The organism is Nocardioides oleivorans, from assembly GCF_004137255.1.
GTDB lineage: Bacteria > Actinomycetota > Actinomycetes > Propionibacteriales > Nocardioidaceae > Nocardioides > Nocardioides oleivorans.
In genome coordinates, this window is the sequence record NZ_SDWT01000002.1 from 511,608 (window position 1) to 567,883 (window position 56,276).

Genomic DNA, 56,276 nt, shown 5'->3' on the forward strand with positions numbered 1-56,276 from the left:
GCCCGGCAAGTCCGTCACGTTCTCCGTCAAGGTGAAGGCCAAGGGCGACGTCACGGGCAAGGTCAAGATCAAGGTCGACGGCAAGACGCAGAAGGTCACGCTGAAGAACGGCAAGGCCACGCTGACGATCAAGAAGGGCCTGAAGGCCGGCTCGTACACGGTGAAGGTGAAGTACCTCGGATCCGACACCGTGAAGCGCAGCTCGGACACCGCGAAGTTCACCGTCAAGAGGTGACCTGAGCACCAGCTGTCCACGCAGCACCGCACCATCCGGAGGCCCCGGCGGAGAAGTCCGCCGGGGCCTTCGGCCTGCTCAGCGGCGGTCGAGGCCGGTGAGCCAGGGCAGCACGACCAGGAGCGTCGGCAGCGCGAGGATGGCGGCGGCGAGCACCACGGCGACCGCGGACTGGAGCCGGTGGGGCGCGTCGTCGCGCAACACCTCGACGCGCGCGACGAGGGAGGACCCCGCCGAGCCGAGCGAGCCCGCCGGTGCGGCCGAGCCGGCCAGCGTGACCAGTGCGGCCAGCAGCGCACGACGGTCGCCGGAGCGTACGGCGGCACGGTCCGCGAGCACCTCCACGAGCACCTCGACCTCGTGCTGGGCGGCGGCGCTCGCCACCCAGCGCGGGAACGCCCGGTGGAGCACGGCGAACGCCTCGAGCACGAGGTCGTGCCGGGCGCGCAGGTGCGAGCGCTCGTGGTCGAGGACGGCGCCGAGCTCGTCGGGTGCCAGCCGGGTGAGCGTGGAGCGGGACACCACGATCCGCGAACCGGTCATCCCGGGCACGCAGTAGGCGACGGGCAGGTCGTGCTCGAGCACGGACACTCCCCCGTCGACCCGGGCCACGAGGTCGACCCGCTCGCGGTGCACCCTCCGCATCCGGCGCAGCTCGGTCCCGGTGCGGTGCCCGCTCAGCAGCAGCCGCGCGACGACCACGACGGTCAGCGCACCGGCCAGGACCGCGACGACGAGGTCACCGGTCGCGATCGGCGGGGTCCAGAGCCGGTCGGTCGCCAGCGAGAGCCCCGCGCCGACGGCCGCCAGGACCGCGGCCAGCGCCGTGCTCTGCCACAGCAGCATCGCCGCGGCCGGCGTACGCCTCAGTCGCGTCCAGCGCGAGAGCAGGGACGGGCAGGGTCCGGCCAGCAGCACGGCGAGTGCCCCCAGCAGGACAGGGGTGAGCACGGGCAGTCCGTCAGGTCAGGTCGGCGAGGGCACGCCGCAGGGCGGCGAGGTCGTCGGCGCTGGCCTCGCCGACGAAGGACACGAGGGCCTGGTCGCGCTCGGCGCCGGTGCCCTCGAGCGCCTCGTGCATCAGGTCGGCCGTCATCGCGGCCCGGCTGCGACGCGGCGCGTAGCGGAAGGCGCGGCCGTCGCGCTCACGGGCGACGACGTCCTTGGCGACCAGCCGGTCGAGCACGGTCATCACGGTGGTGTAGGCGAGGTCGCGGTCGGCGAGGCGCTCGTGCACCTCGCGGCCGCTGGCCGGAGAGCCTGCGTCCCAGAGGGTCTCCAGGACGGCCTGCTCCAGCTCGCCCATGCGGGACCTCGGACTCATGCGCGGAAGTCTAGGCCACTTCGCCACGAACTACGACACGGCGTAGTATCTACTACAAGTCGTAGTAACACTTCGTTCCGAAGGGTCGTCATGGAAGTCCTCGACATCGCTCGCTGGCAGTTCGGGATCATCACCGTCTACCACTTCCTCTTCGTGCCGCTGTCGATCGGGCTGACCGCCGTCATCGCCGGGCTGGAGACCGCCTGGCTGCGGACCCGCAACGAGGACTACCTCCGGCTGACGAAGTTCTTCGGCAAGCTCTTCCTGATCAACTTCGCCATCGGCGTGGTCACCGGGATCGTCCAGGAGTTCCAGTTCGGGATGAACTGGTCGGACTACTCCCGCTTCGTCGGCGACGTCTTCGGTGCGCCGCTCGCGATCGAGGGCCTGCTGGCCTTCTTCCTGGAGTCGACCTTCCTCGGCCTGTGGATCTTCGGCTGGGACAAGCTCCCCCGGGGCCTGCACGCGGCCTGCATGTGGACGGTCCACGTCGGCACGCTCGCGTCGTCGTGGTTCATCCTCGCCGCCAACTCGTGGATGCAGCACCCGGTCGGCTACCGCTTCAACGAGGAGTCGGGGCGCGCCGAGCTGACCGACTTCTGGGCGGTGATGTTCAACAAGGTGCAGCTGGTGACGTTCCCGCACGTGATCTTCGCGGCGTACATGACGGCAGGGGCGTTCCTGCTGGGCGTCTCGGCGTACCTCTACATGAAGCGCACGCACCGGGCCGACCGCCCGATGTACCACCGCGCCATCCGCATCGGCGCCGCCGTCACCCTGCTCGCCGGCATCGGCGTCGCCGTCACCGGCGACCTGCAGGGCAAGGTGATGACCGAGGTGCAGCCGATGAAGATGGCAGCCGCCGAGGGCCTCTACGAGACCAGCGAGGGCTGCGCGCCGTTCTCGGTCCTCACCGTCGGCACCCCCGACGGCGAGCACGAGAAGTTCGCGATCACCGTGCCGTGCCTGCTGTCCTTCCTGGGCACCGGCTCCTTCGACGGCACGGTGCAGGGCATCAACCCGCTCAAGGAGGAGTACACCGAGACCTACGGCGAGGCCGACTACACGCCCGTCATCCCGGTGACCTACTGGTCGTTCCGCTTCATGATGGGCCTCGGCATGTTCGCCGCGGCCGGCGCCGCGCTGATCCTGTGGCTGACCCGCAAGAGCCGTACGCCGGCGGTGCGCTGGGTGGGCTGGCTCGGGCTGTCGCTGCCGATCGCGACCACGCTCGCCTCGTCGTGGGGCTGGATCTTCACCGAGATGGGTCGCCAGCCCTGGGTGGTCTTCGGGCTGATGCGCACCGAGTCGGCCGTGTCCCCCGGCGTCTCCGTCTTCGAGGCGGCCACCTCGCTGATCGTGCTCACCCTCCTCTACGCCGTGCTCTTCGTGATCGAGATGAAGCTCCTCGTCACCTACGTCAAGAAGGGCGCCGACCCCTTCGTCGAGCCGCCCGACGTCACGCTCGGCGGCGCCGAGGACGACGCACCCCTGACCTTCGCCTACTGACCCTGATCGAAAGGGGACCTCTCATGGAGCTCACCACCGTCTGGTTCGCCCTCATCGCCGTGCTCTGGATCGGCTACTTCTGCCTGGAGGGGTTCGACTTCGGCGTCGGCATGCTGCTGCCCGTGCTCTCGCGCAACGAGACCGAGCGCCGGGTCATGATCAACACCATCGGTCCGGTCTGGGACGGCAACGAGGTGTGGCTGCTGGTCGCCGGCGGCGCGACCTTCGCCGCGTTCCCGGAGTGGTACGCCACCCTCTTCAGCGGTTTCTACCTGCCGCTCCTGCTGATCCTGGTCGCCCTGATCGTGCGCGGCCTGTCGTTCGAGTACCGCCACAAGCGCGACGACGTCCGCTGGAAGGCCCGCTGGGACCTCGCGATCTTCTGGGGATCCGTCGTCCCGTCGCTCCTGTGGGGCGTCGCCTTCGCCAACATCGCGGCCGGCGTGCCGATCGACGCCGACAAGGAGTTCACCGGCAGCATGCTCACGCTCCTGAACCCCTTCGGCCTGCTCGGCGGGCTCGTGATGCTGACCCTCTTCGCGGCCCACGGCGCGATGTTCGTCGCGCTGAAGACCGACGGCGAGATCAGGCACCGCGCCCGCGCTCTCGCCGTCCGGATCGGTGCCGTGGCCGCCGTCCTCGCCGTGGTGTTCATGGCCTGGACCCAGGCCAGGAGCGGCACCGCCGTGTCCGCCGTCGTGTTCGTGGTCGCCGCGCTGTCGCTGGTCGGCGGGCTCGTCGCCGCCCGCGCCGGTCGTGAGGGCTGGGCCTTCACCGGCACCTTCGTCACGATCGGGCTCGCCGTCCTCGGCCTCTTCCTCGCGCTGTTCCCCGACGTGATGCCGTCGACGACCGACCCGGCGTTCTCCCTCACGACCACCAACGCCGCCGCGACGGCGTACACGCTCGAGGTGATGACGTGGGTCGCGGTCGTCTTCACCCCGCTCGTGCTGGGCTACCAGGCGTGGACCTACTGGGTCTTCCGCAAGCGGATCTCGGTGCACCACATCCCCGACGCGGAGCTGGCCGAGGCGCGATGAGGCTCCCGCTCACCCACCTCCTGCCCGCTCGTCGGGCGCTCGCCGTCGTCGTCGCGAGCGGCGTCGCCGGCGGGCTGGCGACGGTGGCGCAGGCCTTCGCGCTCGCCGCCCTGGTCGTCGCCGCCGTCGGCGGCCGGGACTGGACGACGGCGGGCTGGTGGCTCGTCGCGCTCGTGCTGCTGCGCACCGCGACGTCGTACGCCGGCCAGCGCGCCGCCGCCCGCGCCGCCGGACAGGTCTCCGGGACCCTGCGCGGCCGGCTGCTCGAGGCAGCCCGCCGGGGCGGGGAGGTGTCGCCGTCGCGCCTGTCGGTGCTGGCCACCCGTGGCGTCGCCGGGATCGAGCCCTACGTCACCCGCTACCTCCCGGCGCTGGTCCCCGCCGTCGTGCTTCCGGTCGTGACCCTGGCCGCGATCACCTGGCTGGACCCGCTGTCCGGGCTCGTCGTCGCGCTGACCCTCCCGCTGGTGCCGGTCTTCGCGATCCTCGTCGGGATGACGACTCGCGACCGCGCGCAGGCCCAGTGGCGCGCGCTCGAGGCACTGTCTGGTCACTTCCTCGACGTCGTGCGCGGCCTCCCGACCCTCGTCGCACACCGTCGCGCGGAGGCGCAGGTCGGCACGATCCGCGCGGTCACCCACCGCTACCGCCGGGCCACCGTCGACACCCTCAAGGTCGCGTTCGCCTCCTCCTCGGTGCTCGAGCTGGTGGCCACCCTGTCGGTCGCCCTCGTCGCGGTGACGGTCGGGCTGCGGCTCGCGTCCGGGTCGGTGGACTTCCAGGTCGCGCTGACCGTGCTCCTGCTCGCGCCCGAGGCCTACTGGCCGCTGCGACGGGTCGGTGCGGAGTTCCACGCCGCCGCCGAGGGCACCGCCGCCCTCGCCGACGCCGACGCACTGCTCGCCACCGCCTCGACCGCGCCCGGCGACGAGCGCCCTGCCGGCCTCCGTCCGGCCAGCACCCGCCTCGCCCTCTCGGTCCTGCAGGTCGGCCACGACCGGCCGCTCACCGAGCGCGTCCACCTCGCGCTGCCCCGGCGTGGGCTGGTCGCGATCGCCGGGCCCTCCGGGTGCGGGAAGTCGACCCTGCTCGCCACCCTGCGCGGCGAGCTCGCACCTGCCTCCGGCGACGTCCTGGTCGGCGGCGCGTCCCTGTCCGACGTCGACCCCACGTGGTGGCGCGCGCAGGTCGGGTGGGCCCCGCAACGACCGTGGCTGCTCGCCGACACGATCGCCGCGAACGTCCGGCTCGGTCGTCCCTCCGCCGGGGACGACGAGGTCTGGGCGGCGCTGGCGAGCGTCGACCTCGCCGACGCCGTCCGTGCCCTGCCCGATGGGCTCGCGACCACCCTCGGCGAGGACGGCGCGGGGCTCTCCGCCGGCCAGCGGGCCCGCGTCGCGCTCGCCCGGGTGGTGCTCGCCCGTCGTCCGGTCGTGCTGCTCGACGAGCCGAGTGCGCACCTCGACGAGGAGACCGAGCAGGTCCTCCTCGACACCCTCGCCCTGCTCGCGCGGACCAGCCTCGTGCTGGTCGTGGCGCACCGACCGGTCGTGCTCGAGGCCGCCGACCGGGTCATCACGCTCGCGCCCGCACCGGTCCGTGCCCCGGCCCCGGCTCCGGCTGTGGTCGTCGCGGACCCCGCCCCTGTGGCTCCGACCGCCGTGGCCGCGACGGAGGAGGACGACGTACGCCCCCGGTGGGGCATCCGGACCGCGACCCTCCTCGGTGCACTGAGCACCGCGTCGGGGGTCGCGCTCACGGCCACCGCAGGCTGGCTGATCACCCGGGCGAGCGAGCAACCGCCCGTGCTCCACCTGATGGTCGCGATCGTGGGCGTCCGGCTCTTCGGCCTGGCCCGGCCGGTGCTGCGGCACGCCGAGCGCGTGCTCAGCCACGACGTCGTCCTCCGCGAGCTCGCCGAGCGCCGGACCCGGGTGTACGCCGACCTGGTGCCGCTCGTGCCCGGTCGGCTCGGCCCGCGCCGGGGTGACCTGCTGACGAGCGTGGTCGACGACGTCGACGCCCTGCTCGACGAGCGCCTCCGGGTCCGCCAGCCGGTCGTCACCGCGGTCCTCGTCGGCGTCGGCGCCGCCGTGCTGACCGGCCTCGTCGCCCCCGCCGCGGGTGTCGTCGTGGCCGTCGTCGTCGCCGCGGGTGCCGTGGCCCACGTGCTGGCCCGGCACGGTGCCGGGGCGGCCGAGCCCGCCGTGGTCACGCACCGCGCGGCGCTGGGGACCCGGGTCGAGGAGGTGGCCCACGGGCTCCGCGAGCTCGAGCAGTGGGGCGCCACGGACGCCGCCCTCCAGCGGGTCGAGGTGGAGTCCAGCGCCCTCGCGGCAGCCGTACGCCGGTCCTCCCGCGCGACGGCCGCGGGCACCGCCCTCACCAGCGCCGCGGCCGGCATCGGGGTCGTGGCCGTCGCCGCGACCGTCGGCCCCCCTCTGGACGGCGCGGGTCAGGTCTCGCCCGCCCTGCTCGCCCTCCTGCTGCTCGTCCCGCTGGCCCTGGCCGACCTCACCTCCGGGCTCGCGGACGCCGGGGCGCTCTCCGTGCGGGCGCGGGCGGCACGCGCCCGCCTCGACCGGCTGTCGGCGACCGCACCGGCCGTCCTCTCGCCCGCCTTCCCCGAACCGGCGCCCGACCACCACGACCTCGACCTGGACCGGGTGGGCCTGGGCTGGGACGACTGCCCCGTCCTGACCCTCGACCTGGACCTGCGAGCCGGGGAGCACCTCGGCATCACCGGTGCCTCGGGCACCGGGAAGTCGACCCTCGCCGCCACGCTCGTCCGCTTCATCGACCCGGTCGCGGGTGACGTACGACTGGGTGGGCGCGACCTGCGGCGCCTGGCGCTGGACGACGTGCGCGGCGCGGTGGGCCTGGTCGACGACGACCCGCACGTCTTCGCCTCGACGGTGGTGGAGAACGTCCGGCTGGCGCGCCCCGGCGCCTCCGACGACGAGGTGCGCGAGGCGCTCTCGGCAGCCCGGCTGGGTCCGTGGGTGGCGACCCTGCCTGCCGGGATCCACACCCACGTGGGCGCCGGCTCGCGCGAGGTCTCCGGCGGAGAGAGGGCCCGACTGGCGCTGGCACGCGCGCTGCTGGCCGACCCGGCCGTGCTGGTGCTCGACGAGCCGACCGCCCACCTCGACGGGCCCACCGCACGGTCCGTCGCGGCCGGGATGCTGGAGTCCGCGACCCGCGCCGGGCGCTCGGTCGTGTGGATCACCCACGGCAGCGTGGGCCTCGACCGGATGGACCGGGTCGTGCACCTCGGAGCAGGCGACCTCAGTCGTCGCGAGGCGAGCGCAGCGGCAGGGTGAACCGGAAGGTGCTGCCCACGCCGAGCTCGGACGTGAGGGTGAGCGCACCACCGTGGGACTCGGCGATCCGGTGGGCGATCGGCAGCCCGAGCCCGGTGCCGGGGATCGACAGGGCGTTCGGGTTCGTGGAGCGGTGGAACGCCGAGAACACGTGACCCTGGTCGGCCGGCGAGATCCCGAGGCCCGTGTCGGTCACGTCGACGCTCACCTCGTCGTCGCTCACCGTCATCGAGACCGTCACCGAGCCGTCCTCGGGGGTGTACTTCACGGCGTTGTCGACCATGTTGTCGATGACGCGCGCGAGCTCCTCGGGGTCGCCGAACACCACCACGGGGGGCGACCCGGAGCCGAGGAAGGCGAGGTGCACGCCGGCCTGCTTGGCCCGGATCTCGAGCAGGTCGACGCTCGCCTCGCACAGCTCGGCGAGGTCGACCGCCCGCCGCACGGTCTCGCGCCGCCCCTGGATCCGGGAGTAGTGGAGCAGGTTGGCGACCAGGTTGCTCAGGCGGCCGGCGTTGCGGATGATCGCGTCGATCGAGTTCAGCTCGGGGTGCCGGTCGGAGATCAGCTCGGCGTGGCCGAGGATCGCGGTCAGGGGCGTCTTGAGCTCGTGGGAGATCGTGGCGATGAGCTCGCTGCGGTAGCGGGCGAGCTCGCGCAGCTCCTGGACGAGGCGCTGCTCGGTCTCGAGCACGCGCGCGGCGCGCACGATCTGCGCCAGCAACCGACCCACCTCGAGGATCGCGTCGGCCTCCACCTGGGTGAGCAGCGGCGCGTTGCGGGAGTGGGCCAGCACCAGGTAGCCGACGAGGTCGTCCTGCGACACCAGCGGGCAGACCACCACCCGCTCGGCCCGCACCGCGCGCATCACCTCCTGGAGAGCACCCGCGCTCCGCTCCAGCACCTCGGAGCCGAGGTCCCCTGCCTCGAGGTCGATCAGCATCGGCCGGAGCTCGAGGGCGAGCAGGTCGTCGCGCAGGTCGGGCAGGTCGAGCTCGCTGGTGAACGGCACCGGCCAGGCAGCACCCAGCTGGCTGCCCTGCGCGTCGGTCGGGAACGTGCGCACCCACGACTGCACGGCTCCGAGCGCGTCGCCGACGGCGCCGACGCCCGTGCGCAGCGCCTGGGCCAGGCCCTGGTGGGTGCCGGCACCGGCGACGGTGGTGAGCATCCGGTCGAGCCGGGCGCGATCGGTGAGCCGCTCGCGCTCGCGGGCGTTCGACAACGCCACGCCGGCCTGCACGGCGAACATCTCGAGCAGCTCGCGGTCGGCCTCGTGCGGCACCTTGCCGTCCGCAGGCAGGTCGACCGCCATGTTGCCCAGGAGCTCGCCGCTCGCGGAGTAGAGAGGTGCGTAGAGCGCGTGCTGGGGATGCCACGCGTCGGGATCCTCGGTCGGGGCCACGTCCGGGATCCACGCCGCACGGAGCCGCTCCTCGGACATCCGCCCGGCCGGGACGAAGCGCAGGATGCCCCACTTGTCGGCCTCGCGGAACTCGTCGAGGATCTGCTCGGCCGGCGTGCGCCGGTGCAGGATCTGGCTGACCACCTCGGGCGGCCCGGCGACGTTGGTCATCACCAGGGTGTCGCCGTCGAGGCGCGCGATCGCGGCCACGCCGTAGCCGAGGACGTCGACGACGCCGTGCGCGATCTCCTCGAGGATCACCTCGGTGTCCGTGGAGGAGTTGACGCGACGCATCAGCTCGGCGAGCCGTCTCAGCGCACCCTGGTTGTGCGGCATCTCCACCTCCCCCCGAAGGTCCTCGGGAGGTCGTCAGGACCCGCCCACGGATGTGACTCTAGGACCGTCAGGCCTCGATCACCACAGGGATGATCATCGGACGGCGACGGTGGGCGCGGTTGACCCAGCGACCGACGACACGCCGCACGGTCTGCTGGAGCTGGTGCGAGCCGGTCGCGCCGTCGGCCACCGCGGCGTTGATCGCGTCGATGACGGGCTGGCGGATCTCGTCGAACGTGGTCTCGTCCTCGGCGAAGCCGCGCGCGTGGATCTCGGGGCCGGAGACGACCTTGCCGGTCACGGAGTCGACGACCACGATCACCGAGAGGAAGCCCTCCTCGCCGAGGATGCGGCGGTCCTTCATCGAGGCCTCGGAGATGTCGCCGATCGTGGTGCCGTCGACGAAGACGTAGCCCACCTCGACCTTGCCGGTCACCCTCGCGACGCCGTCGACCAGGTCGACCACCACGCCGTCCTCGGCGAGCACGACGTTCTCCACCCCCGTGGCGCGGGCGAGGTCGGCGTTGGCGCGCATGTGGCGGATCTCCCCGTGCACGGGCATCACGTTGCGCGGCTTGACGATGTTGTAGCAGTAGAGCAGCTCGCCGGCGCTGGCGTGGCCGGAGACGTGGACCAGCGCGTTGCCCTTGTGCACGACGTTGGCACCGAGGCGGGACAGTCCGTTGATCACGCGGTAGACGGCGTTCTCGTTGCCGGGGATCAGCGAGCTGGCCAGGACGACGGTGTCGCCCTCCTCGAGGTGCACGAAGCTGTGGCTGCGCTGGGCGATCCGGCTGAGCGCGGACAGCGGCTCGCCCTGCGAGCCGGTCGAGATCAGCACCTGCTTGTGCGGCGGCAGGTCGGCGAGCTCCTTGGCCTCGACCATCACGCCGGGCGGCACCGTGAGGTAGCCGAGCTCCTGCGCGATCGCCATGTTGCGCACCATCGACCGGCCGACGTAGCCGACCTTGCGGCCGTGGGCGACGGCGGCGTCGAGCACCTGCTGGACGCGGTGCACGTGGGAGGCGAAGCAGGCCACGATGATGCGCTGGTCGCTCTTGGCGAAGACCCGCTCGAGGACCGGGGAGATGTCCTTCTCCGAGGTGGTGAAGCCGGGCACCTCGGCGTTGGTGGAGTCGGTGAGGAACAGGTCGACGCCCTCGTCACCGAGGCGCGCGAACTCGTTGAGGTCGGTGATCCGGCCGTCGAGCGGGAGCTGGTCCATCTTGAAGTCGCCGGTGTGGAGCACGACGCCCGCACCGGTGCGGATCACGACCGCGAGCGCGTCGGGGATCGAGTGGTTGACCGCGACGAACTCGAGCACGAACGGGCCGAAGGTGATCGTCTGGCCCTCGGCGACCTCGTAGTGCACCGTCTCCTTGAGGCGGTGCTCGCGCAGCTTGGAGCCGAGGAGCGCGAGGGTCAGCTTGGAGCCGACCAGCGGGATGTCGCCGCGCTCGCGCAGGAGGTAGGGCGTCGCGCCGATGTGGTCCTCGTGGCCGTGCGTGAGCACCAGCGCCTCGACGGCGTCGAGGCGGTCCCGGATGGGCTCGAAGTCGGGGAGGATCAGGTCGACGCCGGGGTGGTGGTCCTCCGGGAAGAGCACGCCGCAGTCGACGAGCAGCAGCCTGCCGTCGTACTCGAACGCGGTCATGTTGCGACCGACCTCGCCCAGCCCGCCGAGCGGGATGACCCGGAGGCCTCCGGCGGGGAGGGGGGCGGGTGCGCTCAGCTCGGGGTGGGTGTGGCTCAAGGGATTCCTTCGGTTCGGTCGGTCTGGATCACAGGAGGCCGGCGGCGACCAGGCCGGCGCGCAGCGCCGTCACCTCGTCGTCGGCCAGGGCGACCAGCGGGCCGCGGACGCGGCGGTTGTCGAGCACGCCGAGCAGCTCGAGGGCTGCCTTGGCGGTGGTGGCCCCGTAGTTGGGGACCCCCATGATGGCCGCGAACGCCGGGGCGAGCGCGGTGTGGATGCGAAGCGCCTCGGCGTGGTCGCCGGACGACCAGGCGTCGATCATGGCGGCGAGCTGGGTGCCCGCCGCGTGGGCGCACACCGACACGAGGCCGACGCCGCCGTAGGCGAGGTACCCGAGGGTGTTGACGTCGTCACCGGAGTAGACGGAGAAGCCCATCTCGACGAGCTCGGCGGTGCGTGGGAGGAGACCGGTGGCGTCCTTGACCGACACGACGTGGTCGTAGCCGCGCATCGCCTCGTAGGTCTCGAGCTCGATGAGCGTCGCGGTGCGGCCCGGCACGTCGTAGAGCATCACCGGCAGGTCGGTGGCCTCGACGACCGACGTGAAGTGGTGGCGTACGCCGGCCTGGCCGGGCTTGTTGTAGTAGGGCGTGACGAGCAGGATCCCGTCGACGCCGATCTTCTCGGCCTGGCGGGCCAGCTCGACCGAGTGCGCGGTCGCGTTGGTGCCGACGCCGGCGATGACGGTGGCGAGGTCGCCGACCGCGTCCTGCACCGCCCGCAGGATCTCGCCGTCCTCGGCCACGGAGGTCGTGGGGCTCTCGCCGGTCGTCCCGCTGACGACGACGCCGTCGTTGCCGTGGTCGACCAGGTGGGCGGCGATCCTCGCGGTGCCGTCGAGGTCGACGCTGCCGTCCTCGTGGAAGGCGGTGGCCATTGCCGTGAGCAGGCGGCCGAACGGGACAGAGGAGCTCATGGGCGAAGGTTATCGCCCTCGCCCGGCTCCGCTGTCGGCGGCGAGCCGCATACTCGTGCCCATGGCGTACGACGAGGTGCTGGCGCAGCGGATCCACGACGTGCTCGACGGCGAGCCGGGGCTCACCTCGAAGAAGATGTTCGGCGGGCTCGGCTTCATGGTCGACGGCCACATGGCGGTCGCCGCGGGAAGTGGCGGCGCACTGATGGTGCGCGTCGACCCCGCCGACGGTGAGTCGTGGATCGACGGCGCCGCCGTGGCGCCGATGGAGATGCGCGGGCGGGAGATGAGCGGCTGGCTGCTCGTCGACCGGTCGGCGCTCGCGACCGACGAGCAGCTCGAGCTGTGGGTCGGGCGAGGCGTCGCCTTCGTCCGGACGCTCCCGCCGAAGTGACCGACACCCTGCCCGGCCTCGTCGTCCCCGAGTGGCTGACGCCCGCGCAGCGCGCCCTGCTCGTCGATCTCGCCGGTCGCAACGACGCCGCCCACGGGGACGACTTCCTCGGCCTCGTGCTCAGCGGGTCGGCCGGACGCGCCTATGCCACCGAGCACTCCGACCTCGACGTGGTCGTCGTGCTCGCCGACGAGGCCGCCGCCGCTCGCTCGACGACGCACTCCCCCGACGTCGACGAGGCCGTCGACTCGTGGACCGACCTGCTCACCGTGCCGCCGTTCGGCTCGGAGGGGTGGTGGTTCCGCTGGACCTACGCCTGGGCGCCGGTCCTCCTCGACCGCACCGGCGGTGCGCTCACTGACGCCGTACGACGCCAGGCCACCCTGCCGCCGGAGGAGTCCGACGCGGTCCTCCTCGACCACGACCGGCTCGACGGCTGGGTCAACTTCGCCTACCGGGCGCTGAAGAACGACCGCGACGGCCGCCCGCTGGAGGCGCGGCTCGACGCGGCCGAGTCGGTGCCGTGGCTGCTCGACGTGGTCTTCGCGACCGCTGGTCGGGTGCGTCCCTACAACAAGTACCTGCCCTGGGAGCTGCGCCACCACCCGCTCGAGGAGTGGCCCGGCGAGCAGCTGCTCGACCTGGTGGGCCGCACGCTCGCCGGCGACGCCGGCGCGGTCCGGGAGACCTTCCCGCTCGTGCGTGCTGCGTGCGCGGCGTACGACGCCCGGCGCGGACACACGCGCACCAGCGACATGGTGTCCGGCTGGGGCGAGGAGCTGCGGATCTTCGGGTAGTCGCTCAGCGCGCGACGAGGCGGAACTTCATCCGCGTCGAGCTGTCGTCGCCGTCGAGGTCGACGTTGAAGGTGCTCGTGGCGCGGGTCTTGACCTTGCCGGTGATGACGACGCGGTCGGCGAGCACACGCCACTTGAGGCCGGCCGGGAGGTGGTAGTCGACGCTGGCGTCGGTGACCGGGCCCTCGAAGCGGATCTCGGCGCGGTACTTCTTGCCGACCCTGGCCCGCGGCAGGCTGCGGGTCACGAAGGAGATGTCCTGCGTCGAGCGTGCCGTCGTCGGGGTGGAGCCGGAGGTCTGCGTGCTGGAGGTCTGGGTGCCCGGGGTCGAGGTGGTGGTCGCGGTGCTCGTCGGGTCGGTGGTCGGGTCCGTCGCGGGGTCGCTCGTCGGGACCGTCGGGCGGCCGGCGTAGAGGCTCACCTGGTAGGAGCCGATCGAGCCGTAGTCGCTGTAGCGGCCCGCCTCCTGGGCGTTGCCGAAGCCGACACCGTCGACGAGGACGGTGTACGACGCCGGGGTGCTGGGCAGGTCGGCGGTCCACGTGGCCGACATCGTGTCGTCGGTGGCGACGTCGCCGACGGTGTTCAGCGTGGCGATGGTGAGCCCGACGGCGTTCTGGACGGTGATCTGGGCATCCAGGTCCGAGATGCCGGCCGGGCCGGCGACGCTGAGCGTCGTGGTGCCGCTGGCGGTGAAGGTGAACGCGTCGACGTCGGAGCGCGAGCCGATGATGCCGGAGGTCGTGCTGCCGACGCTGATCTGCGTGGCGCCGACCTTGTCGTCGCCGTGGTCGTCGGCGAGCAGGGGGGCGGTCTTCGCGATGATCGCGATGTCGTCCTCGGTGTTGTTGGCGCCGGCGTACTCGCCCTTCGACCAGTGCGAGGCGCGCTGGTTGTAGGAGGAGCCCATGATCGGCGCCCAGCCCTTGGCACCGGAGTAGTAGCTGGAGTCGCTGGTGCCGTCGTGGCTGAGGCCGAAGCTGTGGCCGATCTCGTGGGCGACGACCTGGCCGATGTTGTAGCCGTTGGTGCCCGAGCCGTAGGTGAACGCCCACGACGGCTGGTAGCCGGTGCCGTTGACCGTGCCGAACATGCCGACGTAGGACAGCCCGCCGCAGGCGCAGCTGTCACCGACGGAGTTCGTGGGCGTGATGACGATCGGCATCCCGTAGGTGGTGTCGGCGGAGCTGGTGCGGGTCAGCGCCGAGGCGTCGGGCTTGCGGGTGGTGACGTTGACGTCGAACGCCGCGTAGTCCTCGGCCACGACCTTCCAGGCGAGGAAGACCTGGGCGCGCTCCTCGGCGTTGAACGTGGTCGCGTCGTCGTCGATCGAGAACGGGGCCGACACGATCTCCGCGCCGTTCTTCCACTTGGTGCCGGAGTAGGTCGCGCCGTCGAAGTCGAGGTAGATCGTGCGGCTGGACTGGGGACGCGACGAGAGGTCGAACACGTCGCCGGGGACCTGGGAGGACGCGAGCTGGGCAGGGGTGTCCTGCCGGGCGGCCGGGGCACCCTCGTCGGCGACGTAGAGGCGACCGCAACGGTCGACCCACGTGGTCTCGTCCTCGGAGAAGTGCTCGAGCTGGGTGCCGGTGAGGTTGTTGAGCGTGCGGATCAGCGCGGCGCTGACACCGTTCGCGAGCGCCACGTCGAGGCGCTCCGGCGCGGCCATCGGCGACTGGAGGCAGAGGGGGTCGCTCACCGACGCCGCGTTGGCCTGCGGCGCGAAGGTCGTGGCGGCAGCGAGTGCCGAGAAGCCGAGCGCCGCTGCCAGGACGGCACGGACGACGAGGGCGGGGCGGCGGGGCGACCAGACGGACACGGGGTTTCCTCTGCGGAGTCGAGGGGCCCGTTGTGGGCCCTCGACCATGAAACCGACCGGTAGTTCACTATTTGTCTACATGCGATCGACGCCAAGTAGCCCGTTGGGTAACGTGCCGGGGATCACACCCCGACCTCGGACAAAAGCGCAGGTCAGCGGCCTGACAGTTCCTTGAGAGCCGGAAGCACGTGGTGCTCGAGCATCGGGGCGAGGTCGTCGGGATGGTCGTCGAGCGGGGTCCAGCGCACCTCGGCGATCTCGGCGGACGCGATCGGCTCCTCGTCGGACTCGACGCTGAACACCGTCGAGTGCAGTGTGTGGCCCGGCTCGTTGGCCGCCTCGGAGAGGAACTCGCCCAGCAGGGTCGCCTCCTCGATCCGCAGCCCGACCTCCTCGTACGTCTCGCGCAGCGCGGCCTCGCGGGCCGACTCCCCCGGCTCGAGCTTGCCGCCGACGAGCATGAAGCGCTCGGTGCCCTCCTTGCGCACCGTCAGCACGCAGCCGTCACGCACCAGTGCGATCGCGGCGACGACGATGTGCTTGCCGGGCGCGGGCTCCATGGCGTGAGCCTGTCACGGGTGCGGCGTCCGTCCGCGACCGGCGTACGTGGCGTGAGGGGTCAGCGGCCGAAGATGCGGCGCAGCAGTGACGTCGGGCGCTGGGGCGGGCCGGCCGGCTCGTCCGGCGTCTCGTCCACCGGGTCCTCCGGCGTGGCGTAGGGGTCACCGGCGACGAGGAAGTCCGTCACCATCACGACCACGTCGTCGTCGGCGGCGAGCCCGCACCAGGTCGGGTAGACGCCGTCGCCCCAGCCCGAGGAACACACCGCTATGGGTGGCGCTCCGTCGCTGGGCGCCACCACGACAGCACTGGAGCTGCCGACGTCGTCCGCGAAGAGCGCCAGGGACACCGGGTCCTCCAACGCCCCGTCGTCCGCGACGAGCACCGGGCCTGCGACTCGCATCGCCTCGGGACTTCCGAACGACCCCGCTCCGGCGTCCACGCCATAGCCGAAGAAGCCGTCGCCAGCCAGCGAGGAGACGTCCTGTCCAGCGACCGTCGCCATTTCCCACCGAGTGACCGGCTGCGCGCCCGCCACGAGGACCAGCGCCGCCACCCGCTCGTGGTCCTCGCCGACCATGGTCCGCACCGCGACGACGGGCACGTCGCCGGCCCGGACGCGTTGCTCGAACGGGGGTGGGTCCTCGTCCATGACATAGGGATCCGCGGCGACCACGCGACCGTCGGGCAGGGAGACGGCGCCGATGTCGTCGAACCTGAGCGCGTAGACGGCCTCCGTGGGCGAACCGTGGTCGCGGACCTCGCCCGCGAGCACCGCGTCCCACAGCCAGGCGGCGCGGCGTCGCCACCACGGACCGGGTGCGTCGAGGTCGACGGTCTGGACCGGGAGATCGCTCACCCCGGCACCGTAGACGCTCGCCCGGCCGGGACGGCAACGCCCCGCGCGAGACGTGTCAGAACGCGTCGCGATGGGCCTCGATCCAGGCGATCTCCTCGAGATCACGCTCGATGCTGCCGTCGGCCACCCAGGTGGCCTGGGGCTCGACACCCCGCGCGGCCAGGTCCTGCTGGAGCCGGACGACGGCGCGGATCCGATCGATGACGGCGTCGGCCACGTCGAACGGCGGCAGGTCGCCGTACGCCTCGACGAACGTGCGCACCCGCGCCCCGCGGTCCGGCACCTGCGGGAAGTGGTGCCACTCGAGCGCGTGGAGGTCCGAGCGCAACGGCGCGAACCAGCGGAGGGCGTACGCCACGTCGTCGGTGCGCGGGGCCGGGTGCAGGTAGTCCCAGTCGATGAGCGCGACGGCCTCGTCGTCCTGCCAGATGAAGTTCCACGGTCCCGGGTCGCCGTGGCAGAAGACCGTCGCGTCCCCGTCGATCGGCTCCGCTCCCCACACCGCGTCGGCCGGCGGCGCCGATCCGGCACCAGCGTCGTGGATGCGCCGCAGCAGGCGTGCGGCCGAGGCCAGGCCCTGGTCGGTGTGCTGGTGGTACCAGCCCTGCCCGCCGTCCTCGCCCTCGATGAAGCGCAGCGTCTCGACACCGCCCTCCATGCCGAGCGGCTCGGGCACGCAGTCGAGGCCCTGTTCGCGGAGGTGGCGGAGGTAGGCGTGGACGGTGGTGCTGCCGGGACCCGACGGCCGGGTGACGACCCCGTCGTCGAACGAGACCGGGCGGTGCAGCTCGTTGGCCTCCGCGGCCCGGTCGACCGCGGCGAACGGGGACTCATCGGTCATGGCAGCACCGTGACGCGGTGTGGTCGGCCGATCAACCGGTTATCGGCCCAGCGCCTCGACGAGCGCGGCGTACGTGCCGTCCTCGTCGCCCTCGACCGAGTCGACGACCAGCGTCCCCGGCCGGCTCGCGACCAGTGCGTCGAGCCGTTCGGCGTGACCGGTGATGACCGCGTCGCCGCCGGCGGCCTCGACCAGGCGCACGACCTCGGCGTGCCACGGGTCGTCGCCGCAACGGCGGCGGAAGCGGGCAGCAGCGCCACCGAGCGGGTCGCGGAGCACGACGTGCGCGACGTCGGCGCCCGCGTCGGTCGCCACGGCGGCGAAGGCGTCGAGCTCGGCAGCACGGGCGAAGAGCTGCGGCAGGACGACGTCCCCCGAGGGGAGGTAGCCGCCGATCAGCGCCTGCGCGGCCGGCCGGACGTGGTCGCCCACGTCGAAGAACGACTCACGCCACCCGCTGACCCAGGTGCGCAGCAGGTCGATGTCGCAGACGAGGGTGCCCGGGTGGTCGTGCGCCCACCGGCGCGCGATCGTCGACTTCCCGACCCCGGGCGCACCGTTGAGCAGGAGCAGCCGGGTCACCTCGAGGTCACTGCCCCAGCGCCCGGCGTACGGCGTCGAGCGCGGCGTCGTCGGCGAGGCCGAGCTGCCGCACGGTGGCGACGTACGACGACGCGGCGGCGCGCACCGACGCCTGGACTCCCCTGCCGGCGACGAACGTGCCGGCACGGCCGCGGGTCTCGACGACGCCGAGCGCCTCGAGCTCCTTGTAGGCGCGGGCGACTGTGTTGGCGGCGAGCCCCAGCGAGTCCGCGAGCGAGCGGACCGGCGGGAGGCGGAAGCCCGCCTCGAGCTCGCCCGACCCGACCTGCGCCTTGATCGCCTCGCGCACCTGCTCGAAGGGCGGCACGCCCGAGGACTGGTCCACGCGGAGCCTCATCGCGGAGGCCTCACGCGGCTGCTTCCATCCGCTCGAGCCATGTCCACTGGCAGCCCTCGCCGACCTCGCGACGTACCTCCACCCACTCGTCGACCGGGAACTCGGGGTAGAACGCGTCGCCCTCGGGAGTCAGGTCGACCTCGGTCAGCACCTGGTGGGTCGCCCAGGGCAGGGCGAGCGCGTAGATCTCACCGCCGCCGGCGACCATCACGTCGCCCGGCAGCAGCGCGGCGCGGGTGAAGGCGTCCTCGAGCGAGTGCGCGACCTGGACGCCCTCGAAGCCGGGGTCGAACGACTCGTCGCGCGTCACCACGATCGTGGCGCGACCCGGGAGCGGGCGACCGATCGAGTCCCAGGTGCGGCGGCCCATGACCAGTGTGTGGCCGAGCGTCTCCCGCTTGAAGTGCGCGAAGTCGTGCGGCAGGTGCCACGGGATCTCGCCACGGTCGCCGATCACGCGGTTGCGGGCATGCGCGGCGACCAGGACGACCCGCTGGTCGGGGCGGGGGCTCACGGTGCCGTCCTCATACGGCGATGGGCGCCTTGATCACCGGGTGCGGGTCGTAGCCCTCGACGGCGACGTCCTCGAGGTCGAAGCCGTCGATCTCGGTGACGGCGGGGTTGAGCACGAGCGTCGGGAGGGCCCGCGGCTCGCGGGTGAGCTGCAGCTCGGCCTGCTCGACGTGGTTGAGGTAGAGGTGCGCGTCACCCATCGTGTGCACGAAGTCGCCGACCTGGAGCCCGGTCACCTGGGCGACCATGTGCGTGAGCAGGGCGTAGGACGCGATGTTGAACGGCACGCCGAGGAAGCTGTCCGCCGAGCGCTGGTAGAGCTGGCAGGAGAGCCGGCCCGGGCCGTCGGGGGTGGGCTCGACGTAGAACTGGAACAGCGTGTGGCACGGCGGCAGCGCCATGTCGTCGACGTCGGCGACGTTCCAGGCCGAGACGATGTGGCGGCGCGAGTCGGGGTTGGTGCGGATGCCCTCGACGAGTCGGCCGATCTGGTCGACGTGGCGACCGTCGGGCGTCGGCCACGAGCGCCACTGGTAGCCGTAGACCGGGCCGAGGTCGCCGTCGTCGTCGGCCCACTCGTCCCAGATCGTGATGCCGCGGTCCTGCAGCCACGTGACGTTGGTGTCGCCCCGCAGGAACCAGAGCAGCTCGCCGAAGACCGAGCGCGTGTGCACCTTCTTGGTCGTCACGAGCGGGAATCCCTCGGACAGGTCGAAGCGCATCTGGTGCCCGAAGACGCTCAGTGTCCCGGTGCCCGTGCGGTCGGTCTTCTCGACGCCCTCGTCGAGGATCCGCTGGAGGAGGTCGAGGTAGGCGCGCACACGGCGACTCTACGACTCGGCGTCAGCGCAGCCGGATCGCCCCGCCGGACTCGATGATCGTGCGGGGGGCCTCGCAGCGCAGGTCCACGTCGCAGAGCACGAGCGCCCGTCGACCCGACTCCGAGCGGCGTACGGCGTCCTGGGTGGACGCCGCCTCGCGACGCGACGAGTCCAGCAGGTAGGCCCAGCCGCCGCCTGCGACGGGCGCGCTCTGCACCACGACGTCGTACTGCGTGATGGCGATGAAGGCCGGCGCCTCCACCGGGTCGTCCAGCGCGTCGGTGTCGTCGGCGGGCGAGACCTCCCCGTCGTCCGACACCTGCACGACCGTGCCCGACCCGAGCCGCGCGACGACGCCGGAGCCGGAGGCGGCGAACTCGGTGATGTCCGGGAGCGTGACGACCACGTCGGCGAGGTGGAGGTCGCCCTCGGAGTACCAGACGACCGGCAGCGCGTTGGCCTCCTCGCGCACCTCGACGGGCGGCGGCCGCGACGCCCACCACTGCCAGCCGGCACCGAGCGCGACCAGGACCGCGACGGCGACCAGGCCGAGCCTGAGGCCACGACGCCGACGCGTCCCGCGCAGCACGCGGGCGCGGTCGAGCCACTCCTCCGGTCCGTCGCCGGGATCCGGGGTGCGTACGCCGTGGGGCACGGGCTGGCCGGGTCGCTGCGGCAGCCCGGCGCGCTCGCGGACCTCCGCCCAGACGGTGACGTCGACCTGCTCCTCGCGCGTGCGGCGGTCCCACGACCGGCGCCCCGCCAGCAGCACCTCGGCCACGGCGAGGCGCGCATCGTCCGGCGCGACGCCCTCGGCCTCGAGCGCACCGACGAGGTCGTCCCAGCGCGCACCGACGTACCGGTCGAAGTCCGTGTCGCCCGCCATGCCCACCTCCTGCCGTTGCTTCGGAGCCGGTGGCGGGGCCGGATGTCGCCGCTGGGGCTAGGCGCTCAGCGACATCGGCCCGTAGACCTGCCGCTCGTGCTCGAAGAGCGTGACCGACGCGACGCCGTGCTCGGCGAGGTCGGCCCAGATCTCGCCGACCCACGACTCGGCGTCGCCCTGGTTGCTGAACCGGTCGGAGAAGTCGGCGAGCTCGAGGGCCTCACCGGACGCGTCCTCGAGGCGCCACCACCAGGGGCGCTCGGAGGCCGACGGCGGGCGGAAGGTGGGCGGCTGTCCGGGAAGCACGTCAGGACTCCTTGACCGATGGGTCGACGAACGGTGGCTTGACCAGCTGGAAGATCTCGCGGCGACCGCGGACGTCGACGCCGACCTCGGCGTCCTCGTTGACCATCACCGGGATCAGCGCGAGGCCGATGCCCTTCCTGAGCGTTGGGGAGAAGGTGCCGGAGGTGATGTCGGCGAGGGGGATGTCCTGGGTGAGCGTGACGCCCATGCCCGGGCGCGGGATGCCACGGCCCACGGCGACGAGGCCGCGGAGCCGGCGCTTCGGCCCCTCCTCCTTCACCTTCGTCACGGCGTCACGGCCGAAGAACGCGTCCTTCCGCCAGCCGACCGCCCACGACAGCCCGGCCTCGACCGGGTTGGTGTCGAGGCTGATGTCCTGGCCGTGGAGCGGGTAGCCCATCTCCGTGCGGAGCGTGTCGCGCGCACCGAGACCGCAAGCGGTGATGCCCCACTCCTCGCCGGCCGACACGAGTGCGTCCCAGAGGTCGCCGGCGGCGTCGTTGGCGACGATGAGCTCGTAGCCACGCTCGCCGGTGTAGCCGGTGCGGCACACGACCACGCCGAGGTCTCCCGACGGGTCCGAGGAGCTGGCGAATGGCGCCTCGACGAAGGACATGTAGCCGTGCCCGGTCGGCAGGCCGACCTTGTCGAGCACCTCGTCGGAGCGGGTGCCCTGCACGGCGAGGACGGCGTAGTCGTCGTGGTGGTCGACCACCTTCACGCCCGCGGGGGCGACGGCCTGGAGGCGTCGTACGACCTCGGCGGTGTTGGCGGCGTTGGGCACCAGCAGCACGTGCTCGTCGTCGTGCCAGTAGGCGATCAGGTCGTCGACGATGCCGCCGGTCTCGTCGAGGCAGAGGGTGTACTGCGCCTTGCCGGGCTCGATCTTGGCGAGGTCGTTGGACAGCGTCGCGTTGACGAAGTCGGCCGCGCCCGGCCCCGACACCATCGCCTTGCCGAGGTGGCTCACGTCGAAGATGCCGACGGACTCGCGCACGGCCGTGTGCTCCTTGACGACGCCGGTGGGGTACTCCAGCGGCATCGACCAGCCGCCGAACTCGGAGAACTTGGCGCCCAGCGCCTCGTGACGGCTGTGGAGGGGCGACTGCTTGAGCGATCCGTCCATGCCGCGAAACCTACCTTCCCGGCGTCTCGCCTAACATGCCCCGGGTGACGACGTACTCCCTGCGCAGCGCCAGCCCCGCCAAGACCCGAGCCGACGCCGTGGTGGTGGGAGTGGTCTCCGGCCCGAAGGGGCCGCGGCTCTGCGACGCGGCCGAGGACGTCAGCGCTGCCTACGGCCGCAGGCTGCGGCCCTTCCTGTCCACCATGGGCATCACCGGCAAGGCGGGCGAGGCGGTCAAGGCGCCGACCCGCGACGAGGTCAACGCGCCGCTGCTGGTCTTCGTCGGCCTGGGTGACGACCCCACCGACGCGATCGCCGTACGACGCGCGGCGGGCGTCGCGGCGCGCAGCGTGGCCAACGCGGCGTCGGTCGCCCTCGCCCTGCCGAGCGACTCCCCCGAGCTCATCGCAGCCGTCGTCGAGGGGCACCGGCTCGGCGGCTACACCTTCACCGCCTACAAGTCGAAGAAGGCCGAGACCACCGAGCCCAACGACGTCGTGGTGCTGAGCCCGATCGCCCGCCGCGCCGAGGCCGGTGCCGCGCTCCAGCGGGCCGAGGTGCTCGCGGAGGCCGTCGCCCGCACCCGCGACTGGGTCAACACGCCCCCGAAGGACTGCACTCCCCCGCTGCTGGCAGAGCTGGTGACCGCCGCGCACCAGGAGGTCACCAAGGGCCGCGGCGCCCCGAAGGTGGCGATCGAGGTCTTCGACCACGTCCAGCTCGAGGAGATGGGCTGCGGCGGCATCCTCAGTGTCGGCAACTCCTCCGTCGCCCCGTCGCGGCTGGTGAAGCTCACCTGGGCACCGAAGGGCGCCGTCGCGCACCTGGCCCTCGTCGGCAAGGGCGTCACCTTCGACTCCGGCGGCCTCACCATCAAGCCGTCGTCGAGCATGCTGAACATGAAGGGCGACATGGCCGGCGCGGCCACGGTCGTCAACGTCACGCTCGCCATCGCCCAGCTCGGTCTGCCGATCAAGGTCACCGCGTTCGCGCCGATGGCGGAGAACATGGTCTCCGGCACCTCGACCCGCCCCGGCGACGTCATCACGATGCACAGCGGCACCACCGTCGAGATCGCCAACACCGACGCCGAGGGCCGGATGCTGCTCGGCGACGCGATGTCGCTGGCCGTGGCCGAGCAGCCCGACGTCCTCGTCGACATCGCCACGCTCACCGGTCACATGCAGCTCGCGCTCGGCGACAAGGTCGGCGCCGTGATGGGCACCGACGACCAGGTCCCGGCAGTCCTCGCGGCAGGCGTCGCCGCCGGCGAGCAGCACTGGCGGATGCCGATGCCCGAGGAGATGAGGGAGCGGATCACCAGCTCCAAGGTGGCCGACCTGCTCCAGCACGACTGGGTGCGCTGGGGCGGCGGGCTCTACGCCTCGGCCTTCCTGCGCGAGTTCAGCGGCGGCCTGCCGTGGGCGCACCTCGACATCGCCGGCAACGAGATGAACACCGGCGCGCCCTACGGCCACGTCCCCTCGGGTGCGACCGGCTTCGGCGTCACCACGCTGGTCGAGCTCGCACGCTCGCTCTCCGCGACCGCTGGTTGATCAGCGAGCGCCGGCGAGCGTGTCGAAGCCCTAGATCCCGCCCGCCTTCTTGCGCCGGTTGTAGTCGCGCATCCGCTGCGGGACGCCGACCACCGCGGCGTCGTAGGACGGCACGCGGTGGTGGTTGGCGAACTCGTGGGCCCACTTCACGCTCGGCACCCGGCGTCGCGTCCACTCGCCGTCGTGGGCGACCAGCAGGAGCGTCACGTCACTGACCGCGGTGCGCGGCTCGACGAACCCCTCGACCCCTTGCCTGGTGGTCACGAAGGTCTCCAGGTGGCGTACGTCCTCGCCGTCCGCGGCGCGCACGCGCGTCGATCCGGTGCGCTCCGCGTTGCGTGCCGGACGGCTGGTGCGCCCACTGCGCCGGAATCGATCGAACAAGCCCATGCGGTCCATTCTGCCGGGGTCCACCCCACGATGCCCCGCACTCCGCGAATCTGGTGTGGTCCGACCCGGTGTGGACAGCCTCGTGAAGAGTGCAAAGATGGATCCGCCCAAGTGACGATCAGCTGGCGACGTGGTGGAGGAAATCTGTGGCGGACGGTGAGTACGACGTACTCGTCCTCGGGGCTGGTTCTGGCGGCTACGCCTGCGCCCTGCGAGCAGCCCAGCTCGGGCTGAGGGTCGGACTGGTCGAGAAGGGCAACCTCGGCGGCACCTGCCTCCACGTCGGCTGCATCCCGACCAAGGCGCTCCTGCACGCCGCGGAGGTCGCCGACTCGGCGCGGGAGGCCTCGCAGTTCGGCGTCAGCGCCACCCTCGACGGCATCGACATGGCCGGCGTCAACGCCTACAAGGACAAGGTCGTCGACCGGCTCTTCAAGGGCCTCACCGGGCTGATCAAGTCGCGTGGCATCGACGTCATCCAGGGAACCGGCACGCTGACCGGTCCCCGCGAGGTCACCGTCGACGGCACCGCCTACACCGGCAGGGCCGTCGTCCTGGCCTCCGGGTCCTACAGCAGGAGCCTGCCCGGCCTCGAGGTCGACGGCGAGCGGGTGCTCACCTCCGAGCACGCCCTGCGACTCGACCGCGTCCCCGCGTCGGCCATCGTGCTCGGCGGCGGCGTCATCGGCTGCGAGTTCGCCAGCGTCTGGAAGTCGTTCGGCTCCGACGTCACGATCATCGAGGCACTGCCCCGGCTCGTCGCGGTCGAGGACGAGGCGTCGTCGAAGGCCCTCGAGCGCGCCTTCCGCAAGCGGAAGATCACCTTCCTCACCGGCACCCCCTTCCAGAGCGTCAAGCACACCGACACCGGGGTCGCCGTCACGGTCGAGGGAGGCGACGTCATCGAGGCCGAGGTGCTCCTCGTCGCCGTCGGCCGCGGCCCGTCCACCGACGGCCTCGGCTACGCCGAGCAGGGCATCGCGATGGAGCGTGGCTTCGTGCTCGCCGACGAGCGCTGCCGTACCAACGTCGAGGGCGTGTACGCCGTCGGCGACATCGTCCCCGGCCTCCAGCTGGCCCACCGCGGCTTCCAGCAGGGCATCTTCGTGGCCGAGGAGATCGCCGGCCTCGACCCCCGCCCGGTCGACGAGGCGGGCATCCCGCGAGTGACGTACTCCCACCCCGAGATCGCCTCCGTCGGCCTGGACGAGGCGACGGCACGCGAGCGGCACGGCGACGCCGTCACCACGGTGACCTACGACCTCGGCGGCAACGGCAAGAGCCAGATCCTGCAGACGCAGGGCTTCGTCAAGCTCGTCGGCCTGGTCGGCGGCCCGGTGCTCGGCGTCCACATGGTGGGCGATCGGGTCGGTGAGCTCATCGGCGAGGCGCAGCTGATCTACAACTGGGAGGCACACGCCGACGACGTCGCGCCGCTCGTGCACGCCCACCCCACCCAGAACGAGGCGCTCGGCGAGGCCCACCTGGCCCTCGCCGGCAAGCCGCTCCACGCACACTCCTGATCCACACCGCCCTGAAGCACCACCCACACCCCGCGAGCGAAGGAACCACATTGGCCTCCGAAGTCACCCTCCCCGCACTCGGCGAGTCCGTCACCGAGGGCACCGTCACCCGCTGGCTCAAGCAGGTCGGTGACACGGTCGCCGTCGACGAGCCGCTGCTGGAGGTCTCCACCGACAAGGTCGACACCGAGATCCCCTCCCCCGTCGCCGGCACGCTGCTGGAGATCAAGGCCAACGAGGACGACACCGTCGAGGTCGGAGCGGTCCTGGCCGTGGTCGGCGAGGAGGGCGAGTCGTCCGGTGACGCGTCCGGCTCCGCCGAGCCCGAGGCGCAGCCGGCCGACGAGCAGGAGTCGGAGAAGAAGGCCGAGCAGGAGGAGCAGGTCGCCGAGGAGACCGGCGAGCTCCCCGCCGGCGACGAGACCCCCGAGTCCGAGAAGGACGACGCACCCGCCCAGTCCGAGCCCGCCGCCGAGCAGGCCGCGTCCTCCGGTGGTGGCGGCGGCGGTGGCGCCGGTACGCCGGTCACGCTGCCCGCGCTGGGCGAGTCCGTCACCGAGGGCACCGTCACCCGCTGGCTCAAGCAGGTCGGTGACGAGGTCGCCGTCGACGAGCCGCTGCTGGAGGTGTCCACCGACAAGGTCGACACCGAGATCCCCTCCCCCGTCGCCGGCACGCTGCTGGAGATCAAGGCGGCCGAGGACGAGACCGTCGAGGTCGGCGCCGAGCTCGCGATCATCGGGTCCGGCGACGCCGGCGGCGAGCCGCAGTCGGCCGAGGCGCAGCCCAAGGACGAGGCCAACGCGGAGAAGAAGGCCGAGCAGGAGGAGCAGATCGTCGAGGAGACCGGCGAGCTCCCCGCCGGCGACGAGACCCCCGAGGCCGAGAAGCAGTCCGAGCCCGCGGCCCAGCCGGCGGCGCAGGAGGCTCCCGCCCAGCAGGCCCCGGCCCAGGAGGCCCCGCAGCAGGAGGCGCCCGCTGCCCCCGCAGCAGCCAACGAGGGTGGCCGCGACCAGACGGCGTACGTCACCCCGCTGGTGCGCAAGATGGCCGACCAGAACAACGTCGACCTCTCGCAGGTCCAGGGCACCGGCGTCGGTGGCCGCATCCGCAAGCAGGACGTCCTCGACGCCGCCGCTGCCGCTCAGAAGGCTGCGGCTCCCGCTGCCGCACCGGCTGCTCCCGCCGCCGCTGCTCCGGCCGCTGCCGCCCCGGCCGCCACCGCGTCCCCGTCGCCGCTGCGCGGCACGGTCGAGCCGCTCTCGCGCCTGCGCAAGGTCATCGCCTCGCGCATGACCGAGTCGCTCCACGAGGCCGCCCAGCTGACGCAGGTCATGGAGGTCGACGTCACCTCCATCGCCCGCCTCCGCGAGTCGGCCAAGGCCGACTTCCTGGCCCGCGAGGGCGTGAAGCTGACCTACCTGCCGTTCTTCGCCAAGGCGGCGATCGACGCGCTCAAGGTCCACCCCAAGCTCAACGCCACGATCGACGCCGAGAAGGGCGAGGTGACCTACTTCGACCGCGAGAACATCGCGTTCGCCGTGGACACCGAGAAGGGCCTGCTCACGCCGGTCGTCAAGGAGGCCGGCGACCTCTCGATCGCCGGGCTCGCCAAGAAGATCGCCGACATCGCCGAGCGCACCCGCACCAACAAGGTGACGCCCGACGAGCTCTCCGGTGGCACCTTCACGATCACCAACCTGGGCAGCTTCGGGGCGCTCTTCGACACCCCGATCATCAACAAGCCCCAGGTCGCGATCCTCGGCCCCGGTGCCGTGGTGAAGCGCCCCGTGGTGATCGACGACGCCAACCTCGGCGAGACCATCGCGGTGCGCCACATGGTCTACCTGTCGCTGACCTACGACCACCGCCTGGTCGACGGCGCCGACGCCGGTCGCTTCCTCCAGGAGGTCAAGAAGCGCCTCGAGGCCGGCCAGTTCGAGGTCTGAGGATCGGCGTCTCGCGAGCTTGCGAGTGAGGCGCCGATCGTCTCGAAGCCCACTTGATTGGCACATCCGTCGTACGACCCCGCACCCGTCGGTGCGGGGTCGTACGACGTTCGGCTCAACGTCGAAAAATCGGGCGCGGACTGTCGGTGCGAGCGCCTAGCCTGAAGGCACCGTGACGATCACCGAGACCTCCCGCTCCACGGACGCCACCACCCCGGCGTCGGAGCTCCCCGCAGACCGCCAGCCCGTCGACTGGCGGCGAGTGCGCCGTCCCCTGACCGTGGTCTGCCTGACCATGCTGCTGGTGGGGGCGATCGCCTCCTCCCTCGGCAGCGTCGTCGCCGGCCGGCTCGCCGACTCCCCCACCTCGATGCTCGTCACGGTCCTCGCGCTGTGCGTGGTCGGCGGCGCGTTCGTCGACACCGCCGCGCGCACCATCTGGGGCGTCGTGGTCGACCGGGCCGAGGGCCGGCTGCGCGCCGACCTGATCGACGCCGCCATGGCCCAGCCGCTCTCCGAGCTCTCCGAGCAGGCCGTCGGCGAGGTGCTCGACCGCATCGACGACGACACCTGGGAGGTCGGCCAGCTGATGCGCTGGGGCGTGTGGATGGCCATCCGCACGGTCCTCTCCGCAGGGCCGCTCTGGATCGTCGCCAGCATCACGTGGTGGCCGGCCACGTTCCTGTTCCCGCTGTGCGGCGTGGTCGTGTGGCTCACCATCCGCCGGCTGCTGCCCCTCATCGCCGAGCGCAAGGTGCTCGAGGAGGCCGCGTGGACCGACCACGCCGCCTCGACCGAGGAGGGCATCGCCGCGCGCGACGACGTCCGCACCTCGCTCGGCCAGCCCCACGTCCTGCGGCGCAACGCCGAGCTCGCCGCCGAGATCCACCGTCGGCTGCGCCGCGTGCTCGCGGTCGAGGTCAGCGTCACCCGCCGCAGCGGCGGCCTGCTCCACGGCGTGCTCGCGGCCACCGGTCTCGTCGGTGTCGCCCTCGTGGCGCACGGCGACATGTCGACGGCGCGGCTGGTCACCCTGTTCCTGGTCACCACGATGTTCGTGGGCCAGGTCGACATGATGGCCCGCCACCTCCCCGACCTCCAGGAGGGCATGGGCGCCGTGCTGCGCCTGCGCGGGATGCTCGCGGTCCCGGCCGAGCCGGTGGGCGGGCTGCCGCTGCCCCACGACCCGCTCGACGTCGAGCTGCGGGGGCTGTCGTTCTCCTACGGCACCGGCAGCTTCGCCCTGCGCGACATCGACCTGACCGTCCCGGCCGGGCACACCTGCGCCCTCGTCGGGCGCACGGGCTCGGGCAAGTCCACCCTCGCCTCGTTCCTCTCCCGTGCGGTCGAGCCGCCACGCGGCACCGTCTTCCTCGGTGGCACCGACGTCCGTGACCTCGACCTCCAGCTCCTGCGCTCGGCCGTCGGCGTGGTCACCCAGCGCACCGAGATCCTCGCCGGCACGCTCGTCGACAACATCACCTTGTTCGGCGACGCCCCGCGCGAGTCCGTGGTCGCGGCCGTGGAGGAGCTCGGCCTCACCGAGTGGGTCACCGGGCTTCCCGAGGGCCTCGAGACGCTGCTGGGTCCCGGCGGCACCAGCCTGTCCGCCGGCGAGGAGCAGCTCGTCGCCTTCGCGCGGCTGCTCGTGCGCGACGTCAGCGTGGTCGTGCTCGACGAGGCCACTGCCCGGATGGACCCGGTCACCGAGGCGCGCGTCGTGCGCGCTGCCGACCGGCTGATCAGCGGTCGCACGGGCATCCTGGTCGCGCACCGCCTCTCCACCACCGAGCGGGCCGAGCAGGTCGCGGTGCTCGAGTCCGGCCGCGTCGTCCAGCAGGGCCCGCGCGCCCGCCTGGCGGCTGCCGACGGCCCGTTCCGCGACCTCCTCGACGCCGCCGCCCACGAGGTGGTGATCGAGGAGCACCACCACGACGACGCCTCGATCGGCTCCGTGCGCCGCAGCACGACCCCGCCCGAGCCGCCCCGCGTCGAGCCCCCGCTCGGCCTGATGCGGCAGGTATGGCACTGCATCCGGCTCAAGCCCGAGTGGGGACTCCTGGGCGCCATGCTCTTCCTCGTCGCCTCGATCACGGGTGCCTACGGCGCGGTCACGGGCTTCGTGTGGGGCCACGTCGTCACCTCGCTCCAGGACGGCCACACCCCCGGCCTGCTGCTGGTCGCGCTCGTCGCCTCGCTGATGGTCGGCCCGCTGCTGCTGTCGCAGGCCTTCTGGACCTACCCCCACTGGTGGGTCGAGATCCGGATGCGCGTGCGCGCCGCCGTCCTCGCCGGCCAGACCGACCAGCGCCGCCTGGTCCGTACGCCGCCGGGCGAGGTCGTGGCCCGCGCCATGGACGCCGACCGGATCGCCCGCTACACCGACCGGTGGGTCGACTTCGTCAACGGCCTCTTCGTCGCCGTCCTCACCGCGCTCATCGCCGGCACCTGGCTCGCCGGCGCGATCCTGCTCGCCGTGATGGTCGCCTCCGCCCTCGCCTCCTCGCTCGGGCGCCCGGTCGCCGGACGGTCGGCGGCTGCGGCGTCCACCGCCCGCGCCGGCTTCGGCCAGGCGCTCGTGTCGACGCTCGAGTCGATCCGCACGGTCAAGCTGGCCGCCGCCACCCCGCACCTGCACCGCCACCTCCGCGAGGTCGACGGCGGTCGGGTGGACGCGGCCGTCCGCGAGCACCGCGTCCAGTCCCTGCTCGACGGCGTCCCCGTCGTGATGGTGCAGTGCGGTGTCGTCGCCGCCTGGGCCGGCCTGCTGTCCGGGCGCTGGGAGCTCGCCACGGCGCTGCTCGTCGCCAACGCCGTCAGCGGCTTCGACTGGTTCGGCCGGGTCGCCGGGGCCGTCGTGACCGAGGCGCCCGGCACCCGGGCGTGGATGCACGCCACCAGCGCGCTCGCCGGTGGCGGCGACCTGATGGTGCTCCCGGGCGGGATGGACCTCTCCGCCGGCACCGCCACGGCACCCGCCGCGACCCCGCGCGAGCCGCTGCAGACGCTGACCCTGCGCGACCTGTCCGCGGTCCACGACGACGGCACGCTCGGGGTGCAGGACGTCGACCTCGAGATCCGCGCCGGCGAGCTCGTGCTGCTGCTGGGCCAGGTCGGCTCCGGCAAGTCCAGCCTGCTCGGCGCACTCGCCGGACTGGTGAGCAGCACCGGCGAGATCGTCTGGAACGACCGCGTCGTCGATGACCCGCAGACCACGCTCCGGCCGGCCCGCGTCGCGCACGTCGCTCAGGTGCCGCGCGTCCTGTCCGGCACGTTCACCGGAAACGTCGGCCTCGACCACGCCCAGCGCGACATCATGCCGGCCATCGAGGCGGCCCGGATGGGGCGCGACGTGTCGGAGGCGGGTGGCCCCGACTCGCTCGTCGGCCACCGCGGCGTCCGCCTCTCGGGTGGGCAGGTGCAGCGGCTCGCGCTCGCGCGGGCCCTCGCCAGCGACGCCGACGTGCTGCTCGCCGACGACGTCTCCTCGGCACTGGACGCCGCGACCGAGATCGAGCTGTGGCGGGCACTGCGCGAGCGCGGGGCGACCGTCATCGGTGCGACCAGCAAGGCCGCCGCCCTGGCGCAGGCCGACCGCGTCGTCGTCCTCGACGCCGGCCGCGTGGTGGAGCACGGACCCTGGCGCGAGCTCGCCGCGCGCTGGGCCCACCTCGCGGGCTGAGGCGCGCAGACCCGACCGACCGTCGCCGCGCGCTTTGGCGCGCATGGTTGGGTGGAGGCATGCGTGTCGTCATCGCCGGAGCGTCAGGGTTTCTCGGCACCCACCTCTCCGACCACCTGCGGGTCCAGGGGCACGAGGTGACCGCTCTGGTCCGTCGTGCTCCCAGCTCCGCGCACGAGTCGCAGTGGGACCCGGCCGCGGGTGAGGTCGATGCCTCGGTGATCAGCCGCGCCGACGCCGTCGTCAACCTCGCCGGGGCGAGCATCGCCAACAACCCGCACTCGAAGAAGTACGCCCGCGAGGTGATGGACTCGCGCGTCTCCACCACGCGGCTGCTCGCCTCCACGATCGCCGCGAGCGAGCGGCCGCCCGCCTTCCTCGCCGGGAACGGCATCAGCATCTACGGCGACCACGGCGACGCGGTCGTGACCGAGGAGACCGAGAGCGTCGGCGACGCCCTGCTCACGCGCGTCGCGCGGGAGTGGCAGGACGCCACCGAGCCCGCGAAGGCCGCCGGCTCGCGCGTCTGCGTGCTGCGCACGGCCCCCGTGATGGACCGGTCGGCTCCCCCGCTCAAGCAGCTCGCGCTGCTCTTCAAGCTCGGCGGCGGCGCGAAGCTCGGCTCGGGCGAGCAGTACATGCCGATGATCTCGCTGCGCGACTGGGTCGGGGCCGTGACCTTCCTGATCGGGTCGCGCGACGTGTCGGGTGTCTTCAACCTGTGCTGCCCGCGCACGCCGACCAACGCCGAGTTCACCAACGAGCTCGCCTCGGCCGTGCACCGCAAGGCGTTCCTCGCCGTCCCCGCACCGCTGATGAAGGTGGCCGCCGGCGACATGGCGCCCGAGCTGCTGGGCTCGGTCAACGCCCGCCCCGCCGCCCTCGAGCGCGCCGGCTACGACTTCGAGGACGAGGACGTCCGCGAGGTCGTCTCCGCCGCGCTGTCCTGAGCGCTCACCTCCTCCACGACCCACCGGTCCCCCACCCGGACCAGCTCGACCATCCGCGTCGAGGGCCGGTCCACCGGGAGCACGACCGGTGACGCGCCGCCGACGGCCCGACCACCGACGACCCGGTCGGTGACCACGAGCGCCAGCCGGTCCGGCGTACGCTCCACGACCTCGAGCGCCAGCACCTGGGTCGCCATCCCCTCGACCGTCAGGCCGCGCCGCTGCCACGCCCGCAGGTGGCGGACGTCGACCGCCCCGGCGCGGGACCCGGCGGCGTAGAGCCCGCGCAGGGCGGCGGCGTCGCCCGCCGCCCACGCGGACGAGCGACGCCGGTCCCACCCGGCGAGGATCTCCGCCGGTGACACCACCCCGGCCGTGGCGGGACGCGGCCCGTCGTCGTCGCCCGCGGCTCGGTCCGGTCCCCCGACCCGGACCACCAGGGTGGCGACCACGCACGCACAGGCCACGGCCGTGAGGACGGGGAGCAGTCGGCGGGGATCCACCCGACCAGCCTCACCGATTTCGCCGGACGACGTCGGCGCTCGTCCACAGGCCGCCGCGGCGTAGGCTCGGCGCATGTCGTTGGACCAGCAGACGGACACGGGACCGACCTACGAGATCGCCGGCCTGGGCACCGATGCCGTCGACTACCTCGCCGCCTGGGACCTCCAGCGCGGGGTGCACGAGGAGGTCGTCGCGGGCACCCGTCCCGACACCGTCCTGCTGCTCGAGCACCCGGCCGTCTTCACCGCCGGCAAGCGGACCGACGACCACGAGCGCCCGCTCGACCCCGGCGCCCCCGTCATCGACGTGGACCGCGGCGGCAAGATCACCTTCCACGGTCCGGGCCAGCTCGTCGGCTACCCGATCGTCACGCTGCCCGACCACGTCAAGGTCGTCGACTACGTGCGGCGCGTCGAGGAGGCGCTGATCGCCGTGTGCACCGACTTCGGCGTCACGACCGCCCGCATCCCGGGTCGCAGCGGCGTCTGGCTGCGGGCCGACGACCGTGGCCCGGAGCGCAAGATCGCCGCCATCGGCATCCGGATGGCGCGCGGCGTGACCATGCACGGCTTCTCCCTCAACTGCGACGTCGACCTGGGCTGGTACGACCGGTTCGTCGCCTGCGGCATCGACGACGCCGGGGTCACGTCGCTGACCCGCGAGCTGGGCCGCGACGTCACCGTCCACGACGTGCTGCCGAGCGTGCGACGCCACGTGTCGACGTACCTCGCCTGGGAGCCCTTCGTCGCGACACCGGACTACGACGCACGCCCCGAGCCGGCTCACGGACCGCGCATCGAGCTCATCACGCCCGGGCGCTGACCGCCCACCCACGCGACGGGGTGAGGCGTCGCGTGCACCTCTCTGGTTGGGTCGTCGGATGAGCCGGCACACAGTCCACACGACCATCAACGGCTCCCCCCACGCGGTCGAGGTCGACACCAGGCGCTCCCTGCTCGACCTGCTGCGCGACGACGTCGGCCTGACCGGCACCCAGAAGGGCTGCGACCAGGGAGCCTGCGGTGCCTGCACCGTGCACGTCGACGGGCGACGGGTGCTGTCGTGCCTGACCCTTGCCGCGCAGGTCGAGGGCCGCGAGGTGACCACGATCGAGGGCGTCGGGTCCACCGACGAGCTGCACCCCGTGCAGCAGGCCTTCCTCGACTGCGACGCCTTCCAGTGCGGCGCGTGCACGGCCGGCCAGGTCATGTCCGCCGTCGCCCTGCTCGAGGAGGACGGATGGTCCACCCGCGACGACGTGCGCGAGCTGATGAGCGGCAACCTGTGCCGCTGCGGCGCCTACCCGCGCATCGTCGACGCCGTCATGTCGGTCCGCTCGGCACAGGAGGCCTGACGTGCACCCCTTCACCTACACCCGCGTCGACGACGTCGACGCGGCCAGCGCAGCAGTCACCACCGACGCCGTCTCGCGGGCCGTCCAGCAGCCCGACGACACCGTCTTCATCGCCGGCGGCACCACCCAGCTCGACCTGATGCGCGACGGCGTGTGGTCGCCCGGCACGGTCGTCGACATCAGTCGGCTGCCACTTGCCGAGGTCACCGTCGACGGCGACACCCTCGTGGTCGGCGCCGCCGTCACGATGGCCGAGCTCGCCCGGCACGAGGCCGTGGCCGGGGTCCCCGTGCTGCGCGACTCGCTGCTGCTGGCCGCCTCGCCCCAGCTGCGCGCGATGGCGACGATCGGGGGCAACGTCCTGCAACGCACCCGGTGCCGCTACTTCCGCGACCCCGAGGTGACCCAGTGCAACAAGCGCCGCCCCGGCAGCGGCTGCGCGGCGATCGAGGGCACCGCACGCACGCACGCGGTGCTCGGCGTCGACGCCGGCTGCATCGCCGTCCACGCCTCCGACCTGGCCGTGGCCCTCGTGGCGCTCGACGCCCGGGTGCGCCTCCACGGTCCCGACGGCGACCGGACGATCCCGGTCGCCGAGCTGCACGTGCGCGCCGACGACGACCCCGCCCGTGACAACGTGCTCCGCCCCGGTGAGCTCGTCACGCACCTGGAGGTCCCGCTGCCCGATGCCCGCTCGGGCTACCTCAAGGTGCGCGATCGCGCGTCCTACGAGTTCGCCCTGACGTCGGCCGCGGTGGTCGCCCGTCTCGAGGACGGCGTCCTCGCGCACGTGGCCGTCGGCCTCGGCGGCGTCGGATCGGTTCCGTGGCGAGCGAGCCGCGCCGAGGAGGTGCTGCGCGGGCGGGTGGCCTCGCTCGCGCTCTTCGAGGAGGCCGCGGCCGCCGAGCTGGCGGACGCCTTCACCGTCCCCGGCACGGCCTTCAAGCCCGAGCTGGCCCGTCGCACCCTGGTCCGCCAGCTCCGCGACGTCACGGGGGTGACCGCATGAGCACCACGACGGACACCGCGACGGACACCGCGACGGACACCGCTGCGGGCACGTCCACGGGCACGCCCGTCATCGGTGCGGGAGTCACTCGCGTCGACGGCCCGCTCAAGGTCACCGGCGCGGTGCCCTACGCCGACGACCTCGCGCCCCGCGACGCCCTGGTCGGGGTGCTGGTCGGCGCGACGATCGCGGCGGGCGAGATCTCGCTCGTCGACGCCAGCGACGCGCTCGCCGCACCCGGAGTGGTGGCCGTCATCTCGCACCACGACGCGCCCCGCGTCGTACGCCCCAACGAGGCGTCGGCGGACGAGCGGGCTCCGCGTCCGCCCTTCCAGGACGCGACCGTCCGCTTCCACGGCGACTACGTCGCGATGGTGGTCGCGCAGACACGCGAGGAGGCGGTGCACGCCGCCAGCCTGCTGCACGTGTCGTACGACGCCGCCGAGCCGGTCGTGGACCTCAACGACCCCCGGGCCACGCGCGAGACCGACGACCCGGCGGGCGCCGACAGCGTCCGCGGTGACCTCGAGCGAGGGCTGGCCGAGGCCGAGGTGGTCGTCGAGGCCGACTACGTCACCGGCGACAACACCAACAACCCGATCGGCCTGTTCTCCGCGTGCGCGCAGTGGGACGGCGACGCCCTGCACATGTGGGCGACCACCCAGTGGCCCTTCAACACCGCCGACTGCCTGGCCGAGGCCTGGGGCATCGCGCGTGAGGACGTCCGGGTCGAGTGTCCCTACCTCGGCGGCGGGTTCGGGTCGGGGTTGCGCCCGTGGCCCTACATCCACGCCGCGGCGATGGCCGCCAAGGTGGTCTCCCAGCCGGTGCGGGTGGTGCTGAGCCGTCCGCAGATGTTCACTGACGTCGGGCACCGTCCCGAGACCGTGCAGCACGTGCGCCTCGGCGCGCGTCGCGACGGCACCCTGACGGCGGTCGAGCACACCGCGACGATCCCGGTCGCGGTGGACGACGACAACCCCGAGAACGTCGTCTCCGGCACCCGCCAGGGCTATGCCGTGGAGCACCTGCGCGCCGACGTCGACCAGGTCCGTCTGCACATCGCGCCGCCGGGCTCCATGCGCGCCCCCGGCGAGGCCCAGGGCAACTTCGCCCTCGAGACCGCCCTCGACGAGCTGGCCGTCGAGCTCGGCATCGACCCGGTCGAGCTCAGGCTGCGCAACGACACCGCCACCAACCCCGACCAGGACGACCTCCCGTGGTCGAGCAAGGCGCTGGACCAGTGCCTGCGGCGCGGTGCTGAGATCATCGGGTGGGACGAACGCGACCCGGCGACCCGTTCGATGCGCGACGGCGACCAGCTCGTGGGCTACGGCGTGGCCGCCGTGTCGTTCTTCTACTTCCAGCAGCCCTGCACCGTGCGCGTCGTCGTCCACCGCGACGGCACCGCCGCCGTGCACTGCGCGGCGATGGACATCGGCACGGGCACCTACACCGTGGTCACCCAGGTGGCCGCGGACCGGCTCGGGCTCGACCTCGCCGACGTCGAGGTGGTGCTCGGCGACAGCTCGCTGCCCGCCTCTCCCCCGGCCGGCGGTTCGGGCCTGGCGACGGCGATCTCCAACGCGGTCGCCCTGGCCGTGACCGAGGTGCTGGGCGACCTCGACCTGTCGGGCACGCCCGGGCGCGAGGCGCTGTCGCGTGCCGTCGGCGATCGCGACGAGGTCGCGGCGGAGGCCACCGCCGCCCCGCCGGACCCTGCCGAGATGGGCATGTCGCCCTCGGGCGCGTTCGGCGCGAAGTTCGCCAAGGTGCGCGTCGACGCCGACCTGGGCCTGGTCCGCGTCGAGCGGCTGGTGTCGGTCATCGACTGCGGCCAGGTGCTCAACGAGCGCACCGCGCGCAGCCAGGTCGTCGGTGGAGCAGTCGGCGGCATCGGCCACGCGCTGCTCGAGCACACGGTCACCGACCTCCACGCCGGACCCCAGACGGGCCGCATCACCAACGCGCACATGGCCGACTACCTGGTCGCCGTCAACGCCGACGTGCCCGACCTGGAGGTCGAGTTCGTCGGTGGTCCCGACCGGCTCAACCCCGTCGGGGTCAAGGGAGTGGGCGAGGTCGGTCTCTGTGGTGTCGCGGCCGCGATCGGCAACGCGGTCTTCCACGCGACGGGTCGACGCGTCCGTCGACTGCCGATCACGCCCGACCTGCTGCTCTGACCTGTCGGCGCGAGCGGTCGTCCCGGCTCCCGACCGTGAGTTGGGGCGGTCGACCCGCCGTCGTAGAGTTGCGGGCGTGACGACCGCTCCAGCACCCGAAGGACGCAAGCTTCTCCGCCTCGAGATCCGCAACGCGGAGACTCCCATCGAGAAGAAGCCGGAGTGGATCAAGACCCGGGCCAGGATGGGTCCCGAGTACACCGCCCTCCAGGAGCTCGTGAAGGGTGAGGGCCTCCACACGGTCTGCCAGGAAGCCGGCTGCCCCAACATCTACGAGTGCTGGGAGGACCGCGAGGCGACCTTCCTCATCGGCGGCGACCAGTGCACGCGTCGCTGCGACTTCTGCCAGATCGACACCGGCAAGCCGCAGCCGCTCGACCGCGACGAGCCCCGCCGCGTGGCCGAGTCGGTGCAGAAGATGCAGCTGAAGTACGCCACCATCACCGGCGTCGCCCGCGACGACCTGCCCGACGGCGGTGCATGGCTCTACGCCGAGACGGTCCGCGCGATCCACGAGCTCAACCCCGGCACGGGCGTGGAGAACCTGATCCCCGACTTCAACGGCAAGCCCGACCTCCTCACCGAGGTCTTCGAGAGCCGTCCCGAGGTGCTCGCCCACAACGTCGAGACCGTGCCGCGGATCTTCAAGCGGATCCGCCCCGCCTTCCGCTACGACCGCTCGCTCGACGTGCTGACCCAGGCCCGCGACTTCGGCCTGGTCACCAAGTCCAACCTGATCCTCGGCATGGGCGAGACCCGCGAGGAGATCAGCCAGGCGCTGCGCGACCTCCACGAGGCGGGCTGCGAGCTCATCACCATCACCCAGTACCTGCGCCCCTCCCCGCGCCACCACCCCGTCGAGCGCTGGGTGAAGCCGGAGGAGTTCGTCGAGCTCAAGGCCGAGGCCGACGAGATCGGCTTCGCCGGCGCCCTGTCGGGCCCGCTCGTCCGCTCGTCCTACCGCGCCGGACGGCTGTACGGTCAGGCCATGGACGCCCGCGCCGCAGCCAGCGCCGCGACCGCCTGACCACGCTCCCTCGTCATCGTCACCATCTAGCTGGACAAGGTTCCCCATGTCGACCCCCGCCGCCTCCACGCCGAGCTCGCGCCGTGCGCAGATCATGCAGACCTACACGATGGCCAAGCGCACGGACCCGCGCCTGGGCCTGATCATCGCGGGCGTCTTCGTGCTCGGGGCCGCTGTCGGATTCGGCCTGCTGTCCCTGCTGCCCGGCAGCGGTGTCATCTCGCTGATCATCACGATCGTGGGCTCGCTCATGATCGGCATGCTGTGCGCGCTGCTCGTCTTCGGCCGCCGCGCCCAGAAGGCGGCGTACACCCAGATGGAGGGCCAGCCGGCGGCCGCCGCGGGAGCGCTCCAGATGCTGCGCCGCGGCTGGAAGGTCGAGCCCGTCGTCGGCTTCAACAAGCAGCAGGACGTCGTGCACCGCGTCGTCGGCCCGCCCGGCATCGTGCTGGTCGGCGAGGGCACCAGCCCCAGCCGGGTCCGCGCGCTGCTCGCGACCGAGCGCAAGAAGCACGAGCGGGTCGCCTACGAGGTGCCGATCCACGAGGTCGTCGCCGGCCGCGGCGACGGCGAGGTGCCGCTGCCCAAGCTGGTGCGCCACGTCCAGAAGCTCGGCCGTGCGGTGAAGCCCGCCGAGATGACCGACGTCCTCCAGCGCCTCAAGGCCATCGACGCGCAGCGCGGCAAGCTCCCGCTGCCCAAGGGTCCGGTCCCGACGTCGATGAAGGGCATGCGCTCGCAGCAGCGCGGCCGCTGAGCCGGTCCCGGACTAGAGCGCCACCGTCCGCGTCCCGGCCGCCATGTCGTGAAGGCCGCGGCCGTCGAAGGTGAACAGCGGCGGTACGACGAGCGCGACCAGCGCGCTGCGCACGAGGGCCCGCAGCAGCGAGACCGGCACCGACGGGTCGTCCTTGCGCACCACACGCAGCCTCGTCGCGAGCTTGCCGAACGAGCCGCCCACGGTCGCCGTGAAGAGCGCCGACTCGACGACGAAGAGCGCGAGCGTGCCGAGGCCGTTGGGGTTGCCGGCGATCAGTCCGGCTGCGACGAGGCCCTCGACGACGGCCAGGCACGCGACCCAGTCGACGCACAGGGCCAGGATCCGGCGTCCCCAGGTGGCCGCGTGGAGGTCGTTTGTTACAGCACTCGTCACGTCGCAAGCCTAGGCGGGCCGTCGTGGCCCGCCACGCTGCGGTCTGTTGTAACACGGCCGAAACAAACGGGATACGGTCTAGAAACTGCTCCCCCCTAGCGTGACGGCACGGTGCAACGACGCTCCGCTCCCGAACGCTGCAACTCGACGCGCGCCCGTCGCCGTCAAGGAGGAACCGAATGTTCAACAACTCCGATGAGCTCCTGAAGTTCATTAAGGACGAGGGCGTCGAGATGGTCGACGTTCGCTTCTGCGACCTGCCCGGCGTGATGCAGCACTTCACGGTGCCGGTGTCGTCGTTCGACCAGAGCGTCTTCGACGACGGCCTCGGGTTCGACGGGTCCTCGATCCGCGGCTTCCAGGCGATCAACGAGTCCGACATGTCGCTCTTCCCCGACCCGACGACGGCGTACGTCGACCCCTTCCGCAAGTCGAAGACGCTCAACGTCAACTTCTTCATCCACGACCCGATCACCGGCGAGGCCTACAGCCGCGACCCGCGCAACATCGCGCGCAAGGCGCTGGCGTACCTCGACTCGACCGGCATCGCGGACACCGCGTACTTCGCCCCCGAGGCCGAGTTCTACATCTTCGACAACGTCCGCTACAGCACGGGCGTCAACGAGGGCTACTACCACATCGACTCCGTCGAGGGCTGGTGGAACTCCGGCAAGGAGGGCGAGGAGAACAAGGGCTACAAGACCCGCCTCAAGGGTGGCTACTTCCCCGTCGAGCCCTACGACCACTACAGCGACCTGCGCGCCGACATGGTGAAGAACCTCGAGGCCTGCGGCCTGCTCGTCGAGCGCGCCCACCACGAGGTCGGCACCGCCGGCCAGGCGGAGATCAACTACCGCTTCGACACGCTGCTCAAGGCCGCGGACGACGTGATGAAGTTCAAGTACCTCATCAAGAACACCGCCTGGGAGCAGGGCAAGTCGGTCACGTTCATGCCGAAGCCCATCTTCGGTGACAACGGCTCGGGCATGCACGTGCACCAGTCGCTGTGGAAGGACGGCGAGCCGCTGTTCTTCGACGAGACCGGGTACGCCGGCCTGTCCGACACCGCCCGCTGGTACATCGGCGGCATCCTCAAGCACGCGCCGTCGCTGCTGGCGTTCACCAACCCGACGGTGAACTCCTACCACCGCCTGGTGCCGGGCTTCGAGGCCCCGATCTCGCTGGTCTACTCCTCGCGCAACCGCTCCGCGTCGGTCCGCATCCCGATCACGGGCGCGAACCCGAAGGCCAAGCGCGTCGAGACCCGCTTCCCCGACCCGTCGGCGAACCCCTACCTCGCCTTCGCCGCGCTGATGCTGGCCGGCCTCGACGGTGTGCAGAACAAGACCGAGCCTGCCGACCCGATCGACAAGGACATCTACGAGCTGCCGCCGGACGAGATGGCCGACATCGCCCAGGTGCCGACGTCGCTGGGCGCCGTGCTCGACGCCCTCGAGGACGACCACGACTACCTGACCCGGGGTGGCGTCTTCACCGACGACCTGATCGAGACCTGGGTCGACTTCAAGCGCACCCAGGAGATCGCTCCGGTCCAGCTGCGGCCGCACCCGCACGAGTTCGAGCTCTACTACGACATCTGAGCAAGGAGGGCGACACCGCCCCTGACCTGCACGAACGCGGAACCCCTGCCCGGGTTTCCTCCGAATTCCCCCGAGGATCCGGTGACCGGGCAGGGGTTTCGCCATGCTCCACCACGAGTGGGTCCCGATGACGCGCCAGGTCGTCACGCGTGCCCGGCCCGCGGACGTCGTCGTCGAGGTGTCGATCTTCGCTCGCGTCAAGGCTGCGCTGGTCGATGCCGGGCTGTCTCGCGCGGCCGGGCCGCAGGCGACCATCACGCTGGGTGAGCTCTTCGCGAAGTATCTCGAAAACGGCCGAAGCCCGTGCGCGGGTCGATTCTGGCGCAGGGCGACCCGCAACCAGATCGAGGTCCGGCTCGAGCGGACGGCCGCGCGTGTAGGCGGGTTCTGGCCCCTCAGGTGTTGGTGCGAGGGATGTTGATGTCGTACTGCGCGATCTTGCGGTAGACGGTGGCGCGGCTCATGCCGAGCTCGTCGCCGGCGTCCTTCATCGAGATGCCGGGACGGGTGAGGACGCGGACGATCTCGTCGCGCTCGAAGGTCTCGATGCGGGTGAGGCGTCGCGAGATGCCGGAGAGGACGTCGGCGGGCAGGTGTCGTACGTCGATGGTGTCGCTGCGCCGGGCGGCCTGCGCGACGACCTCGACGAGCTGGCGGGCGTTGCCCGGCCAGCCGCAGTCACGCAGCGCGGACTCGGCGGCGTGGGTGAAGGTGACCTCGCGCCCCCGCGCCCGACGTGCGGCGAGGCGGGCGAGTGGGATCACGTCATCGGACCGCTCACGCAGCGGCGGGACGGAGACGATGGTGTCGACGAGGGGTGCGAGAGCAGGCGGCAGGGCGTCGAACCGGCTCGCCGTCATCGCGAACGGGACGTGGTCGCCCGCGTGGGCTCGGACCCGGGCCTGGACGACCAGGTCGCGCACGTGCTCGGCCACCCACTCGGGCAGGAGGTCGACGTCGCGGACGAGGATGCCAGTGTCGGGCTTGCCGAGCTCGGGGGTCCACAAGCCCAGCCACGCCTCGCAGTCCTGCGTCGGGGGCGGCGACGCGGCGAGGATGCGCTCGCGCGGGAACTGCTGGCGCAGCGCCTGGGCGAGGAGCGTGGCCCGACCCGAGCCTTCCTCGCCGACTGCCAGCACGATGCGTTCGTCGCGGATCGCCGCACCCGCACGGGCGAGCACCTCGGACCAGGCAGGCCCGAGATCGGTGGCGCTGCCCGCACCGGGCTCGAGACGAGGAGTCTCCACGCGGAACACCTCGCCCCGCTGTGCCGCCCGAGGCTTCTGACCGCGCGAGCGGGCCAGCATCATCGCGGACGTGTTGCTGGCTGCCGACTGGGCGAGCGCGAGCAGGAGGTCGCTGGACTGGCTGGACCAGGTCGTCAGGTTGACGCACCCCTCGAGGTGGCCGCTGAGCGGGTCGAGGACCGGCACGGCGGCGCAGGTGTAGGTGCAGAGGCTCAGTGCGTAGTGCTCGTCGGCCCGTACGACGGTGGGGGCGCGGTCGGCGATGGCGAGGCCGAGGCCGTTGGTGCCGACGGTGCGCTCCGCGTACGCGAACCCGGGCGCGAGGTGCACCGCGTCGAGCGCGCGGAGGAGCGAGGTGTCACCGCTCATGCGGTTGAGGACGAGGCCGTCGGCGTCGGTCAGCATGAGGGAGACGGGCTCGTTGATGAGGGTCCGGTGGAGGCCCTCGAGCACCTCGCGGCCGCACTCGAAGAACAGCGACTCGTCGTTGAGGGTCCCGGTGAAGCTCGGCTCGATGGACTCCAAGGAGACGCCGTAGTCCTCGCTCCGCTGCCACGAGGCGACGAGCCGGTCGGAGACGGGAGCACCGACCAGGTCGGGGCCACCGACAAGTGAGCGCTGCAGCTCGCGATGGCGCCGCGCGCGCTCGGGAAGGGCGTCGTCGGTCACGGTCCACCCACCTCCCTGATGTGAGCGACGTTACATCGGCCGCGCGGCGACGACGGTCGCGTCGCGTCTCAAATTGAGACGCCCCTGGATCTCACATTGAGACGCCGGGGCAGGTCCGGGCGGCGCCCGGCGCGCCTAGCGTCCGAACGCATCGAGTGACCGACGTCACGCGACATCACCCAGATCGACGGAGGACGCACATGTACACCAAGGACGGCGAGAACTACTTCATCGTCGACGCCCACATCGCCCTGTGGGACGCCCGCCCGGAGAACATCAAGAACCTCCAGGGCAAGCAGTTCATCGACTGCTTCTACGACTACCACGCGAACCTGTCGCCGGAGTCGGAGAAGTGGTCCTACGAGGAGTACCTCTACCAGGGCGGCGAGCGCCTGATGAAGGACCTGTTCACCGATGGGTACGTCGACCACGCGATCTTCCAGCCCGCCCACCTCGGCGAGTTCTACAACAACGGGTTCGGCCAGACCGAGGAGGCGTTCGCGCTCACCCAGGCCAACCCGGACAAGCTGACGTACAACCACAACTTCGACCCCCGCAACGGCGAGGCCGGCCTCGACCAGCTGCGCGCCGATGCGGAGCGGTTCGGGCTCAAGGGCGTGAAGCTCTACACCGCCGAGTGGCACGGCGACTCGCGCGGCTGGAAGCTCGACGACCCGATGGCCTACCGGTACTTCGAGCTGTGCCGCGAGCTGGGCATCAAGAACATCCACATCCACAAGGGCCCCACCATCCGCCCACTCGACCGCGACGCGTTCGACGTCGCCGACGTCGACCACGTGGCCACGGACTTCACCGACCTCAACTTCGTCATCGAGCACGTCGGACTTCCCCGGCTCGAGGACTTCTGCTGGATCGCCACCCAGGAGCCCAACGTTCACGGTGGCCTCGCCGTCGCGATGCCCTTCATCCACACGCGGCCGCGCTACTTCGCGCAGATCATGGGCGAGCTCATGTACTGGATCGGTGAGGACCGGATCCAGTTCTCCTCCGACTACGCGCTGTGGACGCCGAGGTGGCTGATCGAGCAGTTCGTCGACTTCCAGATCCCCGACGACATGACCGAGTACGCGCCCCTCACCACCGAGGCCAAGAAGAAGGTCCTCGGCCTCAACGCCGCCAAGATGTACGACATCGAGGTGCCGGCCGAGCTGCGGCTGCCCGATGCCGACGAGCCCGAGACCGGGCCCCGGCAGCCTGAGGCCGCCGACCTGGCGACGGTGTGACGATGTCACTCACTCCGACCATGACCGCCACCCGCCACACGCACGTCGAGGCAGTGCGCGAGGCTCTCGACGCCGTGTTCGACCCGGAGCTCGACGAGCCCATCACCGACCTCGGGTTCGTCCGGTCGGTGACGGTCGACGAGGCCGGGAGCGTGGAGGTGCACCTGCGCCTCCCGACGTCGTTCTGCTCACCCAACTTCGCCTACCTGATGGCCTCCGACAGCAAGGACGTCCTCACCAGGCTGGACTGGAGCCGCAGCGTGACGGTCTGGCTCGATGACCACCACGACTCCGACATCATCAACCACGGGCTCGCCACGGACGCCGGCTACAAGGGCACCTTCCGTCACGAGGCGGATAACAACCTCGACGAGCTACGTCACACCTTCCAGGTCAAGGCGCACACCGCTGCCATGGAGCGGTGTCTGACGGCGCTGCTGAGGTCGAACGACGACCTGGCCGAGTCGGCCCTCGGCGACGTCGTCCTGGGTGACCTCCCCGAGGGGCCCGAGAAGGAGTCGCTTCTGCGCAGGCGGACGACATTGCGGCTCGGGAACCACCCGTCGGCGCGGGTCATGGTCGACGAGCACGGCGTCGGCTACGAGCCCGACCAGGTCCCCATGGCACTTCGGCGGGCGAGGTCGACGCGGATCTCGATCGACGGCAACGCGCACTTCTGCCGCGGCCTGCTCCGCACCCGCTACCCGGACTCCCGCGAGGACCAGACCCGTCGAGTCGACGGCGAGGAGCCTGCTGACGAGCAGTACGCCGGCTACGACGCCACCTTCATTCCCCTCACCACCCTGACCACCCACTCCGGCAAGGAGCACTCCCGATGAGCAAGATGCGAGCCGTACAGGTCGTCGGCTACCACCAGGACCTCGAGATGACCGAGGTCGACGTCCCCGAGGCCACCGGCCCCTTCGACGTCATCGTGCGGATCGGCGGCGCCGGCGTGTGCCGCACCGACCTCCACATCCTCGAAGGCCAGTGGGAGGAGAAGTCCGGCGTCACGCTGCCGTACACGATCGGCCACGAGAACGCCGGCTGGGTGCACGCCATCGGATCCGCAGTCACCAACGTCCGCGAGGGCGACAAGGTCATCGTCCACCCACTCATCACGTGTGGCCTGTGCCGTGCGTGCCGCACCGGAGACGACGTCCACTGCGAGAACAACCAGTTCCCCGGCATCGACACCAACGGTGGGTACGCCGAGTACCTCAGGACCTCGGCCCGCAGCGTCGTACCCATCGACGACTCCCTCGAGCCCGCCGACGTCGCCGCACTCGCCGACGCCGGCCTCACTGCGTACCACGCGGCCGCCAAGGCGGCGAAGCGGCTGACCCCGCGCGACACGTGCGTCGTCATCGGTGCCGGCGGTCTCGGCCACATCGGCATCCAGGTGATGAAGGCGCTCTCGCCGGCGCAGCTGGTCGTCGTCGACCGCAACCCGGAGGCGCTCAAGCTCGCGCTCGACCTCGGAGCCGACCACGGGGTCGTGGCCGAGGGCCGGCAGGTCGAGGAGGTCCTCGACATCACCGGTGGCTCCGGCGCCGAGGCGGTGCTCGACTTCGTCGGCGAGGGCGGCTCCACCAGCCAGGGCCTCGCGATGACCCGCCAGGCCGGCGACTACCACGTCGTCGGCTACGGCGAGAACGTCGACGTCCCCACGATCGACCTCATCTCCGCGGAGAAGAACATCATCGGCAACCTCGTCGGGTCCTACAACGACCTGTGCGACCTCATGTCCCTCGCCGCCCGCGGCTCGGTCACCCTGCACACGCAGAAGTACGCCCTGGACGACTTCCAGACGGCGATCTCGGACCTCGACGCCGGCCGCGTGCGCGGCCGCGCCATCCTCACCCCCTGAGAAGGAGCACGACCATGAGCGGAATCAAGGCCCTGCTGGGCATCGGCATCTCCGTCGGCGTGCTCGCCGGCATCTGGACCTACGCGAGCGTGGAACTCACCCTCATCACCTGGATCGCATTCGTCGCATGGGCCTGCTTCTTCGCCGCCGGCGGCGGCACCACCGGACTCGCCAAGGGCCTCGCCGCCAACGTGGCCGGCGTGTTCTGGGGCTGGGTGATCAGCCAGGGGCTGGAGACCGTCAGCGCCTCCACCCTCGCGCTCGCCGTGATGGTGACGATCGTCGGGTTCATCCTGTGCATCGAGGCCGCGCTGCCGCTGCTGTCGTTCATCCCCGGCGGGTTCGCCGGCACGGCCGTGTTCTTCGGGTCCGGTTTCGACCTCAGCGGCGCGCTCACCGCGATCGTGGCCGGCGCCGTGCTCGGCATCATCTCGGAGAAGCTCGGGGCGATGATCCAGTCGGCCGTCGACGGCGCGCCCCAACCGGCGCCCACACAGGACGCCCGCACCGCCTGACCAGACCCGCCTGACCAGACCCGCCTGAACGGGCCCCCTGAACACCCCGGTGAGGACTGGGGCCACCTGACTCGACCCAGGAGAACCCTTGATCTTCATCACCGCCAAGTTCGCCATCAAGCCCGAGCACGCCGATGCCTGGCCGGAGATCTCCCGGGCATTCACCGAGGCAACTCGGGCCGAGGACGGCTGCCTCTGGTACGACTGGTCGCGCAGCCTCGACGACCCCAACGAGTACGTCCTGGTCGAGGCGTTCCGCGACGGCGACGCCGGTGGAGTGCACGTCAACAGCGACCACTTCAAGGCCGCGCAAGCTGAACTGCCGCCCTACCTCACCTCCACGCCGAAGATCATCAGCCAGAGCGTCGACCAGGACGACTGGTCCGAGCTCGGCGAGCTCGCCGTCGACTGACCCGTGGCACTGGGGTGGCCGGGCCCCGAGACCTCGGCGGCACCATCGAGGACGGGAGCTCGAGGTATTGCCGGGCCACCCAGATCAAGTCCGGCTGGGCGAGCTGAGTAGCGATGTCGCCACCGCATAAGAGGTCGAGAGTCACCCCGTGTGTCTCCCGAGCGAACGTCTGCAATTCGTGGGTGTGTCCCTCAGAGATGGGTTTGCCGTGTGCGGGGGTCGGCTGATCGCGACGACGTCAGCCGGACCGACGGGCGCTCCGACGATCCTGACCGTCGGCTACGCGAACGGGAGTCAGCGACTGCGGCCCTTGCCGCCGTTGTTCGAGCCAGGCCCGTGACCGCCGACGTGCCTGACCTGCGAAGACGTCAGAGACGCTCGCCTGCCTCGACCCGGGCCTCGACGGTGTTGCCGGCAGGCGCGAGCGGGCAGCGCCACCTGTCGTCGTAGCGGCACGACGGGTGGAAGGCGAAGTTGAGGTCCAGCACGACATGCCGGTCGTCGCCGCCGAGCCAGGCCCCCTTGGCCGTGTCGAGCAGGTAGCGACCCGCGCCGTAGCTGCCGTCGCCGGCCGTGCCGTCGCGCATCGGCACGAAGATCCCGCCGCCGTACTGGTGCAGCCACCACACGTCGAGGCTGCCGCCGACCGGCTCGGGCAGCCGCAGGACGCCGACCCTGCGCATCGTGACCGAGCCGTCGTCGCCTCCGTCGACGTCACGCTCGTCCGGGTCGGCCGGCTCGATCTCGAGGGTGAAGCGCAGCGCCGGGTCGTACGGCCAGTAGTCCACGCCGCGCTCCCGCAGGTCGGGGTGGTCGGCGATCGGGCTCTGGGGGTGCGTGGCGAAGAGGTCGGCCCGTCCCTCTCGCCAGAGGCGGTGTCCCTCCGCGGGATCGTCGTGGGCGCGCACGGCCTCGTGCAGCGACGAGACACGGGCGCGCCAGTCGACGAGGGTCAGGGCAGACGAGGTCGTGGGCACCAGCCCAGTGTCGCGCACCGGCTCGCGGGCGGCGGCGACGTCGTCATCCCGGAGGGAGGGGAGGTCCGTCCAGGTGTCGCTCGCGCAGCTCGTCCAGCAGGTGCGGACGCGTGATGACGAGGGCCAGCCGACGGGTCGCCTCGAGGTCCGTGGCGAGGTCGCGCGACGAGTGCTCCCAGGCGCGGACCAGCTCGCGGTCGGTCAGCCTGGAGAGCCCGGCCCCTACTCTCGCGCTCCCGGCTCGCCCCGGGCGCCTCCTGGTCCGCGCCGTGCCGCGGAGCCGTCCGAGCGCTCGGGCCCCCGAGCCGATCACGCGCGCCGTCATCGCCCGGATCCCTGCCATGGTGCGCCTCCTGCCCCCGCCGTGGACCTCGGGGTACCCCGCGCGGCCGTGCCGAGTCGTGGATCCGACGGGTGCACCGCGCACCACGGGGTACTCCGGCGCGTGGCCACGGCCGGCTGACGCGGGGTTCGGCCCACGTTCATAGGCCCGGGCGAGCAGTCCGGCCCCCCGGGATGCCCGGCCCGGGCCTACCACTGCGTTCGGTGCCGCGGCGCCTACAGATTGGACGGCCTGCGGCCGGCACCACCCGCGACGTAGCGTGTTTCGTGTGGAGGTGACCGACGGTGCCGACCGACGCTGAGGGCGCGCCGGTGGGCCGGCGCGTCGTGCTCGGCCTCCTCGGGCTGGGTGCGGTCGGCGTGGTCACCGGCAACCGGGTCCAGGACGGGCTGAGCCGGGCGCTGGCGCCGATCCAGCTGCGCGACCCGACCGGCCTGACCTCGCTGGTCCCGCTGGGCAGCACCTGGCGCTACTACTCCGTGACCGGGTCGGTGCCTCCCCGCGCCCGCCAGGACTACCGGCTGGCCGTCACCGGGCTGGTGGGGAGCGAGTCGACGTACTCCTACGCGGACCTCGAGGCACTCCCCCAGACCTCGTTCACCGACACGTTCCACTGCGTCACGGGGTGGTACGTGCCCGACGTGCCCTGGGCCGGGGTCCGGGTGGCCGACCTCCTCGACCGCGCGGCACCGAGCGACGGTGCGGTGGGCGTCCGCTTCCACTCCTTCGACGGCACCTACACGGTCAACATGACGCTCGAGCAGGCGCGCGCCGAGGACGTCCTCGTCGTCCTGCGGATGTACGACGAGCCGGTGACGCACGCGCACGGCGGTCCGGTGCGGATCTACTCCGGGTCGATGTACGGCTACAAGGGCACCAAGTGGCTCTCGGGCATCGAGGTCACCGCGGACAACCGGCCCGGCTACTGGGAGGACCGCGGCTACCCGCTGGACGGGATCATCGATGGGTGAGGCGGCGGCCCCTGCGGGGCGGGACCTCGACCGTTTCTCGCGCGCCGAGCGGCTCGTGCACCGCACGTTCGCCCTGCTCATGGGCGCCTGCCTGGTGACCGCGGCGATCCTCTACAACGGCTCCATCATGATGGCCGTCGGGCATCGCCACCTGGTCGAGACCGTCCACGTCTGGTGCGGCGTCGCGCTGCCCGTGCCGATGGTGCTCGGCGCCGCCTCGAAGGCCTACCGCGCCGACCTCGGGCGGCTCAACCGCTTCACCCCGGGCGACTGGCAGTGGCTGCGCAGCCGGTCGCGCCGCGACGGCACGCTCGTGGTCGGCAAGTTCAACGCCGGGCAGAAGGTCAACTCGTGGCTGGTGGCCGCGTCCACCTGGGTGCTCCTCGGCACCGGCTCCCTCATGTACTGGACCGGCCTGGCCGCGCTCTCGTGGCGCTCGGGAGCGACCTTCGTCCACGACTGGGTCGCGCTCGGGCTGGGGCTCCTGGTGATCGGCCACCTGGCCCACGCGTTCGGCGACCCCGAGGCTCGCCGCGGCATGCGCACGGGTCGGGTCGACCGTCGGTGGGCGCGTGCCGAGCACCCGGGCTGGGTGGACGAGCTGGAGGGGGTCGAACCGTCGGACCCCCGGGCCTGAGGACCGGAACCACCCCTTTGCATCGTGCACGGATCGCCCGGAAGGCGTTCCATGGACGCAGGAGCACCATGAGCGGAACGAGGCGGGACCGATGATCGCGACCGACACCGACGCCGCGCTGCGTCGTCTCCTCGAGGAGGGGCGCACACGCGCTGCCCTGGTCGACCGCCACCACGCCCTGCTGTGGGAGGCGCTGGAGGCGGCCACACAGGGCGGCAAGCGGTTCCGACCGATGCTGGTGGTGGCGACGCACGACGCGCTGGGCGGGTCCCGCGCGCGGGCCGCCGCCGAGGTCGGGGCCGCGATCGAGCTCCTGCACACCGCGCTCGTGATCCACGACGACGTGATCGACGGCGACCACGTCCGCCGCGGCCAGCCCAACGTGAGCGGCAGGTTCCAGTCCTACGCACGCACGGCGGCCGCCGATCCCGACGACGTCATCGGCTACGGGCTCACCGCTGCGCTGCTGGCCGGCGACCTGGCCCTCGCTGCAGCCGTCCGCGCGACCGCGACCTGCGACGCGCCGCGCGAGGTGGTGCACCGCCTCCTGGACCTGCTCGACTCCGCACTCCACACCAGCGCGGCCGGCGAGCTGGCCGACGTGCGCCTCTCGATGGGCCGTGACGAGGCCACGCTCGCCGAGAGCCTCGCCATGGAGGAGCGCAAGACCGGCGCCTACTCGTTCGCCCTGCCGCTCCAGGCCGGTGCCGTGCTCGCCGACGCCCCGGCCGGCACCACGGACCGCCTGGGAGCCGCGGGCCGGATGACGGGCACCGCGTTCCAGCTCGTCGACGACCTCGTCGGCGTCTTCGGCGATCCCGTGCGATCCGGGAAGAGCACGACCAACGACCTCCGCACGGGCAAGCAGACCCCGCTCCTCGTGCACGCTCGCTCCACCCCGGAGTGGGCGCGGATCCGGGACTACGTCGGTCGCGACCTGACGGCCGACGAGCAGGCGGACGTGCGGTCCCTCCTCGTGGCCGCCGGGTCACGCCGCTTCGTCGAGGACCTGGCCGAGCAGCACCTGGCCGACGCCCGGGTCGTCCTCACCGACCTCGGGGTCCCCGCCACGCTCCTGGACGACTTCACCACCCGGCCGCCGGCCCTCGGCGACGGCAACGGGGCCGCGGCATGACCGGGACACCCGGCGCCCTGGCCCGGGGCCTGCTGCTGGCGGCCCACCCCGGGCCGGCGCTGGCGGTCACCGCCCTGTCCGGCCTCCTCGCGATGGCGCAGGGACTCGAGCCGGCGCAGGTGGCCCTGGTGCTGGCGGCGGTCCTGGCCGGCCAGCTGAGCGTCGGCTGGAGCAACGACCTCGTCGATGTCTCCCGCGACCGACGGACCGGACGCCCGGACAAGCCGCTGGCGACCGGCGCGGTCTCCCTCGGAGTCGTCCGGGGCGCGTGCATCGCGGCCGTCGTCCTCTGCGTCGTGCTGTCGCTCGCCCTCGGCGTCGCCGCGGGCCTCGTCCACCTCGTCTGCGTCGCCTCCGCGTGGACCTACAACCTCGGTCTCAAGTCGACCGCCTGGTCGTGGGCGCCGTACGCCGTCTCGTTCGGAGGACTCCCGGCGGTGGTGTCCCTGGTCGACGGGCAGCTGCCACCGTGGTGGTGGCCGGTCGGCGCGGCCCTGCTGGGCGTCGCCGCCCACCTCCTCAACGTCCTGCCCGACCTGGACGACGACGCCGCCACCGGGGTGCGCGGCCTCCCGCACCGGCTCGGCCGGCCCTACGTCGCGCCGGTCGCCGCCACCGTCCTGGTCGCCGCGTCCGCGGTCGTCCTCGTCGGAGCCGGCGCCCCCCTGGCGGTGTCCGCCGCGATCGGTGCCGTCGTCCTCGCGCTGGCGGTCGTGGTGGTCGCCGGGTCCGGTCGGGTCCCGTTCGTGTCGGCCGTCGCGATCGCCCTCGGCGACGCCATGCTGCTCGTGGTCGCCCGATGACGGGCCGGCCGGAGGAGGAGGAGTGGGACGTCGTCGTCGTCGGCGCCGGTCCCGCTGGGTCCTCCGCCGCCCTGGGCGCGCTGGCCGAGGACCCCTCGCTCCGCGTGCTGCTGCTCGACCGCAGCGACTTCCCGCGCGACAAGTCGTGCGGCGACGGCATCGCGCCCCAGGCGATCGACGTCCTCGCCGAGGTGGGTGCCGCCGACGTGGTGGCGGGGTGGGCGCCCGTACGACACCTCGAGCTCGCGCGCGGCGACGTCCGGGTCTCGCGGACCATGCGCCGGGAGGCCTACGTCATCCCCCGTGCGGTGCTCGACGCCCGACTGGTGGAGCGCGCCGTGGAGCGGGGCGCCGTCCTCGAGCGGCACCGGGCCACGTCCCTCACCACCGGTCCGCACGGCCCGGTGGTGTCGGGCGACATCGCCGGTCGCGTGGTCGTCGGGGCGGACGGCGCCCACTCGCTGGTCCGGCGGGCCCTGCTCGGCGACCGTCGCCAGCAACGTGCCATCGCGATCCGCGGCTACGCGCCGACCACCGACGCCGTGCGCGGGCGACAGGTCATCCGCTACGGCGCCCGCCGCCATCCGTCGTACGCCTGGGCCTTCGACCGCGGCGACGGCTGGGCGAACGTCGGCTACGGCGAGCTGCTGCCGCCCGAGCGCGAGCGGGGGTCGGCTCCGAGCAGGAAGCTGATGCTCGACCAGCTCGAGGCGCTCATCCCGGGGGTCGCAGGGTCCGGCGGCGAGTGGCGCGGGCACCACCTCCCGCTCAGCGGCTGGCGGTGGCACCAGCCCGACGGCCCGGTCCTGCTCGTCGGCGACGCCGCCGGGCTGATCAACCCGATGACCGGCGAAGGCATCTACTACGCGGTCGCGTCGGGCGTGGCCGCCGGACGGGCAGCCGCCCGGTCCCTCGCCGCGGGTGACCCCGACGGCGCCGGGGCCCGGCACCGCGCCGAGGTGCGCGGCCTCCTGGGCCGCCACCTGCGCCACACCTGGACCGCGTCCCGGCTCGCGCAGTCGCCCCGCGTCGTCGACGCCGGGATCCGCGCCGCCGCCGGCGACCAGCACGTGTTCGACAGCCTCGTGGAGATCGGCCTCGGCGGGGGTCGCATCGACGCCCGCCTCGCCGGCGGCCTGCTCCACAGCCTCATCCGTCCCGCCCGACCGACAGGAGCACGAGAGCCGACATGAGAATCCTCTCCGCCCGCAGCGCCCTGCCCGAGCTCTCCTACCCGCAGTCCGAGATCACCGAGGCGTTCGCGCACGTGATCTCCGAGCGCAGCCTCGACCACGCCCTGCTGCGGCGCTTCCACGCCAACGCCGGCGTGGACCGGCGCCACACCGTGCTCCCCCTCGAGGACTACGCCGACCTCGGCGACTTCGGCCACTCCAACGACCTGTTCATCGCGCACGCCGTCGAGCTCGGGGCGCGGGCGCTCGTCGACGCGCTCAAGGCCGCCGACCTCACCCCGTCCGACGTGGACCTCGTCGTCACCGCGACCGTCACCGGGCTGGCCGTGCCGTCCCTGGACGCGCGGATCGCCGCCCTGGTGGGCCTGCGCGAGGACGTCCGCAGGATGCCCTTGGTGGGCCTCGGCTGCGTCGCCGGCGCCGCAGGCATCGCACGCGTGCACGACTACCTCCTCGGCCACCCCGGGCACACGGCGGTGCTCGTCGCGGTGGAGCTGTGCTCCCTCACCCTGCAGCGTGACGACGTCTCCGTGCCGAACCTCGTCGCGAGCGGGCTCTTCGGCGACGGTGCCGCCGCCGTCGTGGCGACGGGCTCCCACGGGCCGGACGGTCCCGTGGAGGTGCTCGACTCCCGCAGCCGGCTCTACCCCGACAGCGAGCGGACCATGGGCTTCGACGTCACCGGCAGCGGACTGCGCATCGTCCTGGACGCCGCCGTCCCCGACCTCGTCGAGCGCTACCTGCGCGGTGACGTCGACGCATTCCTCGCCGACCATGCGCTGACCCGGGCGGACATCGGGTGGTGGGTGTGCCACCCCGGCGGGCCCAAGGTGATCGAGGCGCTCGAGACCGCGCTGGAGGTGCCGCGCGACGCGGTCCGCCTCACGTGGGAGTCGCTGGCGCGAGTCGGCAACCTGTCGTCGGTCTCGGTCCTGCACGTCCTGGAGGACACCTTGCGCGAGCGCCCACCCACACCCGGCAGCCACGGCGTGCTGCTCGCGATGGGTCCGGGCTTCTGCTCCGAGCTCGTGCTGCTGCGAGCGACGGCATGACCAGCCTCCTCGCCTTCACGGTCCTCGTCGCGCTCGTCGGCCTCGAGCGGGTCGCCGAGCTCGTGGTGTCGGTGCGCAACGCCGCCTGGAGCAAGGAGCGCGGCGGCGTCGAGAGCGGCCAGGGCCACTTCCCCTTCATGGTCGTGCTCCACACCGGGCTGCTCGTCGGGGCGCTCGCGGAGGCATGGGTACGCCGCCCCGACGTCCCCTCCGTGCTCGCCTGGTCGATGCTCGCGCTGGTCGTCGCCTCGCAGGCCCTGCGCTGGTGGTGCATCGCCTCGCTCGGCCGACGGTGGAACACCCGGGTCATCGTCGTCCCGGGCCTGCCGCCCGAGACCACGGGGCCCTACCGCTTCCTGCGGCACCCCAACTACGTGGCCGTGGTCGCCGAGGGGATCGCGCTGCCCCTGGTGCACGCTGCCTGGACGACGGCCGTCGTCTTCACCGTGCTCAACGCGGGCCTGCTCGTCGTACGGATCCGGGCCGAGGAGGCCGCGCTCGCCACGCTGCCGACGACCGCGGGGGCCGCACGTGCATGACCTCGTGGTCGCCGGCGGCGGGCCGGTCGGGATGGCCGCGGCGCTGCACGCGCACCGCCTCGGCCTCGACGTCGTCGTCCTCGAGCCGCGCACCGGGCCCATCGACAAGGCGTGCGGGGAAGGCCTGATGCCGGGCGCCCTCTCCGAGCTGGGCGGGCTGGGCGTGGACCCGCCCGGCCGGCCGCTCTCCGGCATCCACTACGTCGATGCCGCCACCGGGGCCCAGGCCACGGCCCCGTTCCGGTCGGGTCCGGGCCGGGGTGTCCGGCGCACGACGCTCCACGACTCCCTGGCGGCCCGCATGTCCGAGGTCGGCATCGAGGTGGACCGGCAGCCCGTCCAGGACGTCGAGGACGCCGGCACCCACCTGGTGGTCGCCGGACGTCCCACCCGCTACCTCGTCGCGGCCGACGGGCTGCACTCCCCCGTGCGTCGCCTCCTGGACCTCGAGGCGCCACAGCGGGGCCGGCGCCGCTTCGGGCTCCGCGCACACGTCGCGCAGGCGCCCTGGACGTCCTACGTCGAGGTGCACTGGTCCCACCGCGCCGAGGCCTACGTCACGCCGGTCGCCGACGACCTCGTCGGCGTCTCCGTGCTGGCCGGGCCGGGCGCCCACTTCGACGAGCTGCTCGCGGACTTCCCGGTGCTGCTCGAGCGGCTCACCGGGGAGCGCACCAAGGTGATGGGTGCGGGTCCGCTGCGCCAGCGGACCCGCTCGCGCTCCGCGGGACGGGTCCTCCTCGTCGGCGACGCCGGCGGCTACGTGGACGCGCTGACCGGGGAAGGCATCGCCCTCGGCCTCGCGCAGGCGCGGGTCGCCGTGGAGTGCGTCGCCTTCGGCCGGCCGGACCGCTACGACCTGATCGCCCGGCGGCTGGGTGCCCGGCACGAGCTGCTCACCCGCGCGCTGCTGCAGGCGACGGCACGCCCCGTCGTACGACGACACCTGGTGCCCGCCGCGCAGCGCCTCCCCTTCCTCTTCGGCGCGGCCGTCAACCAGCTGGCCCGACCGGCGGGGAGGAGCGCGTGAGCGCCGTGGTGCCCGAGCTGGTCGTCCTGCTCGACGAGGAGGGCGAGGCCGTCGGCACCGCCGACAAGGCGCTCGTCCACCACGCCCGGACGCCCCTGCACCTGGCCTTCTCCTGCTACCTCCTCGACCCCGAGGGCAACGTCCTGCTGACGCAGCGTGCACTGGGCAAGAGGACGTTCCCCGGCGTCTGGACGAACAGCTGCTGCGGACATCCGGCTCCCGGGGAGCGGCTCGACGACGCCGTACGCCGCCGGGTGGAGCAGGAGCTCGGCGTGGTCGCGACGGACGTGCGACTGGTGCTGCCGGGCTTCCGCTACCGGGCCGAGCAGGCCGGCATCGTCGAGAACGAGATGTGCCCGGTCCACGTCGCGGTCGTCGAGGGTCCGCTGTCCGTCGACCCGGCCGAGGTCGAGCAGGTCAGGTGGGAGCCGTGGCGCGACTTCCGCGAGTCCGTGCTCACCAGTGGGAGGCAGGTGTCGCCCTGGTGCCGCGAGCAGGTGGAGCAGCTGCCCGCTGACCTCGCCGGGGCAGCGACCGCGTCGGCACAGCGACTGCCCCCGGCGGCCCGGTAGCCGGTCGCGGTCAGGCGCGGGTCAGGGCTTGAGCACGACCTTGAGGCAGCCGTCCGCCTTGTCGCGGAAGGTCCGGTAGAGCTCCGGTGCCTGCTCGAGCGGGGCCCGGTGGGTCGCCAGCGACTCCAGCCCGAGGACGTCGTCGTCCTGCGAGACGATGTCGAGCAGCTCGTCGGTCCACTGCTTGACGTGGCACTGGCCCATGCGCAGCGTCAGGCCCTTGTCGAACATCGTCATCATCGGCATCGGGTCGGCCATGCCGCCGTAGACGCCACTGATCGACACCGTGCCTCCGCGGCGGACGGCCTCGAAGGCGGTCAGGAGCGCGTCGAGGCGGTCGATGCCGACCTTCTCGATCGCGGCCCGGGCCATCGCCTTCGGCAGCCGGCTCGCAGCGCCGATGACCGCCCCGGCGATCGGGTTGCCGTGTGCCTCCATGCCGACGGCCTCGAGCACCCCGTCGGCACCCCGCCCGT

General features: G+C 72.4%; 56 protein-coding genes (2 of these 56 cut by a window edge). 33 read left to right on the top strand and 23 right to left on the bottom strand.

The annotated features are described in order from the left end of the window. On the top strand, window positions 1-235 hold the end of the coding sequence (locus EUA93_RS22115) for a M4 family metallopeptidase (RefSeq protein WP_129401673.1). Its footprint begins 3,197 nt before the window's first position; only the last 235 of its 3,432 coding nucleotides appear in the window; the start codon falls outside the window, past its left edge; its stop codon occupies window positions 233-235. Window positions 236-313: 78 nt separating this feature from the next. On the opposite strand, the gene EUA93_RS18060 is transcribed toward EUA93_RS22115, so the two are convergent. Together EUA93_RS18060 and EUA93_RS18065 are read right to left on the bottom strand one after the other, a co-directional pair. Beyond that, the gene (locus EUA93_RS18060) at window positions 314-1,186 is read right to left on the bottom strand and encodes a M56 family metallopeptidase (protein WP_165355219.1); all 873 of its coding nucleotides are present in this window, start codon (window positions 1,184-1,186) and stop codon (window positions 314-316) included. A 10-nt stretch (window positions 1,187-1,196) separates the two neighbouring features. Continuing rightward, window positions 1,197-1,559: a BlaI/MecI/CopY family transcriptional regulator gene (locus tag EUA93_RS18065; RefSeq protein WP_129401674.1), complete on the bottom strand. Its 363-nt coding sequence runs from the start codon at window positions 1,557-1,559 to the stop codon at window positions 1,197-1,199. A 90-nt stretch (window positions 1,560-1,649) separates the two neighbouring features. On the opposite strand from EUA93_RS18065, the gene EUA93_RS18070 reads away from it, so the two are divergent. From EUA93_RS18070 to cydD, 3 genes are read left to right on the top strand one after another with little or no spacing between them, the layout of a single operon-like run. Then, window positions 1,650-3,068 carry a cytochrome ubiquinol oxidase subunit I gene (locus EUA93_RS18070; RefSeq protein ID WP_129401675.1) on the top strand — a complete coding sequence of 473 codons (1,419 nt, stop codon included), beginning with the start codon at window positions 1,650-1,652 and terminating at the stop codon, window positions 3,066-3,068. Window positions 3,069-3,091: 23 nt separating this feature from the next. Continuing rightward, window positions 3,092-4,108: a cytochrome d ubiquinol oxidase subunit II gene (cydB, locus tag EUA93_RS18075; RefSeq protein WP_129401676.1), complete on the top strand. Its 1,017-nt coding sequence runs from the start codon at window positions 3,092-3,094 to the stop codon at window positions 4,106-4,108. Continuing rightward, on the top strand, window positions 4,105-7,431 hold the full coding sequence (cydD, locus tag EUA93_RS18080) for a thiol reductant ABC exporter subunit CydD (protein WP_129401677.1): 3,327 nt from the start codon (window positions 4,105-4,107) through the stop codon (window positions 7,429-7,431). Before cydB ends, cydD begins: the two co-directional genes overlap by 4 nt. Here the strand turns inward: cydD and EUA93_RS18085 are convergent. The 3 genes from EUA93_RS18085 to dapA form a co-directional block, all read right to left on the bottom strand. Further along, the gene (locus EUA93_RS18085; RefSeq protein ID WP_129401678.1) at window positions 7,397-9,172 is read right to left on the bottom strand and encodes a sensor histidine kinase; all 1,776 of its coding nucleotides are present in this window, start codon (window positions 9,170-9,172) and stop codon (window positions 7,397-7,399) included. The genes cydD and EUA93_RS18085 overlap by 35 nt on opposite strands. A gap of 67 nt (window positions 9,173-9,239) precedes the next feature. Then, window positions 9,240-10,925, bottom strand: a complete 1,686-nt coding sequence (locus EUA93_RS18090; protein WP_129401679.1) for a ribonuclease J — start codon at window positions 10,923-10,925, stop codon at window positions 9,240-9,242. A gap of 28 nt (window positions 10,926-10,953) precedes the next feature. Beyond that, window positions 10,954-11,844: a 4-hydroxy-tetrahydrodipicolinate synthase gene (dapA, locus tag EUA93_RS18095; RefSeq protein WP_129401680.1), complete on the bottom strand. Its 891-nt coding sequence runs from the start codon at window positions 11,842-11,844 to the stop codon at window positions 10,954-10,956. A 61-nt stretch (window positions 11,845-11,905) separates the two neighbouring features. Here dapA and EUA93_RS18100 point away from each other — a divergent pair, with 61 nt between their 5' ends. Then, entirely contained in the window at window positions 11,906-12,238 is a 333-nt protein-coding gene (locus tag EUA93_RS18100; RefSeq protein ID WP_129401681.1) for a TfoX/Sxy family protein, read from the top strand. Then, a complete protein-coding gene (locus EUA93_RS18105; protein WP_129401682.1) occupies window positions 12,235-13,035 on the top strand; it encodes a hypothetical protein in 801 nt (266 codons plus the stop codon). Before EUA93_RS18100 ends, EUA93_RS18105 begins: the two co-directional genes overlap by 4 nt. A gap of 4 nt (window positions 13,036-13,039) precedes the next feature. Here the strand turns inward: EUA93_RS18105 and EUA93_RS18110 are convergent, their stop codons facing one another. The 11 genes from EUA93_RS18110 to gcvT all read right to left on the bottom strand — a co-directional run bounded on the left by EUA93_RS18110 (window position 13,040) and on the right by gcvT (window position 21,710). Beyond that, the gene (locus EUA93_RS18110) at window positions 13,040-14,857 is read right to left on the bottom strand and encodes a M12 family metallo-peptidase (protein WP_129401683.1); all 1,818 of its coding nucleotides are present in this window, start codon (window positions 14,855-14,857) and stop codon (window positions 13,040-13,042) included. A 152-nt stretch (window positions 14,858-15,009) separates the two neighbouring features. Further along, window positions 15,010-15,417, bottom strand: a complete 408-nt coding sequence (locus EUA93_RS18115; protein WP_129401684.1) for an NUDIX hydrolase — start codon at window positions 15,415-15,417, stop codon at window positions 15,010-15,012. Between the two features lie 59 nt (window positions 15,418-15,476). Further along, window positions 15,477-16,277 (bottom strand): DUF4241 domain-containing protein, encoded by an 801-nt coding sequence (locus EUA93_RS18120; RefSeq protein ID WP_129401685.1) that lies wholly within the window; start codon window positions 16,275-16,277, stop codon window positions 15,477-15,479. A gap of 55 nt (window positions 16,278-16,332) precedes the next feature. After that, window positions 16,333-17,118: a phosphotransferase gene (locus tag EUA93_RS18125; RefSeq protein ID WP_129401686.1), complete on the bottom strand. Its 786-nt coding sequence runs from the start codon at window positions 17,116-17,118 to the stop codon at window positions 16,333-16,335. A gap of 39 nt (window positions 17,119-17,157) precedes the next feature. Beyond that, the gene (locus EUA93_RS18130) at window positions 17,158-17,700 is read right to left on the bottom strand and encodes an AAA family ATPase (RefSeq protein WP_129401687.1); all 543 of its coding nucleotides are present in this window, start codon (window positions 17,698-17,700) and stop codon (window positions 17,158-17,160) included. Between the two features lie 7 nt (window positions 17,701-17,707). Beyond that, on the bottom strand, window positions 17,708-18,058 hold the full coding sequence (locus EUA93_RS18135; protein WP_129401688.1) for a GntR family transcriptional regulator: 351 nt from the start codon (window positions 18,056-18,058) through the stop codon (window positions 17,708-17,710). 10 nt (window positions 18,059-18,068) lie between these two features. Next, window positions 18,069-18,572, bottom strand: coding sequence for a dihydrofolate reductase (locus tag EUA93_RS18140; protein ID WP_129401689.1), 504 nt, complete (start codon window positions 18,570-18,572; stop codon window positions 18,069-18,071). A gap of 10 nt (window positions 18,573-18,582) precedes the next feature. Beyond that, a complete protein-coding gene (locus EUA93_RS18145) occupies window positions 18,583-19,392 on the bottom strand; it encodes a thymidylate synthase (RefSeq protein WP_129401690.1) in 810 nt (269 codons plus the stop codon). Between the two features lie 22 nt (window positions 19,393-19,414). Then, window positions 19,415-20,278 carry a hypothetical protein gene (locus EUA93_RS18150; RefSeq protein ID WP_129401691.1) on the bottom strand — a complete coding sequence of 288 codons (864 nt, stop codon included), beginning with the start codon at window positions 20,276-20,278 and terminating at the stop codon, window positions 19,415-19,417. A 57-nt stretch (window positions 20,279-20,335) separates the two neighbouring features. Then, window positions 20,336-20,584 carry a hypothetical protein gene (locus EUA93_RS18155; RefSeq protein ID WP_129401692.1) on the bottom strand — a complete coding sequence of 83 codons (249 nt, stop codon included), beginning with the start codon at window positions 20,582-20,584 and terminating at the stop codon, window positions 20,336-20,338. A gap of 1 nt (window position 20,585) precedes the next feature. Beyond that, a complete protein-coding gene (gene gcvT, locus EUA93_RS18160; protein ID WP_129401693.1) occupies window positions 20,586-21,710 on the bottom strand; it encodes a glycine cleavage system aminomethyltransferase GcvT in 1,125 nt (374 codons plus the stop codon). A 44-nt stretch (window positions 21,711-21,754) separates the two neighbouring features. Here gcvT and EUA93_RS18165 point away from each other — a divergent pair, with 44 nt between their 5' ends. Beyond that, window positions 21,755-23,266, top strand: coding sequence for a leucyl aminopeptidase (locus tag EUA93_RS18165; protein ID WP_129401694.1), 1,512 nt, complete (start codon window positions 21,755-21,757; stop codon window positions 23,264-23,266). A gap of 30 nt (window positions 23,267-23,296) precedes the next feature. On the opposite strand, the gene EUA93_RS18170 is transcribed toward EUA93_RS18165, so the two are convergent. Then, window positions 23,297-23,656, bottom strand: coding sequence for a hypothetical protein (locus EUA93_RS18170; RefSeq protein WP_242497497.1), 360 nt, complete (start codon window positions 23,654-23,656; stop codon window positions 23,297-23,299). Window positions 23,657-23,802: 146 nt separating this feature from the next. Here EUA93_RS18170 and lpdA point away from each other — a divergent pair, with 146 nt between their 5' ends. From lpdA to EUA93_RS18190, 4 genes are all read left to right on the top strand, one after another. Further along, window positions 23,803-25,179 (top strand): dihydrolipoyl dehydrogenase, encoded by a 1,377-nt coding sequence (lpdA, locus tag EUA93_RS18175; RefSeq protein WP_129401695.1) that lies wholly within the window; start codon window positions 23,803-23,805, stop codon window positions 25,177-25,179. Between the two features lie 50 nt (window positions 25,180-25,229). Continuing rightward, window positions 25,230-27,128: a 2-oxoglutarate dehydrogenase, E2 component, dihydrolipoamide succinyltransferase gene (gene sucB / locus EUA93_RS18180; RefSeq protein WP_129401696.1), complete on the top strand. Its 1,899-nt coding sequence runs from the start codon at window positions 25,230-25,232 to the stop codon at window positions 27,126-27,128. Between the two features lie 172 nt (window positions 27,129-27,300). After that, window positions 27,301-30,810 (top strand): ATP-binding cassette domain-containing protein, encoded by a 3,510-nt coding sequence (locus tag EUA93_RS18185; protein WP_242497498.1) that lies wholly within the window; start codon window positions 27,301-27,303, stop codon window positions 30,808-30,810. 59 nt (window positions 30,811-30,869) lie between these two features. Then, window positions 30,870-31,760, top strand: a complete 891-nt coding sequence (locus EUA93_RS18190) for a TIGR01777 family oxidoreductase (RefSeq protein ID WP_129401697.1) — start codon at window positions 30,870-30,872, stop codon at window positions 31,758-31,760. Here EUA93_RS18190 and EUA93_RS18195 read toward each other — a convergent pair. Beyond that, window positions 31,706-32,263, bottom strand: a complete 558-nt coding sequence (locus EUA93_RS18195; protein WP_129401698.1) for a hypothetical protein — start codon at window positions 32,261-32,263, stop codon at window positions 31,706-31,708. The two genes, EUA93_RS18190 and EUA93_RS18195, sit on opposite strands and share 55 nt — an antisense overlap. Before the next feature lie 73 nt (window positions 32,264-32,336). Here EUA93_RS18195 and lipB point away from each other — a divergent pair, with 73 nt between their 5' ends. The 6 genes from lipB to EUA93_RS18225 all read left to right on the top strand — a co-directional run bounded on the left by lipB (window position 32,337) and on the right by EUA93_RS18225 (window position 38,594). Next, window positions 32,337-33,086, top strand: a complete 750-nt coding sequence (lipB, locus tag EUA93_RS18200) for a lipoyl(octanoyl) transferase LipB (RefSeq protein ID WP_129401699.1) — start codon at window positions 32,337-32,339, stop codon at window positions 33,084-33,086. Between the two features lie 58 nt (window positions 33,087-33,144). After that, window positions 33,145-33,618 carry a (2Fe-2S)-binding protein gene (locus tag EUA93_RS18205; protein ID WP_129401700.1) on the top strand — a complete coding sequence of 158 codons (474 nt, stop codon included), beginning with the start codon at window positions 33,145-33,147 and terminating at the stop codon, window positions 33,616-33,618. Between the two features lies 1 nt (window position 33,619). Then, window positions 33,620-34,627: an FAD binding domain-containing protein gene (locus EUA93_RS18210; protein ID WP_129401701.1), complete on the top strand. Its 1,008-nt coding sequence runs from the start codon at window positions 33,620-33,622 to the stop codon at window positions 34,625-34,627. Beyond that, entirely contained in the window at window positions 34,624-36,810 is a 2,187-nt protein-coding gene (locus tag EUA93_RS18215; RefSeq protein ID WP_129401702.1) for a xanthine dehydrogenase family protein molybdopterin-binding subunit, read from the top strand. The genes EUA93_RS18210 and EUA93_RS18215 overlap by 4 nt, the downstream gene beginning before the upstream one ends. A gap of 76 nt (window positions 36,811-36,886) precedes the next feature. Beyond that, the gene (gene lipA, locus EUA93_RS18220) at window positions 36,887-37,837 is read left to right on the top strand and encodes a lipoyl synthase (RefSeq protein ID WP_129401703.1); all 951 of its coding nucleotides are present in this window, start codon (window positions 36,887-36,889) and stop codon (window positions 37,835-37,837) included. A 46-nt stretch (window positions 37,838-37,883) separates the two neighbouring features. Next, window positions 37,884-38,594 (top strand): DUF4191 domain-containing protein, encoded by a 711-nt coding sequence (locus EUA93_RS18225; protein WP_129401704.1) that lies wholly within the window; start codon window positions 37,884-37,886, stop codon window positions 38,592-38,594. 12 nt (window positions 38,595-38,606) lie between these two features. On the opposite strand, the gene EUA93_RS18230 is transcribed toward EUA93_RS18225, so the two are convergent. Further along, the gene (locus EUA93_RS18230; protein ID WP_129401705.1) at window positions 38,607-38,990 is read right to left on the bottom strand and encodes an RDD family protein; all 384 of its coding nucleotides are present in this window, start codon (window positions 38,988-38,990) and stop codon (window positions 38,607-38,609) included. A gap of 179 nt (window positions 38,991-39,169) precedes the next feature. On the opposite strand from EUA93_RS18230, the gene glnA reads away from it, so the two are divergent. Next, entirely contained in the window at window positions 39,170-40,591 is a 1,422-nt protein-coding gene (gene glnA / locus EUA93_RS18235; RefSeq protein ID WP_129401706.1) for a type I glutamate--ammonia ligase, read from the top strand. A 103-nt stretch (window positions 40,592-40,694) separates the two neighbouring features. Then, window positions 40,695-41,012, top strand: coding sequence for a hypothetical protein (locus EUA93_RS18240; protein ID WP_129401707.1), 318 nt, complete (start codon window positions 40,695-40,697; stop codon window positions 41,010-41,012). On the opposite strand, the gene EUA93_RS18245 is transcribed toward EUA93_RS18240, so the two are convergent. Continuing rightward, complete coding sequence (locus EUA93_RS18245) at window positions 40,987-42,507, bottom strand: AAA-type ATPase lid domain-containing protein (RefSeq protein WP_207208829.1); 1,521 nt, start codon at window positions 42,505-42,507, stop codon at window positions 40,987-40,989. The genes EUA93_RS18240 and EUA93_RS18245 overlap by 26 nt on opposite strands. A 200-nt stretch (window positions 42,508-42,707) precedes the next feature. Here EUA93_RS18245 and EUA93_RS18250 point away from each other — a divergent pair, with 200 nt between their 5' ends. From EUA93_RS18250 to EUA93_RS18270, 5 genes are all read left to right on the top strand, one after another. Then, the gene (locus EUA93_RS18250) at window positions 42,708-43,751 is read left to right on the top strand and encodes an amidohydrolase family protein (protein ID WP_129401708.1); all 1,044 of its coding nucleotides are present in this window, start codon (window positions 42,708-42,710) and stop codon (window positions 43,749-43,751) included. Window positions 43,752-43,753: 2 nt separating this feature from the next. Continuing rightward, window positions 43,754-44,590 carry a metal-sulfur cluster assembly factor gene (locus tag EUA93_RS18255; protein WP_207208830.1) on the top strand — a complete coding sequence of 279 codons (837 nt, stop codon included), beginning with the start codon at window positions 43,754-43,756 and terminating at the stop codon, window positions 44,588-44,590. After that, on the top strand, window positions 44,587-45,621 hold the full coding sequence (locus tag EUA93_RS18260; RefSeq protein ID WP_242497499.1) for an NAD(P)-dependent alcohol dehydrogenase: 1,035 nt from the start codon (window positions 44,587-44,589) through the stop codon (window positions 45,619-45,621). The genes EUA93_RS18255 and EUA93_RS18260 overlap by 4 nt, the downstream gene beginning before the upstream one ends. A gap of 14 nt (window positions 45,622-45,635) precedes the next feature. Then, window positions 45,636-46,136: a DUF1097 domain-containing protein gene (locus tag EUA93_RS18265; protein ID WP_129401709.1), complete on the top strand. Its 501-nt coding sequence runs from the start codon at window positions 45,636-45,638 to the stop codon at window positions 46,134-46,136. A gap of 88 nt (window positions 46,137-46,224) precedes the next feature. Next, window positions 46,225-46,548 (top strand): putative quinol monooxygenase, encoded by a 324-nt coding sequence (locus EUA93_RS18270; protein WP_129401710.1) that lies wholly within the window; start codon window positions 46,225-46,227, stop codon window positions 46,546-46,548. A 368-nt stretch (window positions 46,549-46,916) separates the two neighbouring features. Here EUA93_RS18270 and EUA93_RS18275 read toward each other — a convergent pair whose 3' ends face one another. Both EUA93_RS18275 and EUA93_RS18280 read right to left on the bottom strand, forming a co-directional pair. Continuing rightward, window positions 46,917-47,525 (bottom strand): DUF1684 domain-containing protein, encoded by a 609-nt coding sequence (locus tag EUA93_RS18275; RefSeq protein ID WP_207208831.1) that lies wholly within the window; start codon window positions 47,523-47,525, stop codon window positions 46,917-46,919. A gap of 43 nt (window positions 47,526-47,568) precedes the next feature. Then, the gene (locus EUA93_RS18280) at window positions 47,569-47,868 is read right to left on the bottom strand and encodes a hypothetical protein (protein WP_129401711.1); all 300 of its coding nucleotides are present in this window, start codon (window positions 47,866-47,868) and stop codon (window positions 47,569-47,571) included. A gap of 284 nt (window positions 47,869-48,152) precedes the next feature. Here EUA93_RS18280 and EUA93_RS18285 point away from each other — a divergent pair, with 284 nt between their 5' ends. From EUA93_RS18285 to idi, 9 genes are all read left to right on the top strand, one after another. Then, window positions 48,153-48,839, top strand: coding sequence for a molybdopterin-dependent oxidoreductase (locus tag EUA93_RS18285; protein ID WP_129401712.1), 687 nt, complete (start codon window positions 48,153-48,155; stop codon window positions 48,837-48,839). Further along, window positions 48,832-49,476, top strand: coding sequence for a cytochrome b/b6 domain-containing protein (locus tag EUA93_RS18290; protein ID WP_129401713.1), 645 nt, complete (start codon window positions 48,832-48,834; stop codon window positions 49,474-49,476). Before EUA93_RS18285 ends, EUA93_RS18290 begins: the two co-directional genes overlap by 8 nt. A 91-nt stretch (window positions 49,477-49,567) precedes the next feature. Further along, complete coding sequence (locus tag EUA93_RS18295) at window positions 49,568-50,611, top strand: polyprenyl synthetase family protein (RefSeq protein ID WP_129401714.1); 1,044 nt, start codon at window positions 49,568-49,570, stop codon at window positions 50,609-50,611. Beyond that, the gene (locus EUA93_RS21875; protein ID WP_207208832.1) at window positions 50,608-51,414 is read left to right on the top strand and encodes a UbiA family prenyltransferase; all 807 of its coding nucleotides are present in this window, start codon (window positions 50,608-50,610) and stop codon (window positions 51,412-51,414) included. The genes EUA93_RS18295 and EUA93_RS21875 overlap by 4 nt, the downstream gene beginning before the upstream one ends. Continuing rightward, complete coding sequence (locus tag EUA93_RS18300; RefSeq protein WP_207208833.1) at window positions 51,411-52,607, top strand: geranylgeranyl reductase family protein; 1,197 nt, start codon at window positions 51,411-51,413, stop codon at window positions 52,605-52,607. Before EUA93_RS21875 ends, EUA93_RS18300 begins: the two co-directional genes overlap by 4 nt. Then, entirely contained in the window at window positions 52,604-53,659 is a 1,056-nt protein-coding gene (locus tag EUA93_RS18305; protein WP_129401716.1) for a type III polyketide synthase, read from the top strand. The genes EUA93_RS18300 and EUA93_RS18305 overlap by 4 nt, the downstream gene beginning before the upstream one ends. Beyond that, complete coding sequence (locus EUA93_RS18310) at window positions 53,656-54,198, top strand: isoprenylcysteine carboxyl methyltransferase family protein (RefSeq protein WP_129401717.1); 543 nt, start codon at window positions 53,656-53,658, stop codon at window positions 54,196-54,198. Before EUA93_RS18305 ends, EUA93_RS18310 begins: the two co-directional genes overlap by 4 nt. Next, window positions 54,191-55,228 (top strand): NAD(P)/FAD-dependent oxidoreductase, encoded by a 1,038-nt coding sequence (locus tag EUA93_RS18315; protein ID WP_129401718.1) that lies wholly within the window; start codon window positions 54,191-54,193, stop codon window positions 55,226-55,228. The genes EUA93_RS18310 and EUA93_RS18315 overlap by 8 nt, the downstream gene beginning before the upstream one ends. Continuing rightward, on the top strand, window positions 55,225-55,800 hold the full coding sequence (gene idi / locus EUA93_RS18320; protein ID WP_242497500.1) for an isopentenyl-diphosphate Delta-isomerase: 576 nt from the start codon (window positions 55,225-55,227) through the stop codon (window positions 55,798-55,800). The genes EUA93_RS18315 and idi overlap by 4 nt, the downstream gene beginning before the upstream one ends. 21 nt (window positions 55,801-55,821) lie before the next feature. Here idi and EUA93_RS18325 read toward each other — a convergent pair whose 3' ends face one another. Further along, a protein-coding gene (locus EUA93_RS18325; RefSeq protein ID WP_129401719.1) for a zinc-dependent alcohol dehydrogenase crosses the window boundary here: on the bottom strand, window positions 55,822-56,276 show its 3' end. Its footprint extends 730 nt past the window's final position; the window shows 455 of its 1,185 coding nt (coding positions 731-1,185); its start codon lies beyond the right edge, outside the window; it ends in the stop codon at window positions 55,822-55,824.

What these genes read in the sequence shown, in the direction of transcription:
- EUA93_RS18065 (WP_129401674.1), bottom strand. Translation starts at nt 1,559, where the DNA reads ATGAGTCCGAGGTCCCGCATGGGCGAGCTGGAGCAGGCCGTCCTGGAG.
- EUA93_RS18070 (WP_129401675.1), top strand. Translation starts at nt 1,650, where the DNA reads ATGGAAGTCCTCGACATCGCTCGCTGGCAGTTCGGGATCATCACCGTC.
- cydB (WP_129401676.1), top strand. Translation starts at nt 3,092, where the DNA reads ATGGAGCTCACCACCGTCTGGTTCGCCCTCATCGCCGTGCTCTGGATC.
- cydD (WP_129401677.1), top strand. Translation starts at nt 4,105, where the DNA reads ATGAGGCTCCCGCTCACCCACCTCCTGCCCGCTCGTCGGGCGCTCGCC.
- EUA93_RS18085 (WP_129401678.1), bottom strand. Translation starts at nt 9,172, where the DNA reads ATGCCGCACAACCAGGGTGCGCTGAGACGGCTCGCCGAGCTGATGCGT.
- dapA (WP_129401680.1), bottom strand. Translation starts at nt 11,844, where the DNA reads ATGAGCTCCTCTGTCCCGTTCGGCCGCCTGCTCACGGCAATGGCCACC.
- EUA93_RS18100 (WP_129401681.1), top strand. Translation starts at nt 11,906, where the DNA reads ATGGCGTACGACGAGGTGCTGGCGCAGCGGATCCACGACGTGCTCGAC.
- EUA93_RS18115 (WP_129401684.1), bottom strand. Translation starts at nt 15,417, where the DNA reads ATGGAGCCCGCGCCCGGCAAGCACATCGTCGTCGCCGCGATCGCACTG.
- EUA93_RS18125 (WP_129401686.1), bottom strand. Translation starts at nt 17,118, where the DNA reads ATGACCGATGAGTCCCCGTTCGCCGCGGTCGACCGGGCCGCGGAGGCC.
- EUA93_RS18135 (WP_129401688.1), bottom strand. Translation starts at nt 18,058, where the DNA reads ATGAGGCTCCGCGTGGACCAGTCCTCGGGCGTGCCGCCCTTCGAGCAG.
- EUA93_RS18150 (WP_129401691.1), bottom strand. Translation starts at nt 20,278, where the DNA reads ATGGCGGGCGACACGGACTTCGACCGGTACGTCGGTGCGCGCTGGGAC.
- gcvT (WP_129401693.1), bottom strand. Translation starts at nt 21,710, where the DNA reads ATGGACGGATCGCTCAAGCAGTCGCCCCTCCACAGCCGTCACGAGGCG.
- EUA93_RS18170 (WP_242497497.1), bottom strand. Translation starts at nt 23,656, where the DNA reads ATGGGCTTGTTCGATCGATTCCGGCGCAGTGGGCGCACCAGCCGTCCG.
- EUA93_RS18190 (WP_129401697.1), top strand. Translation starts at nt 30,870, where the DNA reads ATGCGTGTCGTCATCGCCGGAGCGTCAGGGTTTCTCGGCACCCACCTC.
- lipB (WP_129401699.1), top strand. Translation starts at nt 32,337, where the DNA reads ATGTCGTTGGACCAGCAGACGGACACGGGACCGACCTACGAGATCGCC.
- EUA93_RS18205 (WP_129401700.1), top strand. Translation starts at nt 33,145, where the DNA reads ATGAGCCGGCACACAGTCCACACGACCATCAACGGCTCCCCCCACGCG.
- EUA93_RS18215 (WP_129401702.1), top strand. Translation starts at nt 34,624, where the DNA reads ATGAGCACCACGACGGACACCGCGACGGACACCGCGACGGACACCGCT.
- EUA93_RS18225 (WP_129401704.1), top strand. Translation starts at nt 37,884, where the DNA reads ATGTCGACCCCCGCCGCCTCCACGCCGAGCTCGCGCCGTGCGCAGATC.
- glnA (WP_129401706.1), top strand. Translation starts at nt 39,170, where the DNA reads ATGTTCAACAACTCCGATGAGCTCCTGAAGTTCATTAAGGACGAGGGC.
- EUA93_RS18240 (WP_129401707.1), top strand. Translation starts at nt 40,695, where the DNA reads ATGCTCCACCACGAGTGGGTCCCGATGACGCGCCAGGTCGTCACGCGT.
- EUA93_RS18250 (WP_129401708.1), top strand. Translation starts at nt 42,708, where the DNA reads ATGTACACCAAGGACGGCGAGAACTACTTCATCGTCGACGCCCACATC.
- EUA93_RS18255 (WP_207208830.1), top strand. Translation starts at nt 43,754, where the DNA reads ATGTCACTCACTCCGACCATGACCGCCACCCGCCACACGCACGTCGAG.
- EUA93_RS18260 (WP_242497499.1), top strand. Translation starts at nt 44,587, where the DNA reads ATGAGCAAGATGCGAGCCGTACAGGTCGTCGGCTACCACCAGGACCTC.
- EUA93_RS18265 (WP_129401709.1), top strand. Translation starts at nt 45,636, where the DNA reads ATGAGCGGAATCAAGGCCCTGCTGGGCATCGGCATCTCCGTCGGCGTG.
- EUA93_RS18280 (WP_129401711.1), bottom strand. Translation starts at nt 47,868, where the DNA reads ATGGCAGGGATCCGGGCGATGACGGCGCGCGTGATCGGCTCGGGGGCC.
- EUA93_RS18290 (WP_129401713.1), top strand. Translation starts at nt 48,832, where the DNA reads ATGGGTGAGGCGGCGGCCCCTGCGGGGCGGGACCTCGACCGTTTCTCG.
- EUA93_RS18295 (WP_129401714.1), top strand. Translation starts at nt 49,568, where the DNA reads ATGATCGCGACCGACACCGACGCCGCGCTGCGTCGTCTCCTCGAGGAG.
- EUA93_RS21875 (WP_207208832.1), top strand. Translation starts at nt 50,608, where the DNA reads ATGACCGGGACACCCGGCGCCCTGGCCCGGGGCCTGCTGCTGGCGGCC.
- EUA93_RS18300 (WP_207208833.1), top strand. Translation starts at nt 51,411, where the DNA reads ATGACGGGCCGGCCGGAGGAGGAGGAGTGGGACGTCGTCGTCGTCGGC.
- EUA93_RS18305 (WP_129401716.1), top strand. Translation starts at nt 52,604, where the DNA reads ATGAGAATCCTCTCCGCCCGCAGCGCCCTGCCCGAGCTCTCCTACCCG.
- EUA93_RS18310 (WP_129401717.1), top strand. Translation starts at nt 53,656, where the DNA reads ATGACCAGCCTCCTCGCCTTCACGGTCCTCGTCGCGCTCGTCGGCCTC.